Raw genomic sequence first — 57,671 nt, 5'->3', positions numbered from 1 at the left:
ACCGTTGTCGTCGTCGACGGGGACCCCGGCGGGGCCTCTCTGCAGGAGTCCCTGGCGCGGCTGGCCGTGGCCGGCCCGCGGGCCGGGATCCATGTCGTCTGCCTCGCCGAGACCACGGCCGCGACCCCCGCCTCGCCCGTGGCGCAGACCTACGAGGCGGCCTGCGCGGTCACGCCCACCCTCCGGCACTGCGGGGCCGTGGCCCTGCTCAGCGGTGAGATCGCCGGCACGCTGCACGTGATGCGGGTCGCGCCGACCGGCCCCGTCGGCCCGGGCACCCTCGCCACCGTCGACGCCGTCTCCCCCGCCTGGGCGGAGCGGTTCGCGCGGGCTCTTGCGCCGCTCAGGCCGGACGGACCCGTCGGCGAGCGGCACGCGCGCGTGGCCGTACCGCTGCCGCAGTCGGCGCGGCTGCTGGACGAGCTGGGCCTGGCCCGGGCCACCCCGGCCTCGCTGATGGCCCGCTGGGCGGACGCGGCCGACGACACGGAGTCGCTGGGCGGCCGGGCGCGGGCGGTGCTCGGCGCCGGTCCGCGCGGCCCGCTCACCGCCGACCTGGTGGCCGACGGGCCGCATCTGCTGATCGAGGGACCGGCCGGCAGCGGCCGCACCGAGCTGCTGCGGGCCGTGGTCGCCTCGCTGGCCGCCGCCGAGCGCCCGGACCGGCTGGGCATGGTGCTGATCGACGGCCGGGACGGCGTCGGCACCGGCGCGGGCCGCGGTGAGGGGCTGCGCGTCTGCACGGACATACCCCATGTGACGACCCACCTCATCGCCAACGACCCCGTCCGCATGCGGGAGTTCGCGCAGTCGCTGAGCGCCGAGCTGAAGCGGCGCGCGGAGCTGCTGGGCCGGACGGACTTCGCCCAGTGGCACGCGGGGCGCGAGGTGTCGGGCCGGATCGTCGCCCAGCGCGGCCCGAACGGGCGGCCGGCGGCTTCCGGTGCGGGGGACGGCGCGGGGGACATAGAGGCGCCGCCCAGCTCCACACTGCGGCTGCGGCCCGGCGCGGCCCGGCGACGCACCGAGCCCGCACCCCCGCTGCCCCGGCTCGTGGTGGTCGTCGACGACCTGGACGCACTGGTCTCCCCCGCGCTCGGCTCGCCGGGCCGGCCCGCCGCCGGGTCGGTGATGCGGGCCCTGGAGGCGGTGGCCAGGGAGGGCGAGCGGCTCGGCGTCCACCTGGTGACCGCGGCCGGGACGGGCGGTCGTACGGCGGAGACGGAACCGGCCCGGCGGGCCGGCCTGCGGGTCACGCTGGACGCACCGGCGGCAGGACCTGACGAGCCGGCGCCGGGGCGGGGCAGGCTGACGTACGCGGACGGGCGGACCGTCGGCTTCCAGGGCGGCCGGGTGACGGGCCGTATCCCGCGCACCGCGACCCAGCGGCCCACGGTCGTGCCGCTGGAGTGGCAGCGGATGGGCGATCCGCCCACCCGGCGTCCCGTGCGCGAACTGGGCAACGGCCCCACCGACCTGGCCCTGCTGGCGAGCGCGGTGGAGCGGGCGGCCAGGGAGGTCGCGGCGGCGGAAGTCCCCTCACTGCTGTAGCGAAAATCCGTACGCATACCTCCCTGATCACGAGCCGGTCACGATGAACCGCCGGACGGCGCAGGCGCTCTTGCCGCCCTTGTGCGGCCCGGCGTACACCGGACCGCACGGGAGTGAGTTCTGACGTTCAACGAAGAACGACGAACGGGGAAGTGATGCGTGGCAACAGCAGCACCATCCGGACACACAGGGCCGTCACCGCACTCGTCGCCCTGCTCGCGGGAGCGCTCGCGCTGACCGCCTGTTCCAGCAGCGACGACAAGAAGGACAACGGCGGCAAGAGCAGCGGGGGCACCGCCCCGGGCTCGACGCTCACCCTGCCGAAGCTGGACGGCACGACCCTGGAGGTCGCCGCCGTCTGGACCGGCACCGAACAGGCGAACTTCAAGAAGGTCCTGGCCGAGTTCGAGAAGCGTACGGGCGCGAAGGTGACGTTCGTGCCCGCCCAGGACCCGATCATCAACTTCCTCGGTTCGAAGATCGCGGGCGGTCAGCCGCCGGACGTCGCCCTGCTGCCGCAGCCGGGCGCGATCAAGCAGGCCGTGGACAAGAAGTGGGCCAAGCCGCTCGGCGCGGACGCGCTCAAGGAACTGCAGAAGAACTACTCGCAGAGCTGGCAGGACATCGGCAAGGTCGACGGCAAGCAGTACGGGGTCTACTACAAGGCCGCCAACAAGTCGCTGATCTGGTACAACGCCCAGGCCTTCGGGAACGCGGGCGCCAAGGAGCCGAAGACCTGGCAGGAGCTGCTGACCGCCGCGCAGGCGGTGTACGACTCGGGTGTCACCCCGTTCTCGGTGGGCGGTGCCGACGGCTGGACGCTGACGGACTGGTTCGAGAACGTCTATCTGTCGCAGGCCGGGCCCGAGAAGTACGACCAGCTCGCCCAGCACAAGATCAAGTGGACCGATCCCTCGGTGAAGCAGGCCCTGACCACGCTCGGCCAGATCTGGGGCAAGAAGGACTATGTGGCGGGCGGTGCGGACGGCGCTCTGCAGACGGAGTTCCCTGCCTCGGTCACGCAGACGTTCACCGGCGGCGACCAGCCGAAGGCGGCGATGGTCTTCGAGGGCGACTTCGCCCAGGTCAACATCGGTGACACCAAGGCGAAGGTGGGCACGGACGCGAAGGTGTTCCCCTTCCCGGCGGTGGGTTCGTCGGCGCCGGTGGTCTCCGGCGGTGACGCGGCCGTGATCCTGAAGGACTCCAAGGGGGCGCAGGCACTGGCCACCTTCCTGGCCTCCCCGGACGCGGCGACCATCCAGGCCAAGCTCGGCGGCTACCTCTCGCCGAACAAGAACGTGCCGGAGTCGGCCTACCCGAACCCGGTGCAGCAGAAGATCGCCAAGGCGCTGATCGCGTCCGGCGACGACTTCCGCTTCGACATGTCCGACCAGGCCCCGCAGGCCTTCGGCGGCACCCCCGGCAAGGGCGAGTGGAAGGATCTGCAGGACTTCCTGAAGAACCCGAAGGACGTGGCGGGCGCCCAGGCGAAGCTGGAGAAGGACGCGGCGGCGGCCTACGGGAACGGGAGCTGAGCCGGCGATGGCGTCGGCAGCGGCGGCCGGGGCCCCACCGGGCCCCGCCGCACCGAAGAGCCGCAAGAGCGTGACGGGCACCCGCAGGGCGGTGGCAGCCCTCTTCCTGCTGCCCGCCCTGGTGCTGCTCGGCGCGCTCGTGGTCTACCCGATCGGGTACTCGATCGTCCGCAGCTTCTACAACGCCTCGGGCGACGGCTTCGCCGGCATCGACAACTACAAGGCGCTGTTCACGGATGACGGCATCCGTACGGCGCTGAAGAACAACATCATCTGGGTGGTGTTCGCGCCCACGGTCTCCACCGCGCTCGGTCTGGTCTTCGCCGTGCTGACCGAACGGGTGCGCTGGGGCACGGCGTTCAAGCTGGTCGTCTTCATGCCGATGGCGATCTCCATGCTGGCGGCCGGGATCATCTTCCGGCTGGTGTACGACCAGGACCCGGACAAGGGCGTCGCCAACGCGGTGTGGGTGGGCGTGCACGACAGCTTCGCGCAGGCGTCGGCGTTCCCGAAGGCACACCCGGGCCGCGAGTCGCCGCTGAAGCCCGACCAGGGCGGCTTCATCACCACGGCCACGGTGCACACCGGCCGGACGGTCACGCTCCCGCTGGTCGGCGTCGCCCCCGACCAGATGCCCGACGGTGCGAAGCAGGCCGTGGCGGCCAAGCCGGAGCCGGCGAAGATCACCGGCACCACCTGGCAGGACTTCACCCGGGGCAAGGGCGTCGGAAAGCTGGGCGCGCCCGACCCGTCGGAGCTGGGCTACGCCGGGATGCGGATCGAGGCGGTGAAGGACGGCACGGTGGTGGCCACCGCCAAGGCGGCCGGCGACGGCACCTTCACGCTGCCCGCGAAGGCCGACGGGGCTCGGCTGAGGCTTCCCGCGAGCAACTTCAGGGAGCCGTACAACGGTGTCGACTGGCTCGGCCCGTCGCTGGTCACCCCGGCCATCATCGGGTCGTACGTGTGGATGTGGGCGGGCTTCGCGATGGTGCTGATCGCGGCCGGTCTCGCGGGCGTGCCCCGGGAGCTGCTGGAGGCCGCGCGCGTGGACGGTGCGAGCGAGTGGCAGGTGTTCCGCCGGGTCACCGTGCCGCTGCTCGCGCCGGTCCTCGCGGTCGTCACCGTGACGCTGATGATCAACGTGCTCAAGGTGTTCGACCTCGTCTACATCATCGCGCCGGGCTCCTCCCAGGACGACGCGAACGTGCTGGCCCTGGAGCTGTACCGGAAGGGCTTCTCGGAGGGCCGGCCGGGCATCGCGAGCGCCATCGCGGTGTTCCTGCTGCTCCTGGTGATCCCGGTGATGTGGTTCAACATTCGCAGGCTGAGGCGGGAGGTGCGGCGATGACGACCGCCGCCGGAAGCATCGGGAAGACGGCACCCGCCGACATGACGGTGAAGGCCCGGCGGTCGCTCGGTTCGAGGATCACCGAGAAGCTCAGCGGCGGTCTGGTCCGCGTCCTCCTCGTCCTCGTGGGCCTGTTCTGGCTGGTGCCGACGGTAGGCCTGCTCATCTCCTCGCTGCGTGCGCCGGAGGACATGAGTGCGAGCGGCTGGTGGAAGGTGTTCTCCCAGCCGTCCCAGCTGACCTTCGAGAGCTACCAGAAGCTGCTGGAGAACAGCGACATCACCAACTCGCTGGTCAACACCGTGCTGATCACGGTCCCGGCGACGATCCTGGTCGTGGTGATCGGCTCGCTGGCGGGCTACGCGTTCGCGTGGATGGAGTTCCCGGGCCGGGACTGGTGGTTCCTCGGAGTGGTCAGCCTGCTGGTGGTGCCGGTGCAGGTGGCGCTGATCCCGATCGCCGAACTGTTCGGCCGGATCGGCCTGTTCGGGACCATCTTCGGGGTGATCCTGTTCCACGTCGGATTCGGACTGCCGTTCGCGGTGTTCCTGCTGCGGAACTTCTTCGCGGAGATCCCGAGGGAGCTGCTGGAGGCGGCCCGCCTGGACGGCGCCGGTGAACTGCGCCTGTTCGCCCGGGTGGTGATGCCGCTCGGCGGGCCCGCGATCGCGAGCCTCGGCATCTTCCAGTTCCTGTGGGTGTGGAACGACATGCTGGTCGCGCTGGTGTTCACCAAGTCCGGCTCGCAGCCGATCACGGTCGCCCTGCAGACGCAGGTACGGCAGTTCGGCAACAACATCGACGTGCTGGCGCCGGGCGCCTTCATCTCGATGGTGGTCCCGCTGGTCGTGTTCTTCGCGTTCCAGCGGCAGTTCGTGTCCGGAGTGATGGCGGGCGCGGTCAAGTAGCAATAAAAGGGACACTTTTTCGAGGGGCGGGCCTTAAAAAGCCCGCCTCTTCCCGTTCACCCCATGTCCCCCACATGCCGTACGAACCGTAACCAATTCACTCCATCGGCCGTTCCCGGGCAGAACCCCCGCGCCGACCGACCGATGGATGCCCCTTGCCCAGGTTCAGTGTCATTGTCCCCGCGTACAAGGTCCAGGCGTACCTGCCGGAGTGCCTGGACTCGGTGCTTTCACAGTCGTACCCCGATCTCGAACTGATCGCCGTGGACGACTGCTCACCGGACGCCTGCGGTGCCCTCATCGACGAGTACGCCGCCCGCGACACGCGTGTGAAGGCCGTACACCTGGCGGAGAACCAGGGTCTTGGCCGCGCCCGGAACGCGGGCATGGCCGAGGCGACCGGCGACTACCTGGTCTTCCTGGACAGCGACGACACGCTCACCCCGGACGCGCTGCGGGCGATCGCCGACCGGATCAAGGAGACCGGCGAGCCGGACGTCGTGGTCTTCGACTACGCGCGCACGTACTGGACGGGCGAGGCGGAGCGCAACAAGGTCGCGACGCAGCTGGCCGAGCAGGGCCCGGCGCCCTTCCGCCTGGAGGACCGCCCAGGGCTCCTCAGGGTCATCATGGTGGCCTGGAACAAGGCGTACCGGCGGGAGTTCGTCGAGAACAACGCCTTCCGCTTCCCGCCGGGCTACTACGAGGACACCCCCTGGACCTACCCGGTCCTGATGGCGGCCGAGTCGATCACGACCCTCGACCGGGTGTGCGTGCACTACCGGCAGCGCCGGCAGGGCAACATCCTCGGCACCGTCAGCCGCAAGCACTTCGACATCTTCGAGCAGTACGACCGGGTGTTCGCGTTCCTCGACGCGCGGCCCGACCTGGCCCGGTGGCGCCCGGTGCTGTTCCGCCGTATGGTCGATCACTTCTCCACGGTGTTCACCAAGCGGGACCGGCTCCCGCGCGGCACCCGTGGCGAGTTCCTGCGCAAGGCCCGCGCCCACTACCGCCGTCACCACGTCCGGGGCGCCTCCGTCCCGCTGCGGACCCGGCTGCGCCACACCCTGGTCCACTTCGGCCTGCACCGCACCTACCGCGCCCTCCGGCTGGCGATGGCCGCCCGCCGCCGCGCCCTCAAGGCCACCCACAAGCTCGCCCGGGCCCTCAGGGCGGCCGTCCTCCAGCTGCACTACCGCATCCAGCTGCGCCTTCCGCTGCGCGCCGACCGGGCCGTCTTCGCCGCCTACTGGAACCGTGGACACGGCTGCAATCCGGGCGCCCTGGAGGAGGCGTTCCGCACCCACGCCCCGCACATCCGCACCGCGTGGATCGCCCGCCCCGAGCACCAGCACACGATCCCGCCGGGCCCGCGCCGGCTGCGTCCGGGCACCTTCGCCTACTGGACGGCGCTGGCCCGCTCCAAGTACCTGGTCAACAACGTCAACTTCGACCGCCGGCTGAGGAAGCGCCCGGGCCAGGTCTTCGTCCAGACCCAGCACGGCACGCCCCTCAAGCACATGGGCCTCGACCTCCAGGAACGCCCGGCGGCCGCCGGTGACATGGACTTCGAGGAGCTCCTGCGGGGCGTCGACAAGTGGGACTACGTGCTGTCCGCCAACCGCCACACCACCCTGACCTGGGAGCGCGTCTACCCCGGCGGCTACACCACGCTGGAGTACGGCTATCCGCGCAACGACGTGTTCCAGCGGGCGACGTCGGCCGACGTGGCCCGGATCCGCGAGTCGCTGGGCATCCCCGAGGGCACGGTCGCGCTGCTGTACGCCCCCACGCACCGCGACTACCGCCGCACCCAGCGCCCCGCCCTCGATCTGGACCGGATCGTGCGCCGTCTGGGCCCGCGCTTCGTGATCCTGGCCCGCTCCCACTACGGGCACCCCGGCCCGCTCGCCGAGGGCGCCGACCGGGTCATCGACGTCAGCGACCACCCGAACATCGCTTCCCTCTGCCTCGCCTCGGACGCGCTGGTCACCGACTACTCCTCCGTCATGTTCGACTACGCCAACCTCGACCGGCCGATCGTCGTCCACACCGAGGACTGGGACGCGTACGAGGCCGCCCGGGGCACCTACTTCGACCTGCGCGCCGTCCCGCCGGGCGCGGTCGCCCGCAGCGAGGACGAGCTGATCGACATCTTCGCCACCGGCCACTGGCGCGGCTCGCGCTCCGCCCAGCTGCGCGCGGCGTTCCGGGAGCGGTTCTGCCCGTACGACGACGGGCGCGCCGCCGAACGCGTCGTACGGCATGTCGTGCTGGGCGAGACGGCGGGGCTGCCGCCGTTCATTCCGCTCGCCGAGCGCCACCCGGTGCCGTCGGCCGTGTCGGAGTGCAGCCCGCTCGCCACCGCGCCGCAACCTTCCGGCTCGCTCCCCGTCACCGAGAGCCGCTGAACAGCGTTGGTCCTACCGGGAGTTCCCATGCCCCTCAGCACGACGCGGCCCACTCCGGTCCGGCCGTCCACCTGGCGTCCCGCCGGACGGCCCAGCCGCGTCCGCAAGACGACAGAAAGAGCAGAATGCCCCGCTTCAGCATCATCGTCCCTTCCCACGGGGTCGCTGGTCGGCTGTCCCAGGCGCTGGACTCGGTCCTCGGCCAGTCCTTCGGCGACCTGGAGCTGATCCCGGTCTGCGACGCCCCCGACGCCCCTGCCGCGACGGTGGCCGCCGGATACGCCGAGCGGGACTCCCGGGTGACACCGGTCAACTCACCGCCGTCCGCCGGTCTGAGCGGGGCGCGCAACGCCGGGATGCGGGCGGCGACCGGCGCGTACGTGCTGTTCCTCGACGGCGACGACCTGCTGCTGCCGGGCGCGCTGGCGGCGCTGGACACGCGGCTGACCGAGACCGCCGGCGTGGACGTGCTCCATGTCGAGCACGAGCGGACCCCCTGGTGGGAGGGCGAGCCGAGCAACCCGGCGGCCCCGCTGCTGGCCGGGGCGCCGAAGGGCGCCTTCGCTCCGGACGCGTTCCCCGAGCTGACCGGCGTGCAGCTTCCGGCGTGGGGCACCGTCTACCGCCGCGCCTTCCTCGCCGAGCACGACCTCGTCTTTCCCGACGGTCACTTCACGGACCTGGGCTGGGGCGGGCTGACCATGATCGCCGCCGCGCGGACCGCGGTGCTGCGCCGGGTCGTCGTACGGCACCGGCTGCGCCGGCAGGGCAGCCGGCTCAACCTGCCCGGACCGCACCAGCACGGGCTGCTGGACCAGGTGGAGCTGGTCCTGGCCCGAGCGGCCGGGAGGGGGCTGTCGGCCGAGCGGACGCGGGCGCTCTTCGAGCAGTTGTTCGCGCATGTGCTGAAGACGGCGTCCCGGCCGGACCGGATGCCCTCCGGGCACCGGGCGTTCTTCCGCCGGGCCCGCCGTCTGTACCGGCAGTACCGGCCGGCCGGCTACCAGGTGCCGGACGGCAGTCTCGGCGTGCAGCACCGGCTGCTGGCGGCCGGCGCGTACACGGCGTTCCGTGCGCTGCGCGGCGCCAACCAGGCCGCGGCCCGGGTCGGCACGGGCGTGCCGCGCCCGCGCATGCTGCGCACCCGGCTGCGCTATGCCCGCGACCTGCGCCGCCCCCTCGACCCCCACCTGGCCGTGTACTGCGCCTACTGGGGCCGCGGCTACGCCTGCAACCCGGCCGCGATCCACGCCAAGGCCCGCGAACTCGCCCCGCACATCCGCTCGGTGTTCCTGGTCGAGGCCGACCAGGCCCATGCGCTGCCGAAGGACGTCGACCACGCGGTGATCGGCTCCCGCCGCTACTGGGAGGTGCTGGCGCGCGCCACGTACCTGGTCAACAACGCCAACTTCGCCGAGGGCGTCGTCAAGCGGCCGGGCAGCGTGCATCTGCAGACCCAGCACGGCACCCCGCTGAAGACGATGGGCGTGGACCAGTCGACGTACCCGGTGGTGGCCGCGCAGACCGGCAGCTTCTCCAGGCTGCTGGGGCGGGTGGACCGCTGGGACTTCAACCTCTCGGCCAACCGCCACTCCACGCAGATGTGGGAGCGGGCCTTCCCCGGCTCGTACGAGCAGCTGGAGTACGGCTATCCGCGCAACGACGTCTACTACACGGCGACCGCCGACGACGTCGCCCGCATCCGGCGGGAGCTGGGCGTGCCCGAGGGCAGCACGGCCGTGCTGTACGCGCCGACCCACCGCGACCACCACACCGGCTTCGAGCCCGGCCTCGACCTGGAGGCGTTCTGCGCGGCGGCCGGCGAGGACGTCGTCGTACTCCTGCGCGCCCACTATTTCTACGACCGGGGGCGCGCCGGGGGTTCCGCCCGGATGAGCCGCATGATCGATGTATCCGCGCACCGCTCCTCGGAGGACGTGTGCCTGGCGGCGGACGCGCTGGTCACCGACTACTCCTCCATCATGTTCGACTACGCCAACCTGGACCGGCCGATCGTCGTGTACGCCGACGACTGGGAGGTCTACCAGGAGACACGGGGCGTCTACTTCGACCTGATGAGCGAGCCGCCGGGGCCGGTCGCCCGCACCCCCGAGGAACTGGCCCGCGTCTTCCGCGACGGCTCGTACGCGGGCCCGGAGGCCAAGGCGCTGCGGGCCGCCTTCCGCGAGCGGTTCTGCCAGTTCGACGACGGACGGGCCGCCGAGCGCGTCGTACGGCGGGTCCTGCTGGGTGAGCCGCCGGAGGCGATCCCGCCGGTGATCCCGCTCGCCGAGCGCATCCCCGCACCCGCCGCCGCGACCCTCGTCAGGAGCTGATCCGCCGTGCCCCGCTTCAGTGTCATCTTGCCCTGTTTCAAGGTGCAGGGCTTTCTGCGCGAGTGCCTCGACTCGGTGCTGCTCCAGTCCTTCAACGACCTGGAGCTGATCGCCGTCGACGACTGCTCGCCCGACGGCTGCGGCGCGATCCTCGACGAGTACGCGGGCCGCGATCCGCGGGTGAAGGTGCTGCACCTGCCGGAGAACGTCGGCCTCGGCCGGGCCCGCAACGCCGGTGTGCCGCACGCGACCGGCGACTACCTGTTCTTCCTGGACAGCGACGACACCCTCACCCCGGGCGCGCTGCGGGCCGTCGCCGACCGGCTGGCGGAGGCCGCCGACCCGGACGTGCTGGTCTTCGACTACGCGCGTACCTACTGGTGGGGCGGCACCCGGCGCAACGTGCTCGCGCGCGTGCTCGCCGAGGCCGGCGCGGACACCTTCACGGTCGCCGACCGGCCGGAGATCCTGGACCTGCTGATGGTGGTGTGGAACAAGGTCTACCGGCGCGACTTCGTCGAGGAGAACGGCTTCGCGTTCCCGCCCGGGTACTACGAGGACACCCCCTGGACCTTCCCGGTGATGCTCAGCGCCCGCCGGATCGCGGCCCTGGACCGGATCTGCCTGAACTACCGGCAGCGCCGGCAGGGCAACATCCTGTCCACCACCAGCCGCAAGCACTTCGACATCCACGACCAGTACGAGCGGGTGTTCGCCTTCGTGGAGCAGCGCGAGGAGCTGTGGAGCTGGCGGCCGTATCTGCACCGCAAGATGGGCGAGCACTGCCTGGACATCCTCGCCAAGCCGGACCGGCTGCCGCCCGCGGACCGGGCCGAGTTCTTCCGGCGTACGACGGAGATGTTCCGCAGGCACCGGCCCGAGGGCGCTCTCGTGGACGGTGAGGTCGCCCTGCTGGAGGGCGGCTACGCGGCGTACCGGCTGCGCCGGCAGGCGGCGCAGGCCGGGCGCGAGGCCGGGCGACGGGCGCTGCCGGCGCGCCGGGCGGCCGCCGGACGGGCCCGGAGCGGCTGGGCCGGGCTGCACGCGCTCCGGCCGCTGGACCCGCATCTGGTGGTGTACTCGGCGTCCTCGCACCGGGGTGTGCTGGGCGATCCGGCCGCCGTCTGGCGCAGGGCGCGGGAGATCGCCCCGCAGCTGCGCGGGGTGTGGGTGGTCCGCGACGAGGAGACCGCGGCCGGGCTGCCGCCCGGGGTCGAGCACGTGCTCGTGGGCTCCCGGCGCTATCTGGAGGTCACGGCGCGGGCGACGTTCTTCGTCAACGACGTCAACTGGCCGGGCTCGCTGGCCAAGCGGCCCGGCAGCGTGCACATCCACACCCACCAGGGCACCCCGCTGAAGTACATGGGCGCCGACCTGCTGGACAAGCCCGGCGCGCGGCTCGGTTTCGACGTGCCGCAGATGCTGCGCCGGGCCGACCGCTGGGACTACAGCCTGGTCGCCAACCGCCACTCCGAGCTGGTGTGGGAGCGTGCCTACCCCTGCCACTTCCGCTCGGTGCGCACCGGCAGCCCGCGCAACGACGTGCTGGTGAACGGCGGCTCCAGCGACTTCCGGGAGCGGCACGGCATCCCCGAGGACCACCGGGTGGTGCTGTATGCGCCGACCCGCCGGGACTACCGGCGCGGGGGGCACGTGGACCGGATCGACCTGGCGCGGTTCGCGGCCGACCTGGGCACGGGCTGCACGCTCGTGGTCCGGCTGCACCCGACGCTGGCGACCGGTCCCGCGCGCGGGATGGGCCTGACCGAGCTGGCCCGGCGCGGGATCGTGGTCGACGCGACGGACGAGCCGCACGTCGAGGAGGTGCTGCTCGCCGCCGACGTGCTGGTCACCGACTACTCGGCCCTGATGTTCGACTACGCCAATCTGGACCGGCCGATCGTGGTCCACGCCGACGACTGGGCCGCGTACACCGCGAGCCGGGGCGCCTATCTCGACATCACCGCCGAGGCGCCGGGCCATGTGTCCCACTCCTACCGGGAGCTGGCCTGGCTGTTCGCCTCCGGGTCCTGGCGGGACGAGGAGTCGGCGCGGCTGCGGGCGGACTTCCGGGAGCGGTACTGCGAGTTCGACGACGGCCGGGCCGCCGAGCGGGTCGTGCGGACGCTGCTGCTGGGCGAGTCGATGCCCGAGAGCGCTGCCGTGCGGATCCCGGGCCAGAACGTCGGAGGTGACCTGCTGGCCTCGACGTGAGGCCGCGCAGATCACCTCTGTGCCGGGGCCTTACTCGATGACGAGGTCGACCTCGATGTTGCCGCGGGTGGCGTTGGAGTAGGGGCAGACCTGGTGGGCGGTCTCGACCAGCTTGCGGCCGGTCGCCTCGTCCACGGTCTCGGGCAGCTCGACGCGCAGCGTCACCTTCAGGCCGAAGCCCTCGCCCTGCTTGCCGATGCCGACCTCGGCGGTCACGGCGGCGTCGCTGACGTCCACCTTCGCCTGGCGGCCGACGAGACCGAGGGCGCTGCCGAAGCAGGCGGCGTAACCGGCGGCGAAGAGCTGCTCGGGGTTGGTGCCCTCGCCGTTGCCGCCGAGCTCGACCGGCGGGGCCAGCTTGAGGTCGATCTTGCCGTCGGAGGAGACGGCACGACCGTCGCGGCCGTGGGTGGCGGTGGCGACAGCGGTGTAGAGCGCGTCCATGAAGACCATCCCTCTCGAAGTCATGTGCGGTCCGGCGGCTCCTGTCCGGCCGCCTTCACGACCACAAGTAGAGCACACAATTCAGTTGTGCACAATCAAATGGCTCGCAAGAGCTACTCTGGAGCCATGACCGCCACCCAGACTCCCGCCCCCGAGGCGGACTGGCTCCGCCTGGACCGCCAGATCTGCTTCTCGCTGCACGCGGCGTCCCGCGCCTTCAACGGCGTCTACCGCGTGATCCTCAAGGATCTCGGGCTCACCTACCCGCAGTACCTGGTGATGCTGGTGCTGTGGGAGCAGGGCGACCTGCCGGTCAAGAAGCTCGGCGAGCATCTGCGCCTGGACTCGGGCACGCTCTCCCCGCTGGTCAAGCGGCTGGAGGGGGCCGGTCTGGTCCGGCGCGAGCGCAGCGCGCAGGACGAGCGCTCGGTGCAGGTAAAGCTGACCGAGGAGGGCACTGCGCTGCGCGAGCGGGCCCTCGAGGTGCCGCGCCGCATCATGACGGCGACGGGCTTCGAGCTGGAGGAGATCGGCGAACTGCGCGAACGCCTCGACCGACTCACCGCCGCACTGGACGCGGCGGCCCTGGAAGAGGCCGAAGACCGCCGCTGACGGCGGGCCGGCGAACGTAGAGCCGTACGGTCACATCGCCCTGCACGGACTCCTCGCCGGGCACGAAATGCCGGGCGAGGACGGCGAGCTTCGCCCGTTCGACGGGGCTGCCCGGCCTCCAGCGTCCGGCGAGCAGATCCCGGTCGGCGACGACCCATACCCGGTCGAGCCGGGCCAGCCGGCGGCGCAGGACCTCCGCGCCGACCTCCCGCCCGTACAGGCTCCCCGACCCGGCCCCCGGCTCCGCCAGCGCCACATCCCGCACCCCCCTGAACGCCCCCGGATACGTCAGCGCCGCATTCCGCGCCTGCGCCGGCAGAAACAACACCGAATCCCCGGCCCGCACCTCCCGCCCCGCGACCCGGGAGACGGCGGCGAGGTCGTCGGGCCGGTGGGCCGGGTTGCGGTCGTGACGGAGGAGGGGCAGCTGGTGGGTTAAGGCGAGGAGGACGGCGAGGACACCGGTGAGGGAGAGGAGAGGGGAGCTGCGGGGACCACCGACCCGCAGGCGACCCAGCACCCCGACCGCCCGCTCAGCCCCTGCAGCAACCAGCAACGGCGCTCCACCCAGCGCGTACAGCACATACCTGTCGACGTACAACGGCGAAACCTGAGACACCAGCATCAGCACCACCGGCGGCACCACCACCACCGGCAGGGCAACCCCCGCACAGGTCAGCTCCCCCCGCCGCCCCACCAACCCCACAAGCCCCACCAAGGCCAGCCCCAGACACACCCAGTAGACCTCGTCCGTGGGCCCCAGAAACGTCCGCAACAAGCCCTGTGCCGTCTCCAGCGTCGGCTCCCGCAACCAGGCCACCTGTGCCGCCTGGGCCCGCGACACCACGACCAGGGGCACCAGCCCGAGCCCCACCGCACCCGCCGCACACGCCCAGCCCCGCCATACCCGCGCCCCCACCCGGGCCAGCGCCAGCGACACCGCGTGGGCGAGCAGCAGCAGGACCGCGAACTCGTGCAGCCAGCAGGTGAGGCCGAGGACGGCCCCGTACGCCCGCCAGGAAGCCCCGTCGACGGCCCGCACGAACAGCAGCGTCGCCGCGGTGGCCCCGGCAGCGACGAGCGCGTACGAGCGGCCCTCCTGCGCGTAGTGACCGGCTATCGGCGTGACCGCGTACAGCAGCCCGGCCCACAGCCCGACGCGCAGCCGCACCAGCCGCGCACCGAGCGCGGCCACCAGACCCGCGGTCGCCGCCGCCGCGCACACGGACGGCAGCCTGAGGACGACCTCTCCGGGGTGGACGGTGAGGACGACGTGCATGAGGAGGTAGTACAGGCCGTGCACCGCGTCCACGCCGTGCAGCAGCCGCCAGATCTGCGGCACCGTGCGGCGCGCGACCTGGAAGGTGACGGCCTCGTCCCGCCACATCCCACCGCGGTCCAGGCCCCAGAGCCCGAGCGCGAGCATCACCAGCACGGGCACGGACACGGCGAGGGCGTGCCGGCCGCGCGCCGGGACGCGGCGCGGCGCGCCGGACGCTTGGGGTGCATTCGGCGCACCTTGTGCCGGGTGCGTCGTTGTACCAGGTGCACGCGGCGCATCGGCCGGTGCGACGGCTGCTGTGTCAGCCGCCCTGCGCGACTGCGGTTTCACACGAGGCCCGATGGTCACCATGGCCCGATCTTTTGCGATTAGCCAACCTTTGCCGGTCATTGACGGCGTATCGGCATGGATACACCATCCGCGCAGATTAGGCTCCCACGTGATGAACCGTCTCCGTGTCACCCCCGGCCCGGTCCTCGCCCTCACCGCCGTATGGCTCGCCACCCGCGCCCTGATGTCATGGCTGCTCACGCACGACAGCTCGCCCCTGCTGGGCGGGGGTTCGGTGCCGCGCGAGGTGTGGCGGCTGTATTTCCACTGGTACGGCGTCCTGTCGCACGGCGCGTTCCCCGCGCACGACAGCACCTGGCAGTACCCGCCCGGCGCGGGTGCGGTGCTGCTGGCGCCGGGTCTGCTGCCGTGGTTGACGTACTTTCAGGCGTTCGTGGCGCTGACCCTGGTCGCGGACGCGCTGATCGCGGCGGCCCTGGTTCTTGTGGGGACGCGCCCCGGGCGGAGCCTGTTCGGCGCGGTCGTGTGGACCTGCGGTCTGCCGCTGCTGCTGCATGTGCCGCTCGCCCGGTACGACGTCCAGGTGACCGCGGTCGCCGTCATCTCCCTGTTGACGTTGCGGCGCTCCCCGCGCGCGGGCGGCGTTTTCGCAGGGCTGGGCGCGCTGGTGAAGGTGTGGCCGGCGCTGGTGGTGCTGGGGACGCCCCGGGGGTCGGCGACGCGGAGAGCGTGGGGCTGGGCGGCGGCCGCGGGGGCTGCCTGTCTCGCGCTCCTCGCCGTTTCGTTCAACAATCCGCTGGCCTTCCTCCGGGAGCAGAGCGGCCGGGGCGTGCAGATCGAGTCGCTCGGCGGCACGGCGCTCAACCTGGCGCGGCACGCCGGCTGGTCCGGCCGGTCCCGCTATCAGTACGGCGCGATCGAGATGGTCGGCCCGTACGTGCACGCGGTCGCCACCGCCTCCCTCGCGTTCACGGGGGCCGCGTTCGGGCTGCTGCTGCTGTGGCGGCTGCGGGCGCGGCACTGGAGCCCGGCCACGCCGTACGACGCCGCGCTCGCCGCGGTACTGCTGTTCACCGTGACCAGCCGGGTCATCAGCCCCCAGTACATGATCTGGCTGATCGGGCTGGCCGCCGTCTGTCTGACCTCGCGTCACACCAGCCAGCGCCCGGTGGCCGTGCTGATCCTCGCGGCGAGCGCGATGAGTTCCGTGGTCTTCCCGATGTACTACCGCGAGGTGGTCGCGGGCACCTGGACCGGCTGTCTGCTGATGGTGGCCCGCAACGGGCTCCTGGCCGCCGCCGCCGTGCTCTCCTTCGTCCGGCTGTGGCGCTCCGCGCGGCCGCCGGCCGGAAAACCGCTGCCCGCAACACAACCCCGACCCGATTCCGATCGTCTACCGAACCGAGCAATAAGCGTCTCTTAACGGAATATTACCTGCCATTTCTACGCTCCGACCCGTGGACCCCATGCATCCAGACTCGCGAGAACCACACCCGACGCCCCAGGTCGGTGTCGTCGTCATCGGCTACAACGACGCCGTCCATCTGGCCGACGCCGTACGCTCGGCGCTCGGCCAGGGGGCCGCCGTCGGTGAGGTCGTCGCCGTGGACGACTGCTCCACGGACGGCAGCGGCGACCTCCTCGACCGCCTGGCCGCCGAGGAGCCCCGGCTGCGGGTGGTGCGGCGGAGCGTCAACAGCGGCGGCTGCGGCAGCCCGCGCAACACCGGGATCGACGCGGTGACGATGCCGTACGTGATGTTCCTGGACAGCGACGACGTGCTGCCGCCCGGCGCGGTGGACGCGCTGCTGGCGGCCGCCACGGGGGCGGACGCCGAGGTCGCGAGCGGGTTGTGCGTGCGCCGGGAGCTGCCCTCGGGGCGTGAACAGCCGTGGCAGGAGACCCTCTACACGGCGCACACCGTCCTCGCGCGCCCCTCCCAGCGCCCGCGTCTGGTCCACGACACGCTGTGCGTCAACAAGCTGTACCGCACCTCCTTCCTGCGCGAACACGGCATCCGTTTCCCCGAAGGGCGCTTCCTCTACGAGGACTTCGTCTTCACCGCGCGCGTGTACGCCGCCGCGCCGCGCATCGCGCTCGTGCCGGACCGCGTGTACGTGTGGCATGTGCGCCGGTCCGCCGAGCGGTTGTCGCTCTCCCTGGACCGGGAGCGCATAGACAACTGGAAGGCGCGCACAGAGGCGTGCGCGCTGGCGTACGAGATCCTGCTGGGCGCCGGGCAGAAGGAGCTGGCGCGCGCTGCGCGGGCGAAGTTCCTCGACCACGACGTGCGGATGTACGCGCGCGAGCTGGGGTTGCGCGATGCGCACTACCGGCGCGCGTGGTGGACGCACACCCAGGAGTACCTCGCGCGCTACGACGCCGCCGACTGGGAGCCGAACCCCACTGCGCCCGGCCGGCTGCTCGGGCGGGTCGTCCTGGAGTCCCCCGAGCCCTGCGACCTGCCGCGCCTGAAGGAGCTGGCCGCGCGCCCGGCCCGGCTGCTCCCGCCCTACGCCTGCACCCCCGACGGCACGCCCGTCTGGTCCTCCGACCTCCCCCAGGTCGACCTTGCCCCCTTCCTGACCCGTCCCACGCGGGTGCTGCCGCTCGCGGTGGACGCGGAACTGCACCCACGCGCGCGTGCCGCACGTCTGCGCCTTCGGCTGCACGAGCTGTACGGGCGGGTCGCCGAGGCCGGGCCGCAGGAGGTGGACGTGGAGTGGCAGTCCCGGGAGGACGGGCGCACGGCGCAGCGCGCGACGACCCCGTTCACGCCCTCCGGCGCGGACAGCTGGTCGGCCGAGGTGGCCGTCGACCTGGCCGCGCTCGGCGCGGGCACCTGGGACCTGCGCCTGACCGTGCGCTTCGCGGACGGCACATCCCGGCACGTCACGGCACACGCCCTCGCGGGCGCCGGCCGGCTGCGCCGGCACGCCGTCCCGAGCGCCCGGCACGGCGTACTGCTGGTGCAGCCGTACGCCACCCACTCCGGCGCGCTGGCACTTCGGGTGGCGACCGGGATACACGGAGTCATGACGGTGGTCCGCGGCCGGCTCCGCCGTCTGCTTCGCTGAGAGCCCCTGTTTCACTGAGAGCCCTGCTTCACTGAGAGCCGAGGGAACTCAGAGCGGCCGGTCGAGAGTTCCAGAGCCGAGAGCCGCGGAACCGGGATCCACCGGCCGCCGAAAGACCACTGACGAGGGGACGTCCGTACACCATGACCTGGCTGATCACCGGCGGCGCCGGATACATCGGGGCGCACGTCGTCCGCGCGATGACGCAGGCGGGCGAGCGGACCGTGGTCTACGACGACCTGTCCACCGGCGTGGCCGAGCGCGTCCCGGACGACGTCCCGCTGGTGCGGGGCTCGACCCTGGACGGCGAGAAGGTGGCGCGCACCCTCGCCGAGCACGAGGTGACCGGGGTCGTGCACCTGGCGGCCAAGAAGCAGGTGGGCGAGTCCGTGGACCTCCCGCTGCACTACTACCGGGAGAACGTGGAGGGCCTGCGCGTCCTGCTGGAGGCGGTGACACAGGCGGACATCCCGTCCTTCGTCTTCTCCTCCTCGGCCGCCGTATACGGCATGCCGAACGTGGACCTGGTCACGGAGGAGACCCCCTGTCGCCCCCTGTCCCCCTACGGCGAGACCAAGCTGGCGGGCGAGTGGCTGGTCCGCGCGACGGGCCGGGCCACGGGCCTCGCCACCGCGTCGCTCCGCTACTTCAACGTGGCCGGCGCGGCCACCCCCGCCCTGGCCGACACGGGCGTCTTCAACCTCGTCCCCATGGTGTTCGAGAAGCTCACCGAGGGCGCGGCGCCGCGCATCTTCGGCGACGACTACCCGACCCCCGACGGGACCTGTGTCCGCGACTACATCCACGTGGTCGACCTGGCCGAGGCCCATGTGGCGGTCGCCCGCGCGCTGCGCTCCGCACCGGGCCGCGACCTGACCCTCAACATCGGCCGCGGGGAGGGTGTTTCGGTCCGCGAGATGATCGACCAGATCAACGCGGTGACCGGCTACGACCGCCCTCCGACGGTCACCCCGCGCCGCCCCGGCGACCCCGCCCGCGTCGTGGCCTCCGCCGACCGCATCGCCAAGGAACTGGGCTGGCAGGCCAAGTACGACGTCCAGGACATGATCACCTCGGCCTGGGAGGGCTGGGTACGCCTGCACCCGGAGGCACCACGGTCGTAGGCTCCCGACATGCCCGCCCCCTCCCCCACGCAACGCGCCGCCGGCACGGTGCTGGGCTCAGCCGTGGGCGACGCCCTGGGGGCGCCCTTCGGGTTCGGTCCCGAAGGCGCCTTCTCGGCCCGCTTCCCGCGCCCGGGACACGGCGGTGAGATGTGCGGGGGCGGCGGCTGGGAGCCGGGCGAGGCGACCGACGACACGCAGCTGGCCGTGCTGACGGCCGAGTCGCTGCTGGAGCGGGGCGGACTGGACCTCCCGGACGTGTTCCGCCGCTTCCAGCGCTGGGCGGCGGCCGACCCGAAGGACATCGGCCTCCAGACGGAAGCGGTACTGACCAGCGGCGATCCATGGGACACGGCTGCCGCTCGGCACTTTCAGGTCAGCCAACGGGCGGCCGGAAACGGGGCACTGATGCGGGCGGCCCCCTCGGCGATCCACTTCGCCCGCTACGGCCGCCCAGCCACCATGGCTGCCGCCCGCCGGCTCTCCGCCCTCACCCACGGCGACCCTGCAGCCTGGGAGGGCACGGCCGTCCTGCACGAACTCATCCGGGTCGCCCTGACCGGCGCGGACCCGCTCACCGCCGTACCGGCCACCCTGACGGCGCTCCACCCCGACCACCGGGCCCGGTATGCGACGGTCCTCTCCCCCGACTGGCATCCGGACCTGGCCACGGAGTTCAACGGCGCGGTCTGGCCCTGCCTCGGCTCGGCGGTCTGGGCTCTGCGCACCACGACCTGCTACGAGGAGGCGGTCCGCGCGGCGGTCGACCTCGGCGGCGACACGGACACGGTGGCGGCGGTGACCGGGGCATTGGCGGGGGCGGTGTACGGGGCCGCGGCGATACCGGAACGCTGGACCGAGGCTCTGCACGTACCGCTCCCGGGGTTCGAGGGCCGGGTACTGCGGGCAGAGGAACTGGTCGATCTCGCCCGGCGGTTGGCGTAACGGGCAGGCAGGCAGCGGCACCCTCTCAGCGCGGGCAAGCGCCCCCGCCCAGCCACCCTCACAGCGCCTTGAGCGCCCCCGCCGTGGCCCGGGCCAGCTTTTCGAGGTAGCCCTTCGGGAGCTTTGGGGAGCGGATGACCATCGAGCGCCAGTACAGGGGGCCGGAGATCAGGTCGAGGGCCAGGTCGGCGTCGAGGCCGGCCCGCACCTCACCCCGCTGCTCCGCCGCCGCCACGATCTTGCTGGCCACGCCCTCCTGACCGTCCCGCAGAGCCTTCTGCATCGCCTCGGCGATCTCGGGATTGCGGGCCGCCTCCGCCTGGAGGTCGGGGATGATCTGCGAGGCGACCGGATGCCGTAGCGCCCGCGAGGTCACCTCGTACAGCAGTCGCAGATCTCCCTCCAGGGAGCCCGTGTCGGGGACCGGAAGGCCCAGGACCGCCATCGCCGACACCACGTCCAGCACCAGGTGCAGCTTGGAGCGCCAGCGCCGGTACACGGCCGTCTTGCCGACCCCCGCCCGGCGCGCGATGCCCTCGATGGACATCCGGGCGTAGCCGACGGCCGCGAGTTCCTCGAAGACCGCCGCACGGATGGCCTCGGTCACATCTTCCCGCAGCACGGCGGCCCCGGCGGGGGTCCGCCGGCGCGGACGCGGCGCAGGCTCGTCGGCTTTGGTCGTCATGCGAACCAGCATAGGGGCGTTACGACGAAACGGTTGCGTTCCGACGGTCGATGGTTCTACGCTCACGTTGCGACGATACGGTCCCGTCCCGACGTAAGAGAACGTGAAGAGAAGCGTAAGGAAACGCCGGACTACGAACGGGGCCCGCTCTGGCCCGGCGGCAGCCGGACAACCCCCCTCCCCCGAGCGAAAGCAGCGGATGTGAGCCAGGTCCTCCACACACCGCCCCCCACCCAGGTCCACACCGACGACGACCTCGCGACCCTGGCCGCCCGGCACGGCCTGTCGGTCAGCGGCGCCCGCCCCTCCCTGTCGGAGTACGTCCGCCAGCTGTGGGCCCGGCGCCACTTCATCACCGCCTTCGCCACCGCCAAGCTCACCGCCCAGTACAGCCAGGCGAAGCTCGGCCAGGTCTGGCAGGTCATGACCCCGCTGCTCAACGCGGCCGTCTACTACTTCATCTTCGGCGTGCTGCTCGGCACCAAGCACAACGTGCCCGACTACGTGCCGTTCCTGGTCACGGGCGTGTTCATCTGGACGTTCACGCAGAGCTCGATCATGGCGGGCACCCGCGCGATCTCCGGCAACCTCGGCCTGGTCCGCGCCCTGCACTTCCCGCGCGCCGCCCTGCCGATCTCCTTCGCGCTCCAGCAGCTCCAGCAGCTGATGTTCTCGATGGCCGCGCTGATCGTCATCCTGCTCTGCTTCGGCATCCCCGTCGCCGCCTCCTGGGTGCTCGCGGCCCCCGTGCTCGTCCTGCAGTTCACCTTCAACGCCGGCGTGTCGATGATCATGGCGCGCATGGGCGCCAAGACCCCGGACATCGCGCAGCTGATGCCGTTCGTGCTGCGGACGTGGATGTACGTGTCCGGCGTGATGTGGAGCATCGACAAGATCACCAAGGGCGAGAAGCTGCCGCACATCGTCACCCTCCTGCTGCAGATCAACCCGGCCGCGGTCTACATCGACCTGATGCGGTACGCGCTGATCGACAGCTTCCACGCCAAGTCGCTGCCCCCGCACGTGTGGGCCGCGGCGACCGGCTGGGCCCTGCTCGCCGGCGTCGGCGGCTTCATCTACTTCTGGAAGGCTGAGGAGACGTACGGCCGTGGCTGACACCGTGAACGAGAAGATCCCCACCGTCGTCGCCGACAACGTCGACATCGTCTACCGGGTCAACGGCACCGGCGCGGGCCGCGGCACCGCCACCGCCGCCCTCAACCGCATGCTGCGCCGCAAGCAGGCCGAGAAGGCGGCCGGCGTGCGCAAGGTGCACGCGGTGAAGAAGGTGTCGTTCGTCGCCTACAAGGGCGAGGCGATCGGGCTCATCGGGACGAACGGTTCCGGGAAGTCGACCCTGCTGAAGGCGGTCGCCGGCCTGCTCCCGGTGGAGAGCGGCCACATCTACACCGACGGCCAGCCCTCCCTGCTGGGCGTCAACGCGGCCCTGATGAACGACCTCACCGGCGAACGCAACGTCTTCCTCGGCGGCCTCGCCATGGGCATGTCCCGGGAGCAGATCAAGGAGCGCTACCAGGACATCGTCGACTTCTCCGGGATCAACGAGAAGGGCGACTTCATCACGCTGCCCATGCGGACGTACTCCTCCGGCATGGCCGCCCGCCTGCGCTTCTCCATCGCCGCCGCCAAGGACCACGACGTCCTGCTGATCGACGAGGCCCTGGCCACCGGCGACCGCTCCTTCCAGAAGCGCTCCGAGGAGCGGATCCGCGAGCTGCGCGGGCACGCGGGGACGGTCTTCCTGGTCAGCCACAACAACAAGTCGATCCGCGACACCTGCGAGCGGGTGCTGTGGCTGGAACGCGGTGAACTGCGCATGGACGGGCCGACCGAGGACGTCCTGAAGGAGTACGAGGCCTTCACCGGCGACAAGACGGCGAAGAAGCCCTCGCCCAAGAAGGAGACTCCGAAGCAACAGACGGCAAAACCGGAGACGACGAAACCGGAAACGCCGAAAGTGCCTCTTCCTTCCTGAGCATTGCCCTCAGGCGTGGTTATCCCTTTCATCCGTCTAGTGACAGTATGTTATGAAGGGTGCTTCCCTGAGACGACGAGACGAAGGAGTACCTTGCGATGCCCCAACTGAGCGTCATCGTCTACGGGCCCAACGCCCAGGGGCATCTGACCGAACTGCTCGACTCGCTGGAGGCCCGCCCGCTCCCGGACGTCGAGGTGATCGTCGCCGCGGTCGGCGCGTGGGCGCGGGAGACCGCCGAGGGCCACGCCCCCGACACGGTCGTCGTGCCCCTGCCCGACGGCACCGGTGACGCGGCGGCCCGGGCGGCGGGGGCCGCGCGGGCGTCCGGCCGCTGGCTGCACTTCGTGCAGGCCAAGGACGGCCTGCCCGCCGGGGCGTCCCGGCTGATCGCCGAGCGGACCGCCGAACTGGACGCCACCGGCGCCCCGGGCGCCCCGGTCGATGCGCTCCTCCTCGGCCACGTCACCACCACCTGGCAGACCGCCGCCACCCCCTCCCGCGACGGCCGCCTCCTCGCCGCCGCCGGCCGCGCCGACCTCGCCCTCGACGACGCCCCCGAGCTGCTGCGCCTCACCCCGCTGCTCGGCACCCGCGTCCTGCGCGCCGCGTTCTGGCACGCGCACGAGGAGCAACTCACCACCGACGACGAGCCGTACGCCGCCCGCGCGGCCCTGCTGCACGCCGGCCGCGTCGCCTGTCTGAACCAGGCGGCGTACGAGAACCGCGTGCTGCGCCCCGAGAGCCTGCCGCCCCTCGCCCCCGAGGACCGGTTCGCGCTCATCGACCGCTACGAGTCGCTGCTCCCCCTCACCCGGGACCGCCGTGCAGCCCGCTCGGTCCTGTACGACCTGATGGTCCGCGACCTGGTGCGCACCTTCGCCGGCGAGAACCTGCCCGACCCCGTGGCACGCGAGTTCTTCCGCCGCGCCTCCCTGGCCACGGTCCGCTGGCGCCCCGAGGGCCATCAGCGCCCGGCCGGCCTCGAAGGCGTCCGGCACGCCCTGCTCGAAGAGGGCGCCTACACCAAGTACCGCGCCTTCCAGACCGCCAACCGCGCCCGACGCGCCGCCCGGAAGGCCGTACGGACCCGTAAGCGCCAAGCGGGCGCGAAGCTCCGCGACCAGCAGTACCGCAGGGCGCTCAGCAGCCCGGTCGACCCGAACCTGGCCGTGTTCGCGGCCTATTGGGAGCGCGGGGTCGCCTGCAACCCGGCCGCGATCGCCGCGAAGCTCGCCGAACTCGCCCCGCACATCCACCGAGTGTGGGTGGTCAGCAAGGACAACGCGGCCCTCCTGCCGCCCGGCACGGACCATGTGATCCCCGGCACCCGCCGCTACTGGGAGACGCTGGCGACGGCCAAGTACCTGACGAACAACGTCAACTTCCCCAACGCGGTGGTCAAACGCCCCGACGCCATCCACCTCCAGACCCACCACGGCACCCCGCTCAAGCGCATGGGCCTGGACCAGATGGAGCACCCGGCCGCCGCCAAGGGCCTGGACTTCGCCGCGCTGCTGGCCCGTATCGACAAGTGGGACTACAGCGTCAGCGCCAACAGCCACTCCACCCGCATGTGGGAGCGCGCCTACCCGGCCCGCTACACCTCCCTGGACCACGGCTATCCGCGCAACGACGTCTTCTACACCGCCACGGCCGCGGACGTCCGCGCGGCCCGCGAGCGCCTGGGCATCGCACCCGGCAAGACCGCCGTCCTCTACGCCCCCACCCACCGCGACTACGAGGCCGGCTTCACCCCCCGCCTCGACCTCGCCGCGCTGGCCGACCGCCTCGGCGAGGACACCGTCCTGCTGGTCCGCGCCCACTACTTCTACGGCGGCGCGGCCTCCCCGCTGACCGGCCTGCGCCGCTCCGGCCGGCTCATCGACGTCTCCTCCTACGACCCCGTCGAGGAGCTGTGCCTGGCCGCCGACGCACTGGTCACGGACTACTCGTCGATCATGTTCGACTACGCCAACCTGGACCGCCCGATCGTGGTCCACGCCGACGACTGGGAGACGTACCGGACCACCCGGGGCGTCTACTTCGACCTGATGGCCGAGGCGCCCGGCCAGGTCGCCCGCACCCAGGAGGAGCTCACGGAGATCTTCACCTCGGGCGCCTGGCGCGACGAGAGCGCCGCGAAGGCGCGGGCCGCCTTCCGGCGCCGGTTCTGCGAGTACGACGACGGGCGCGCCGCCGAGCGCGTCGTACGACGCGTCTTCCTCGGCGAACCAGAGGAGGCGCTGCCGCCGGTGATCCCGCTCGACGAACGCACCCCCGCCCCGACCCCCGAGGAGGCCACGGCATGACGACCCCCGACGTCACGGTCACCGTCATCGTCTACAACGACGCGGCCCGTCTGCCGAGGGCGGTCGCCTCCCTGCGCGCCCAGACGCACGCCAACATCGAGATCGTCATCAGTGACGACCACTCGACCGACGACACCCCTGCGGTGGCCCGGCAGTTGGCCGCCGAGGACCACCGCATCCGTTACCTCCGGCTGCCGGAGAACAGCGGTGGGTGCAGCGCGCCGCGCAACCGGGCCATCGAGATCGCCCGGGCGCCGTACCTGATGTTCCTCGACAGCGACGACGAACTCCCACCGAACGCCGTCGAGTTGCTGCTGGCCGCGCACCGCGAGCGGGAGGTGGACTTCACGATGGGTGCGGTCCGCCGGGTCCGGGTGGACAACGGGCGCCGCTCGACCTGGATGCCGCACCTGGTCGCCGAGCACCGCACCCTCGACGGCATCGAGGCGGACCCGAGCCTGCTGTTCGAGCACCTGTCCACGAGCAAGATGTACGCGCGGTCCTTCCTGGACCGGCACCAACTCCGCTTTCCCGAGGGCATCCACTACGAGGACCAGCTGTTCTCGGCGCAGGCGTACTGCCTGGCGAAGGCGTTCACGATCATCCCGGACCCGGTGTACGTCTGGTACATCGACCCGTACGCGGCCGCGGCCTCGGCGTCCATCTCCAACCAGCGGCACAAGGTCACGAACGTCCGCGACCGGGTCCACGTCCAGCGCCTGATCGACGACTTCCTGGTGGAGAGCGGCCATGCGGCACTGCAGGAGGACAAGGACTACAAGTTCCTCAAGCACGACTTCCGGATGTACGCGGGCGACCTGCCCTACCGGGACGACGAGTGGCTGGAAGCCTTCGCCGAGATCATGAACCCGTACCTGGAGACGCTCTCCCCGGGCGCGTACGACCGCCTGCCGCGCCCCGAGCGGGTGCTCCTGCAGCTCCTGCGCGACGGCCGCCTGTCCGACCTCCGGATTGCGGCGCGCGGCCTGGGCCACGGGGTGGCGCCACGGCACGTGACGACCGACCCGTCCGGCGCCATGTACTGGGGCGACACCGTCCCCACCACCGACCGGTCCCGTCGCGAACTCGACCTCTCCGACCTGGAGTTGGACACCCGTCCCTTCCCCAGCGCGCACTTCCGCCACGAGATCACCGAGCTGACCCCGGGCCCCGGCGCCTCCCTCACCCTCGCCGTCCGCACCTACGACCCCGGCCTCCGGCTCCCCGTCGGCCCCCAGCGCGCCGCGCTCCTGCTGGCGCCCGGCCGCCGTCGTCTGACGGTCCCGTTCCGCCTGGACCCGGTCCGACCGGGCGTCTTCGAGGGCCGGGTCCGCCTGGACCTGTCCACGGCACCCGTCCCCGTCCAGGGCTTCGACGGCATCCGCCACCCGGTCCTGCGCCTGGAGCAACAGGGCCTGGCCCACTCGGGCCTCCTCCTGGCCCCGCTGGACTTCCCGCCCGTCACGGCCGCCATCGCCTACCGTTCCGGCACAGCCCCCCACCACGTCACCGTCGAACCGGAGGGCAGCAACCCCGGCCGCCTGCAGATCCGTTGGCAGCCGACCGGCGTGACGGCCCGACTGATCCGCCCGGCGGTACGGAAGCTGGCCCGCCCGAAGGTCCGGAGCGCGGTGCGGCTGGTGGCGAGCGTGCTGAGGTAGAGAGCCGGGCCGATGCCGGCCGGGGTGGGGGGAGGCACCCGGCCGGCGCCGGTGAGCGCAATCCGCCCCCGGCCCGCACCCGCACCCGCACCCGCACCCGCACCGGGTATCCCTCAGCGCAGCACCTGGTAGAGGACCTGCCCACCCGGTCCCGTCGCCACCTGCCGAAGCCACGGCTCCGCGGACGACCTGCCGCCCACGACCCACCGCACCCCGTACTCCCGCAGGACGGCCCGCCGCCCCTCGGCCGACGTGTCGGCCGCGAAATACCGCCGCACCGCCGCCTCCCGCCCCGCCTCGTCCGGCAGGAACACATCGGGATAGCCGGGAGCCACGGTGTACGGCCCGTAGGCGGGAATCTGCCGGGACGCGTTCGTCCGCGCCATGACCACGTCCCCGTACTTCACCCAGGGCGTGATCCACTGATATCCCACCCACGGCGTCCGGTACCTGGCCGCGACCGCGCTCGGCAGCGCGTCCCGATCGACCACGTACCCGAGCGTCCCCACCTGCGTCCACGCCCCCACGGCCAGCGCAGCGCCGAGCACACACGCCCATCCCACCCGCACGGCCCGCCGCCCCGCCGACACGACTTCGAGGGCGGCGGCGAGCTGCGCCGGGATCAGCACCGCCGGCAGGGTCCGGCCCCACGAGTAGTGGCCGGTCAGCCCGCCCGCGGCGAACATCAGCGCACCGAGGAGGAAGAAGAGGACCAGAGGGTCCCAGCGGTCCCGCCGCAGGCGCAGGCCCAGGGCGACGACTCCCAGCAGGACCAGTCCGAACCGCTCGGCCAGGTCGTCGTACAACGGCCGGTGGATCGCCTCGAGATCCGCGCCCGCGGAGAAGAGCGCGAAGAAGTCGTAGTACGGCCACAGCCACAGCAGCACCACGCCCAGGGCGAGCGCCGCGCCGAGCCGCAGCAGTACCTCACGGCCCGGCCGCGCGGCGATCACCATGGCCAGCGCGCCGAGGGACGCCACCACGCCCGTGAACTGATGGCACAGCAGAATCAGCCCCCACAGCAGACCCAGGCCCAGCCACACGCCCCAGCCGGTCTCGGCACGCAGCGCCCGGGTGAGCCAGGCCCAGAAGTGGAAGGAGAGCCCGAGGGCGAACACACTCGGGTACGACACCGTCAGCGCGAGCGAGTTGAGGCCGAGGAAGCCGCTCCAGTTGAACAGCAGCGGACCCCACAGGAAGACCAGGCACAGGAGCGCCAGCGCGGGTGCGGCGCGATGGGTGCTGAGCGTGCGGACGTACCGCCACACCCCGGTGACCAGCAGCCCGAGCCCGACCAGCGCACCGATCCGCAGCACGTCGAACACCGACAGGCTGGTGATCCTGGCGATGCCGCCCAGCAGCAGCATCCACGGCGAGTAGTACGGGCTCGGCGTGTCGGCGTCGACCAGCGGGTTCCCGGGGTGCAGCAGACTGTGCCGCAGCCGCTGCACGGTCGCCGCGTGCATGCCGAGATCGCCCGCCCACGGCAGGCGGACGATCACCAGCAACAGAAGGGCCAGCACCAGCGCGGCGGCAGCCTGCGGCAGCGACCGTCGCAGGCTCGCGGCGCTAGGCGGCGGCGAGGCGCTCATCCGGCCGGGCCTGCACCGGCGCAGGTGCCGCCAGCCGGGTCTCGGTGAGGTTCACTGTCACAACCCCGACCCTATCCGAAACGCACCGATAAGCAGGAAACGGTAAATTCACCGCACAGTTTTCCCAAAACATGGGCAAGCCATCGGCAAGTCGCGTGCAAGAAAGAGGGCGCCCCGGGCCGTCACCGGCCCGGGGCGCCCTCATCGCCGTACGGCTACGAGTGCGAGCGCAGCAGCGTCCGCATCGTGCGCATCGCCACCGACAGGTTGGCGAGGTCGAAGGATTCCGAACCGCGGATCTCCTCCAGCGTGGAGCGCGCCCGGCTCAGGATCGCCGAGTTCTTCTGCTCCCAGGCCTGGTAGCGCTGCTCCGGGCTCGCGGAGCCGTTGCCGGCCGCGAGGACGTCCGCCGTGAGGGCCGAGTGGGCCGCGTACAGGTCCTCGCGGATGGAGGCGCGGGCCATCGACTGCCAGCGGTCGGCGCGGGGCAGCTCGAGGATGCGGTCCATCAGCTGCGTGATGCTGAGCCGGTCGGCGAGGTCGTAGTAGACCTCGGCGACGTCCAGCGGCTCCTTGCCCACGCGGTCGGCCACCGAGACGATGTCCAGCGTCGGGAAGGCGGAGGAGAACCCGGCCACGCGGGTGGCCAGTTCGTCCGGGACCCCGGCCGCGGACAGCTCGTCGTACACGTGCTGGTACCACTCGAGGTCCGCGCCGCGCAGCAGCTTGGGCAGCTCCTGCCAGACCCGCTCGACCCGCTCGCCGAAGAACTCGACGGTCTCCGCGAGCTGCAGCGGCTGCGGCCGGTTGTTCAGCAGCCAGCGCGTGCCGCGCTCGACCAGGCGGCGCGAGTGCAGCCGGATCCGGGTCTGGACGGCCGCGTCGACCTTGTTGTCCAGCTCCTCGACCGCGTCCCACACCGGGGCCGAGCGGAAGATCGCGCGGGCCGCGGTCTGAGCGCGGACGATCTCCTCGAGCGAGGCACCCGTCTCCTCGCGCAGCCGGTGCAGATACGTCGTACCGCCCGTGTTGACCGTGTCGTTGACCAGCACCGTCGTGGTGATCTCGCGGCGCAGCGGGTGGCTGTCGACGGCGTCCGCGAACCGCTCGCGCAGCGCCGTCGGGAAGTAGGCGTGCAGCAGGGTGCGCAGGTACGGGTCGTCCGGCAGCGAGGTGTGCAGCAGCTCATCCGCGACCGTGATCTTCGTGTACGCCAGCAGCACGGCCGTCTCGGGGCCGGTCAGGCCCTGGCCCTGGCCGACGCGCTCCCGGATCTGGCGGTCCGCGGGCAGGAACTCCAGCGCCCGGTCCAGGTGGCCCTCGCGGACCATGTGGCGGATGAACCGCTGCTGCGCGTGCAGCATGTCCTTGGACTGGGCGAGGGCGTTGGCGAGTGCCGTGTTCTGCGCGTAGTTGTTGCGCAGCACCAGTGCGCCGACCTCGTCGGTCATCTCGGCGAGCAGCTTGTTGCGCTGCTTGACGGTCATGTCGCCGTCCGCGACGAGGCCGTTGAGCAGGATCTTGATGTTCACCTCGTGGTCGGAGGTGTCCACGCCGGCGCTGTTGTCGATCGCGTCGGTGTTGATCCGGCCGCCGTGCAGCGCGAACTCGATGCGGCCGAGCTGGGTCAGGCCCAGGTTTCCGCCCTCGCCGACGACCTTGACGCGCAGGTCGCGGCCGTCGACGCGGATGGCGTCGTTGGCCTTGTCGCCGACATCGGCGTTGGACTCCGCCGACGACTTCACGTACGTGCCGATGCCGCCGTTCCACAGCAGGTCCACCGGGGCCTGGAGGATCGTCTTCATCAGGTCGGCCGGGGTCATCTTGGAGATCTTGTCCTCGATGCCCAGGGCCTCACGGATGTGGTGGTTGAGCGGGATCGCCTTGGCGCTGCGCGGGAAGATCCCGCCGCCCGCCGACAGCAGCTCGGTGTTGTAGTCCTCCCAGCTGGAGCGGGGCAGCTCGAACAGGCGGCGGCGCTCGGCGTAGGAGGTGGCCGCGTCCGGGGTCGGGTCGATGAAGATGTGCCGGTGGTCGAAGGCGGCGACCAGGCGGATGTGCTCGGAGAGCAGCATGCCGTTGCCGAACACGTCACCGGACATGTCACCGATGCCGACGACCGTGAAGTCCTCGGTCTGCGTGTCCACGCCCAGCTCGCGGAAGTGCCGCTTCACGGACTCCCAGGCGCCGCGCGCGGTGATGCCCATGCCCTTGTGGTCGTAGCCGGCCGAGCCGCCGGAGGCGAAGGCGTCACCGAGCCAGAAGTTGTACTTCTCGGCCACCCCGTTGGCGATGTCGGAGAACGTCGCCGTGCCCTTGTCGGCGGCGACCACCAGGTAGGTGTCGTCGCCGTCGTGCCGCACCACGTCCTGCGGCGGCACGACCTCGCCGCCCACCATGTTGTCGGTGATGTCGAGCAGCGCCGAGATGAACGTCTTGTAGCTGGCGATGCCCTCGGCCAGCCACGCGTCCCGGTCCACGCTCGGGTCCGGCAGCTGCTTGGCGACGAAGCCGCCCTTGGCGCCGACCGGCACGATGACGGTGTTCTTCACCATCTGCGCCTTGACCAGGCCGAGGATCTCGGTACGGAAGTCCTCACGGCGGTCCGACCAGCGCAGGCCGCCGCGGGCGACCTTGCCGAAGCGCAGGTGCACGCCCTCGACGCGCGGCGAGTACACCCAGATCTCGTACGCCGGGCGCGGCGCGGGCAGGTCCGGGATGGCCTGCGGGTCGAACTTCATGGACACGTAGGCGTGCGGCTTGCCGCCGAGCGCCTCCTGGAAGAAGTTCGTGCGCAGGGTCGCCTTGATGACGGTCAGGAAGGAGCGCAGGATGCGGTCCTCGTCCAGGCTCGCCACCTGGTCCAGGGCCGCGTCCAGCTCCTCCAGCAGGGCGTCGGTGATCTCCAGGCCGGCCTTCTGCCGGTCCGGGGACATCCGCGCCTCGAACAGGGAGACGAGGAGCCGGGTGGTGTGGACGTTGTTGCGGAGGGTGTCCTCCATGTAGTCCTGGCTGAAGGTGGAGCCGGCCTGCCGCAGGTACTTGGCGTACGCGCGCAGCACCGTCGCCTGCCGCCAGTTCAGCCCGGCGCTCAGCACGAGGGCGTTGAAGCCGTCGTTCTCCGCCTGGCCGGTCCAGGTCGCGGCGAACGCCTCCTGGAACCGCTCACGGCCGTCGTCGCCGAGGTAGTCGCCGTTGCCGCCGCCCAGCGCCTTGGGCATGCGCAGGCCGAAGTCGTAGATCCACGCGACGGTGCGGTCCGCGCAGCGCAGCTCGTACGGCCGCTCGTCGACGACCTCGACGCCGAGCCGGTTGAGGACCGGCAGCACGGCGGACAGGGAGACCGCGTCGCCCTTGCGGTAGATCTTGAAGCGGCGCTCGCCGGGGGCGGCGCCCACCGGCTCGTACAGGCTGAGCGAGAAGTCGTTGCCCTTCTCCTCGGTGAGCCGCTCCAGGTGGACCAGGTCGGCGACCGCCGCGCGCGGGGTGTGGTCGGCCTTGTAGCCCTCGGGGAAGGAGTTGCCACCGTAGTAGCGGCGCAGCAGCTCGGCCGCGCGCTCCTCGCCGCACTCGGCGTTCAGCGCCTCGGCGAATCCGTCCGCCCAGGAGCGGGCGGCCTCGACCAGGCGGGCCTCGATACGGTCCTTGTCGGCGTCCGACAGCTCGGGCAGCTCGGTGCCCGGCGGGACGCGGACGACGAAGTGCAGCCGGGACAGGATCGACTCGGTGTTCCAGGCGGTGAAGTCGACGCTGATGCCGCCGAGCTCCTCCTTCAGGATGTCGATGATCCGCAGCCGGACGCCGGTGGTGTAGCGGTCACGCGGGAGGTAGACGAGGGCCGAGTAGTAGCGGCCGTACTCGTCCTGGCGCAGGTACAGCCGCAGCCGGCGGCGCTCCTGCAGGTACAGGACACTCGTCGCGATGGCCTGCAACTCGGCGACGGGGGTCTGGAACAGCTCGTCGCGCGGGTAGGTCTCCAGGATCTGGAGCAGGTCGCGGCCGTCGTGGCTCTCGGGCGAGAAGCCGGCGCGGTGCAGGACCTCGTCGACCTTGCGCCGGATGACCGGGACCCGGCGGACGGACTCGGTGTAGGCGGCGGAGGAGAACAGGCCGAGGAAGCGGCGCTCGCCGACGACGTTGCCGTCCGTGTCGAACTTCTTGACGCCGATGTAGTCCAGGTACGACGGCCGGTGCACGGTGGCCCGGCTGTTGGCCTTGGTCAGCACCAGCTGCTTGTGCTCGCGGGCCTTGGCGCGGGCGTCGGCCGGCAGCCGCTCGAAGGAGGGGCTGACCGGGTGCTGGTCGTCCTCGGCGTGGTGCGGGTCGGAGCGCAGTATGCCGAGGCCGGTGCCGGGGACGGCGGCCAGCGTGTCGTCGTCGCGCAGCTCGTACTCGCGGAATCCGAGGAAGGTGAAGTGGTCGGCGGCCAGCCAGCGCAGCAGCTCGCGGGCCTCCTCGACCTCGGGCGCGGGCAGGTCGCCGGGCCTGGGCTCGCTCTCCAGGCCGTCGGCGAGCCGGATCGCCGCGTCCCGCATCTTCTCCCAGTCCTCGACGGCCTCGCGGACGTCGGACAGGACGCGCAGCAGGTCGGCGGTGATCTGCTTCAGATCGGCGCGGTCGGTCTCACGGTCGGTCTCGACGTGGATCCAGGACTCGACGTGCGCGTCGTGCGGGAGGTCGCCGGTGGGCGCGGTGGGCAGGACCTCGATGAGCTTGCCGGTGAGGTCGCGCCGCACGACGATCTGCGGGTGGATGACGACGTGGATGCCACGCCCCTGCCGGGTCAGCTCATTGGTGACCGAGTCGACGAGGAACGGCATGTCGTCGGTGACGACCTCCACGACGGTGTGGCTGCAGGTCCACCCGTTCTCCTCCACGGTCGGGGTGTGCACCCGGACGTTCGCGGTGCCCTGGGGGCGGTTCTCGGCAAGGCGGTAGTGCGAGACCGCGGCACCGAAGACGTCGACCGGATCGCGGTCCGAGAGGTCTTCCGGGGCGGTGTGCAGGTAGTAGCGCTGGAGGAACGCGAGCACGGACTCGGTGTCGGGAGCGCCGGCCGTGCCCTCGCCTGTCGTCCCGGTCGGTAGGTGCCCCCCGACCGGGCTGTTCTCAGCTACCCGGGCGGCCCGTTCGAGCAGCTCGGCCTTGGCTTCGTCCAGCTTGGTCTGCATTGTCCTCTGGCTCCTGTCGCGCGCCGTTGCGTGACGTAGAAGGAAAAACGGTCTCTTCCCCTCCGGCTCGACGCCACGGCCCGGGATGTCCGGTCCGATCCGACGCTATGCCGCGAGGTGAGATGAACGGGGGGTATTCGGCCATTGTTGGCACGCCCGTCAGATGTGACGGTGCTGTCGGCACCGCCGCTTCCCGGGCCGTCATCGGCGTCCTGGGGGCTTCGGCGCCCCCGTCCCGCCCGCGAAGACCAGCGACCGCCGCCCGGTCACGGAGGTGTTCCGTGCAACCCGGGCGCAGGGCAGGAGCAGGATCGCCCCCGCGGGATATCGCGCTGATCACGCCACAAGGCTATCGCTCCTCACCCGGGGCCCGTCATGAGCCGTATGTGTACAAAACCGAGGGGTGAAGTTTGACGTTCTGCACAGCGGCAGGTCGGAGGCGAGTGCCGTATTCGGCCACACACGGATGCGGATCCGGCCACATCGGTCGCGTGTCCTGGGTTTCCCGGGGGTGTCCTGGGGTCTCCTGGGGTGTCCTGGGTGCATCGGGTCGCGCGTGGACGACCCGGGCGGCACCCTGAAAGCGACGGGCCCTCTTGGCAAGCGTGCCTCTGGACGGCACGTTTGCCCACAACAGTGCCCGTCCCCCGTGGAGGGGACCGTGCCGCCCGGGAGGAACCGACATGCCCGCGAAGATCCTCATCATCACCGGCGACGCAGCGGAGTCCCTGGAAGTCCTCTATCCCTACCAGCGCCTGCGCGAGGAAGGCTACGAGGTCGACATCGCGGCCCCCACCCGCAAGACGCTCCGCTTCGTCGTCCACGACTTCGAGCCCGGCTACGACACCTACACCGAGAAACCCGGCTACACCTTCCCCGCCGACCTCGCCTTCTCCGAAGTCGATCCCGGTCAGTACGCGGCCATCGTCATCCCCGGCGGCCGGGCCCCCGAATACCTGCGCAACGACCCCGAGCTGCGCAAGATCCTCAAGGCCTTCTTCGACGCGGACAAGCCCGTCGCCCAGATCTGCCACGGCCCCCTGCTCACCGCCGCGATCGACGGCCTCCGCGGCCGCCGGGTGACGGCGTACCCGGCCCTGGAACTGGACATGCAGGCCGCCGGAGCACACTTCGAGGACACCGAAGCGGTGGTCGACGGCACCCTGATCTCGTCCCGCGCCTGGCCGGACCATCCGGCCTGGATGCGAGAGTTCCTCAAGGTCCTGCGAGCAAAGGCTCCGGCGAGCTGAGGGGTGGCTGGGGGGCTGGGGGGTGGATTGGCGGGTGTGTGGGGCGGGTGTCTGGGCGTAGCTGCGGGGAGTGGTGGGTGGCGCCCTTCCGGTAGTGGCTGGCGGGCGCAGGTGCGGGCCGCGGGGCTGCTCGGGCGGGCGTCCTCCCCGCGGCGGCTTCCGGGCGCAGGTGCGGGCGGTCGCGCTGCTCGGGCGGCGACCACTAGGGCAGTGGCTGTCGGGCGCAGGTGCGGGCAGTGGGGCCTGCTCGGGCGGGCGTCCTCCCCACAGCGGCTGCCGGGCGCAGCTGCGGGCAGTCGCGCCGCTCGGGCGGGTCCCCTGCTGGCAGCGGCCGTCGTGGCTGCGTGGCTACGGGCAGTCGTGCAGGCGGGCCGGCGCTCGCCCAGCAGCGGCTGTCACACCTGCATAGCCGCGGCCGCCACGATTGCGTAGCTGCTGGGCAGTCATGCCGCAGGGCTGGCGCCCACCCCGGCGGCGGCCGTCGAGCCTGCGTAGCCACGGCCGTCGCTCGCGCGGAGCTGCGGGCAGTCATGCCTCCCCCAGTGCCTCAAGGACCTGGGGGACCCCACGGGCGGCACGGTTGGGCGATGGGGGTCCCCCCGCTCGCGCGAAGCCGAGAGTGGAGGAGGTACCCCGCAAGCGCGGGCCAGCGAAACCCCCCGCCCAGCCTCAGCACACGGCGCCTCGCAACCCAGCCCCCGCCGCTACGCCGCTATTCGCTGCGCCTCCGCCACCGCCTCGGCCAGCGTGTCCACCACCGGCACCCCTACCTCCTCCAGGCTGGCCCGGCTGTGCGAACCCCCCGTGTACAGCACAGCCCGCGCCCCCACATGCCGCGCAGCCACCGCATCATCCGCGGCATCACCGATCACCACGGTCCGCCCAGCCTCCACCGCTCCGGACAACGCCTCCAGATGGCGCACCATGTGCTCGGCCTTGCTGCCACCGGACGGCCCCGTACGCCCGTCGACACGCAGGAAGTGCGCCTCGATCCCGAAGCCGCGCACCAGCGGCACCAGCTCCTCGTGCCCGTACATGCTCAGCAGCGACTGGCTGTGCCCCGCCGACCGCCACCCCGCGAGCAGCTCTGCCGCCCCGTCGGTCAGCCCGCACAGCGTCCTCTGCTGCGCGTAGTACCGGTGGAAGACCCCGTCCATCCGGTCCCACTCGGCATCCGTGGGCAGCCGGCCGAGCAGCCGCTCGTAGAACTTCGGCACCGGCACGCAGTACAGCGCCCGGTACTGCTCCAGCGTGATCGGGTCCAGCCCCAGCTCGGCGAAGGCCGCGTTCGTCGCCCCGATGATCGCGTCATTGTCGTGGAACAACGTCCCGTTCCAGTCCCAGACAATGTGTGCGCTTCCGTGCATCCCCATGCCAAAGACCGTACCCGCCCCCACTGACATTCACGACGGCCGATCACCCGAGCCCCGACCAGGCCAGGCGCCGGTGAGATCAGGACCACTCAGGCCTGGTCCACCAGGTTGGGAATCTCCTGCGTCGCGAACCACAGCAGCTCGTGATCGTCGGCCCCGTCCACGACGAACTGCGCGTCGTCGTCCCCACCGTCGGCCGCCTCCAGCGCCCGGGCCGCCGCGGCCACGTCCTCCTCCGCGTCGTCGGCGTCGACGTGCACCGCAGCCGCCTTCGCGAGCGCCACCGTCGGGGCCACCGTCACCTCGCCGAGCGCGGCCGGATCGAGCCCACGGTCCGGGTCCGCCGTGGCGGCGCCGTCGGGCACGTCGACGGCGACCACGACCCGGCGCCGTGCGGCACTCGCATCGGCCGCCAGCAGCCGCAGCGAGGCCAGAGCGGCCCGGCCGAGAGCCGCGTACTCCAGCTCCTCGATGTCGTCGGAGAGGTACCACTCACGCAGAGCGGGCGTGACGGCGTACGCGACGAAGGGGCCGGTCCCCAGCTCGCCCGTCTTGTACGCCTCGGCGAGACCGGGGAGGGTCAGGGGGACGTAGACGCGCATGGCTGGCCGCTCTTTCCTGGTCACCGACGGGCCTTCAGGATACGTGCGGCCGTCCCCTTTCGAGTCCCCACCCGCACCCCCGGCTGCGTCCACTCTCCGCCCGGACTTCACCCGGTCCCACCGCGCAACCACGGGGTTTCGCGGGCCCCCATCACCCGGATAGGGGAACGCATCCGCCCCCTCACCAGCCGCCCCACCTTCCTTGCAGCGGCCGCCCCACCCCCCGTACAAGATCCCCAGCAGCGAGTTACCGCCCGGTACGTTCCGGGCCAACCGAACGGGGACTCCCATGAACAAGGTCATGAGCCGCAAGCCCCACCCTCGCCCGCGCCACCGCCCACCAACCCGCCATGACTCCCGCCGCCCCGGCAGCACGCCGCCCCGGACGCCGGTCAGGGGCAAGGGCGACACGACGGCGAAGACGCAAGGTACGGCACCCGCGCCGGAGGTCACTCTTACGATGCCGGGCAGGGGCGCCGCCCACCCTGTGGCGCGGGGGGCGCGTACGCCTGTCACAACGCCGACGACAGCCGTGCCGCGGCCTCGCCCCACCGACCTCTTCGCGGACCGTCTGCTGGCCGTTCTCAGCGGCCAGCGTCCCGTCCACTCGATGCTCCGGCACACCGCCGGCCGAGCCTACGACGACCTCGCCCGGCTCGCCGAGTACGGCCCCTTGCGCTCCCACGGCACCCGCCCGGTCGTAGACGACATCGGCTACTACGTCCCCCGCTCCGGCGCCCTGGAGGTCTTCGCACGCATCGCCGCCGGCAACCGACTACGTGCCATGGCCTTCCGCCTGGAACTGGGCTCAGACCACCGCTGGCGCTGCACAGCAGTAGAACTGGGCACCCCAAGGCCACCACGCGCAACCGAGGACTGATGCCGGCGTAGCTGCGGGCAATCGCGCCACTGGGCGACACCCACCCATCAGCGTCCGTCACACCCGCGTAGCTGCCGGCAGTCGTGCGGCTGGGGCGGCACGGGTGGGCGATGGGGGTCCCCCCGCTCAAGCGAAGCCGAGAGTGGGAGGCACCTTGCCAGCGCGGGCAAGCGAAACCCACCCCCCGCTCAGCCGCAGCCCAGAGCACCAAAACAACGCCCCCGCACCACAGCCAAAGGGCCGGGCCCCCAAAGGAGACCCGGCCCACAATCACCGGCTGACGCACCGCAGGTCAGATCACTTCCTGCGACGCCGCCCACCCTTCGCCTGCCGACGCCGCTCAGCCCGCGTCAGCCCATCCGACTCGGACCGCACCGGCTCGTCGTCCTCGAGGTCGCGCTCCAGGATGCCGCCCTCACCGTCCACGGTCGGCGCGGAGAAGTGCATGTCCCGCCGCTGCGGAACATCCAGCCCCTTGGCCCGGATCTCCGGACGCGCGCCCGCCTGCGCCGGCACCGTGTCCTGGACGACACCCTCCGCCACCGGCTGGGCCTCCTCGACCGGGACCTCCTCGACCTGCTGCTCGACCTGGACCTCCAGGTTGAACAGGTAGCCGACGGACTCCTCCTTGATGCCTTCCATCATCGCGGTGAACATGTCGAAGCCCTCGCGCTGGTACTCGACCAGCGGGTCCTTCTGCGCCATCGCGCGCAGGCCGATGCCCTCCTGGAGGTAGTCCATCTCGTAGAGGTGCTCGCGCCACTTGCGGTCGAGGACCGACAGCACGACCCGCCGCTCCAGCTCCCGCATGATCTCGGAGCCGAGCTGCGCCTCGCGCGCCTCGTACTGCTCGCGGACGTCGTCCTTGATGGACTCGGAGATGAACTCGGCGGTCAGACCGGCCCGGTCGCCGGCCGCCTCCTCCAGCTCCTCGATGGTGACCTTCACCGGGTAGAGCTGCTTGAAGGCACCCCACAGCCGGTCCAGGTCCCAGTCCTCGGGGAAGCCCTCGGCGGTCTCCGCACCGACGTACGCGTCGATCGTGTCGTCCATGAAGTGCTGCACCTGCTCGTGCAGGTCCTCGCCCTCCAGAACGCGGCGGCGCTCGCCGTAGATGACCTCGCGCTGCCGGTTGAGCACCTCGTCGTACTTCAGAACGTTCTTACGGGTCTCGAAGTTCTGCTGCTCGACCTGCGACTGCGCGGACGCGATCGCGCGCGTGACCATCTTGTTCTCGATCGGCACGTCGTCCGGCACGTTCGCCATCGACATCACGCGCTCGACCATCTGGGCCTTGAAGAGCCGCATGAGGTCGTCACCGAGGGAGAGGTAGAAGCGGGACTCGCCCGGGTCGCCCTGACGGCCGGAACGACCGCGCAGCTGGTTGTCGATGCGCCGCGACTCGTGCCGCTCGGTACCCAGCACGTACAGGCCGCCGAGGCTCTCGACCTCTTCCTTCTCGGCCTTGACCGCCTGCTCGGCCTTCTCCAGGGCGGCGGGCAGGGCGTGCGCCCACTCCTCGATGTGCTCCTCGGGGTCGAGGCCGCGCTGGCGCAGCTCCGCCTCGGCGAGGTCCTCTGGGTTGCCGCCGAGCTTGATGTCCGTACCACGGCCGGCCATGTTGGTGGCCACCGTCACGGCGCCCTTGCGGCCGGCCTGGGCGACGATCGTCGCCTCGCGCTCGTGGTGCTTGGCGTTCAGCACCTCGTGCTGGATGCCGCGCTTGCTGAGCTGCTGGGAGAGGTACTCCGACTTCTCGACGGACGTCGTGCCGACGAGGATCGGCTGGCCCTTCTCGTGCTTCTCGGCGATGTCGTCGACGACCGCCTCGAACTTGGCCACCTCGGTGCGGTAGATCAGGTCCGACTGGTCCTTGCGGATCATCGGCTTGTTGGTCGGGATCGGGACCACGCCGAGCTTGTAGATCTGGTGGAACTCGGCGGCCTCGGTCATGGCCGTACCGGTCATGCCGGAGAGCTTGCCGTAGAGGCGGAAGAAGTTCTGCAGGGTGATCGTGGCGAGCGTCTGGTTCTCGTCCTTGATGTCCACCCCTTCCTTCGCCTCGATCGCCTGGTGCATGCCCTCGTTGTAACGGCGGCCGGCGAGGATACGGCCGGTGTGCTCGTCGACGATCATGACCTCGCCGTCGATGACGACGTAGTCCTTGTCGCGCTTGAAGAGTTCCTTGGCCTTGATGGCGTTGTTCAGGTAGCCCACGAGCGGGGTGTTCACCGACTCGTAGAGGTTGTCGATGCCCAGCCAGTCCTCGACCTTGGAGACGCCGTTCTCGTGGATGGCGACCGTGCGCTTCTTCTCGTCGACGTCGTAGTCGCCGGTCTCCTCGACGCCCTTGAGCGGGTTGCCCGCCTCGCCCTTCTTCAGGCGCGTGACCAGCTTGGCGAAGTCGCCGTACCACTTGGTGGCCTGGTCGGCCGGGCCGGAGATGATCAGCGGCGTACGGGCCTCGTCGACCAGGATGGAGTCGACCTCGTCGACGATGGCGAAGTTGTGGCCGCGCTGCACCAGCTCGTCCTGGGACCACGCCATGTTGTCGCGCAGGTAGTCGAAGCCGAACTCGTTGTTCGTGCCGTACGTGATGTCGCACTGGTACTGCTCGCGGCGCTGGGCCGGCGTCATGTTGGCCAGGATGCAGCCGACGCTGAGACCCAGGAACCGGTGGACGCGGCCCATCATCTCGGAGTCGCGCTCGGCCAGGTAGTCGTTGACCGTGACGATGTGGACGCCGTCTCCGGAGAGGGCGTTCAGGTATGCGGGCAGCGTGCCGACGAGGGTCTTGCCCTCGCCGGTCTTCATCTCGGCCACGTAGCCGAGGTGGAGGGCGGCGCCGCCCATCATCTGCACGTCGTAGTGGCGCTGGCCGAGGACGCGCTTGGCGGCCTCGCGGACAGTGGCGAACGCCTCGGGGAGCAGGTCGTCGAGGCTCTCACCGTCGGTGTACCGCTGCTTGTACTCGTCGGTGAGGGCCCGCAGCTCGGCGTCGGAGAGGTCGACGAAGTCCTCTTCGATGGAGTTGACCTGGTCCGCGATGCGGTGCAGCTTGCGCAGGATCTTGCCTTCGCCTGCACGCATGATCTTCGAGAGGACGGACACGGGGGCTGGTCTCCTTGCCGGTCGGGCCTGGGACGGTCGGTTTTTCTTCGGACGTACTGAGCAACGGCCATCGTATGCGAGGACCCGGCCGCGCCGGGAGGCCTGGCGGCTCGACGGCTGCTTCATACGGTCCAACGGGCGGGGCGCGCGGATAGTGCCGCGTCGCTCCAACTAATTGCGCGAATTGTGATCACATGCTCACACACTGCGAAAAGCCCTGGCGTCGCACCGGTCACCCGCACAGAATCGGCCGATGGAACCCGTCACGCTCGCCACCGACCGTCTCGTGTTGCGCACTGTCGGCCCGGACGACACCGAAGCGGTGTACGAGGCCGCCCAGGACCCCGCCATGCAACGCTGGATCTCGCAGTTCCCGTCGCCCTATCTCCGCGAGCACGCCGAGAGCTTCACCGGACAGATGGTGCCCGACGGCTGGGCGCACGACTCGATGTTCGTTTTCGGCGTGTTCCTCCCCCGGGGAGAGCTGACGGGGATGCTCGGCATCACCATGCGCGCGCTGGGTGTCGGCGAGGTCGGCTTCTGGGCCGTCAAGGACCACCGCGGCCGCGGCTACATCACGGAGGCCGCTCTCGCCGCCGCCCGCTGGGCCTTCACCGCGCTGTCCGTCGACCGCCTGGAGTGGCGGGCGGAGGTCGGCAACGGCCCCTCGCGCGCGGTGGCCGAGCGCGTCGGATTCACGATCGAGGGCACGCTGCGGTCGGCCATCAACAACAAGGGAGTGCGCCGGGACTGCTGGGTGGGTTCCCTGCTCCCGTCGGACCTGGGCCTGCCGTCGACAGCGCCGTACCTGCCCGCCCGGACCTGACCCCAACCCGGACGAAACCGCAGGTCATCCCGCATTGTCAGTGCCACCCTCTAGGGTCCGACGCATGACGACCCTGCCGCGCCCCACCACCACCCTCACCGCGGACGACGCCCGCCGAATCGCCCTGCGCGCCCAGGGCTTCCTCGGGGCGCCCGACCGGCGGTCCGGTGTCCGCGGGGTGCTCCGCCACCTCGGCGCGGTCCAACTCGACACCATCTCGGTCCTTGCCCGCTCCCACGAGCTGATCCCGTACGCCCGTCTCGGCGCGGTCGGCCGCAAGACCGTCGAGGCCGCCTACTGGAAGCCTGCATCCGTTGGCGCGCCTCCGGTGCGACCCCACGCCTTCGAGTACTGGTCGCACGCGGCGTGCATCCTCCCGGTCGAGGAGTGGCCCCACTTCGCGTTCCGCCGCCGCGCCTACCGCGACCGCCCGCACTGGAACCACCAGCTTCCGGACGGCGCCTACGAGCAGGTCATCAAGCAATTGCGCGCGGAAGGCCCGCTGACGGCCACGGAGTTGGGCGGTGCGAAGAAGACCAGCGACTGGTGGGACTGGTCCGGCACCAAGGTCGCCGTCGAGCGTGCGCTGATGTACGGCGAGGTGGTGTGCGTCGAGCGCCGCGGCTGGAAGCGGGTCTACGACCTCGCCGAGCGCGCGATCCCGGACGCGCTGCTGCACGACGACATGGACGACACCGAGTGCGTGCGCCGTCTGGTCCGGCTCGCCGGCGAGGCTCTGGGCGTCGGCACGCGCGCGGACATCGCCGACTACCACCGCCTCAAGGGCGAGCAGGTCGACGCGGTGATCGCCGACTCGGGTCTGGTGCCGGTCGAGGTGGAGGGCTGGGGCAGGCCGGCCTGGGCGGACCCGGCGGCCCTCGCCGCCCCGCCGCGCGGCCGTCACCGCACCACGCTGCTGTCCCCGTTCGACTCCCTGATCTGGGAGCGGGCGCGCACGGAGCGGATCTTCGGCTTCACCCATCGTCTGGAGGCCTACGTCCCCAAGCCGAAGCGGGTCTACGGCTACTTCGCGATGCCGGTCCTGGCCGGCGGCCTGCTGGTCGGCCGAGTCGACCCGGCCCGCGAGGGGCACACGCTGGTGGCCCGGCAGGTCACCCTGGACGGCCCGAAGGCGGTCCCGGCGGTGGCACAGGCCCTGGTCGAGGCGGCGAGCTGGGTGAACTGCATGGACGTCCGCGTGGAGCGCGTCGACGCACCCGAACTCCGCGAGCCCCTGACCAGGGAACTCGCCATCCTGCTCGGCTAGGAGCTAGCGGATCTCGAGGATCTTCTCCCGCATCGCGTAGACCACCGCTTCCATCCTGGAGTGCAGCTGCAGTTTCTCCAGGATGTTGCGGACGTGGTTCTTCACGGTGTTCTCGGAGATGAACAGCTCCTTGGCGATGTCCCGGTTGTTCATCCCGGTGGCGACGAGCTTGAGGACCTCCAGCTCGCGATCGGTCAGCCGCGGCGCGGGCACCAGTCGGCGTTCGTCGGTGCGCTGGATCATCGACTTGAACTCGGTGAGGAGTTTGGACGCCATGGACGGGCTGATCTGCGACTGCCCGTCAGCCACCGCACGAATGGCGGTGGCCACCTCGTCCGTGGAGATCTCCTTGAGGAGGTATCCGGTCGCGCCCGCCTTGATCGCCTCGTAGAGGTCGGCCTCTTCGTCGCTGATCGTCAGCATGATGATCTTCGCGCTGGGGGCGACCTCCTTGATGGAGGTGCAGGCCTCGATCCCGCCCCGCTTGGGCATCCGTACGTCCATCAGCACGATGTCGGGCAGCAGATCCGCGGCCTTGTCGACGGCTTCGGCGCCGTCGCCCGCCTCGCCGACGACCTGGATGTCCTCCTCGGCCGCGAGCACGATCTCCAGGCCACGGCGGAAGAGGGCGTGGTCGTCCACGACCAGGACCCTGATCGGCTCCTTGCGCGAGGAGCCCGCGTCCGGGCCGGTGCCCATGACACCGTCGTCGGCGTCAGCGTCTCGCATCGGTCCGAAGGTGTCCGCCATCGTTCCTCCCCCTGAAGGCTGTGGCCTGTGGTCCTGTGCCATCGCCAACCCAAGGCAGCGGCCCACCGGTTGGGCCGGTCCGGTCATGATTTCATGCCCGGACGACACCGAGGTGACGAGCGGGGCGCGAACTGGTCGCACACCGGTGCCCCTGGGGGCGCACACGCGCTCCCAGGGGCACCGGCTCAGCTTCGGCCGGGTGGGTCAGCCACCCAGCGTGCCCCCTGCCGCCGGGGACTGCGCCTCAGCGACCATCGGGTCCGTGCTGAGGTGGATGACGCCGTAGTCGTAGGCGTGGCGTCGGTAGACGACGCTCGGCTCCTTGGTCTCGGAGTCGACGAACAAGTAGAAGTCGTGGCCGACCAGTTCCATCTCGTAGAGGGCCTGGTCGAGGCTCATCGGGGAGGCGACGTGGGTCTTCTCGCGGACGATCAGGGGTCCTTCGCCCTTGACCTCCAGCGAGCCGATCTTCTTGGTCGGCACTCCGTCCGACTCGTCCTCGTGGACGGGGAGGCCGTTGCCGTTGAGCGTCGCTGCGCCCGGGACATGGTCGGGAACCTCGGCCGCCGAGATCCGGCGGGCGCCGCGGCGCGAGAAACGCTTGTCGTGCTGCTTGCGCAGCCGGGCGTCCAGCTTCTCCGCCGCCAGGTCGAGTGCCGCGTACGGATCGCTGGCCGCTGCCTCCGCCCGGATCACCGGACCGCGGGAGCGGAGCGTGATCTCCACTCGGTCACACCGGTCGGCCTGACGGGGGTTGGGCTCCTTGGACACCTCGACGTCGAGGCTGATCACCTTGCCGTCGAGCTTCTGGATCTTCTCCAGCTTCAGCTTCTCGGCCACGTGCTTGCGGAACCGCTCGGGCACCTCGGTCTTGCGGCCCTTGACGACGATGTCCACGCAGAACTCCGTTCCCGGATCGCTCCGCTCCAGCGGCGGAGCATCTCCCTTTTGCACCAGGTTCCGGTGAGCCCCGGAACCTCGGACTCGGTGACTTCCACCTCCTCCTCCCCCATGGGCAAGATCTCCACCCTGACGCCGCGGGTGATTGCGGATAACCCGCAGCACGGCATTCGGATATGAGAGGTGTGGCCTGCGCCTTTCCTCACAACCGAACATATCTCGCCCGGACGGATGTCGTCACCCTCTACCGCGGCGTACCTCCGTTCAGGTGAATTGACCCTCTCACTACCTGCAACGATGCAGGTACATACTCAGTTCCTGTTTATTTCGAAAGAATCCCGAGGAGCGGCGACCACGGCCGCACGGAGCACCTCTCCGACGGCGTCCGACGCCGCCATTTCCGGTGCACCATGCACCCACCTCTCCCTCACCCGCCATACACTGATCCGTCGTTCCCCCCTTCCTTCCCGAGAACCATCCTCATACACGGTCGTACCCCCATCGCGGCGAAATCCGGCACCCTCCCGCAGGGCCCGCGCCGCCTCCGCGAGGCTCGCGCCCGTGGTCATCAGGTCGTCCACCACCACGACCCGGCCGCCGCCGAGCAGCTGTGCCCCGTCGACCGTCACCTCCAGCGCGCCCGCCAGGTTCTCCAGGCGCTGCCGGGCGTCGAGCCCCGCCTGGTCGGCCACGGCCCGCCGCTGCCGCAGCACGGCGGCCACCCGGGCCGACGTCCCGGTACGCCGCAGCTCCCTGGCCGCCGCGAGCGCCATCCGACGCACCGGATCATGCCCACGTGCCCGCACGGCCCACCGTGCGGAGGGCACGGGGACGAGCACCACGGTGCCCGGCCCGCCCGGCCCCAGACTCGCGCGCACAGCCCCCGCCAGGGCCGTGCCCAGGGCCCCCGCGAGCGCCAGCGCGCCCCGCTCCTTGTGGGCGAGGAGGAGAGCACGCACCTCCCCCGCGTAAGCAGCCGCCGCATGTACCACCGGCAGCCCGGGCGGCTCCGGGACCGGCCGCGCCCGCCACGGTGCGGCTCCGCCCAGGGCGCCGCGGCACCGCGGACACAGCTCCGTACGAGGTGCCCCGCAGCCTGCGCACTCGGCCGGCAGCACCAGGTCGGTGAGGTCCTGCCACCACACCCGCATGCCCACCACTGTGCCGTCGCCCGGGACGACCGGCCACCCCTGTGGAAAACGCCCTGTGGACACTCTCGAAGAATGCCCGAGGCTCATCACCCACACGAGTGATGAGCCTCGGGCATTCTTCAAGCAGGGCTCTCAGCAAACAGGGCTCTCAGCCCGGATAGACCGGCGCCGTCCCGTCCTTGTCCACCTTCTGCCACTGCGCCCCGGACGGCAGTCGTACGATCCCGTCCTCCGAGTAGGCCACCAGCGGCACCCGTTCGTCCTCGGACGCGGCGATCGCCTTGACACCCGACAGGGCCGCGGGCGCCGGACCGTCCAGCGTGGAGCCGTCGACCTGGACGTACCGCATCTGATGCACGCCCCCCTGCTCCAGGCCGACCACGACGAGTCTGCTGTCCCCCGCCCAGGACATGGCGGTGACCTGCTCCAGGTCAGGCGCGGCCGAGCGCAGTCCGACGACCGCGGGGTGTGCCCCCGACTGGTCCTCGCGCTCGATCCGGCCGATGAGCAGCGACTGCTTGTCGTCCTTCTCCACGACCAGCGCGACCCGCACCCCGTCGGCGGCCACCCGCACGTCCTGGATACGTCCGGACAGGTCCGGGATGGTGACCTCCACCGGCTTGCCGACGCCCTGCTCCAGGGCGTACAGCTTCGGACGGCGAGGGTCGCGGTCGGCCACCCACAGGTCGCCGCGGGCGTCCCAGCTGGGCGTGGTCAGCCGGTCGGTCGCGGTCGCCCCGTGGCTGATGACCACCGGCTCCCCGAGCGAACCGCCCGACGCCAGCGAGGCCACGTACAGCCCCCTGCCATCGGCGCCGACCCCGGCCACGGTGTGCTCGTCCCGCGAGACGGCCACCGACTGCAGCGCCCTCTCGCCCTCCCCGAGCGGGCCCGGCACCGGAACGGCGCTGGTCCCGGCGCTCCCGGTCGGCAACCTCACCAGCCGGTGCTTGCCGTCGAGGAAGTACAGGTACTCGGGGCGCTGCGCCGAGGCGTGCCAGGCGGCGGAGTCGGCACGCTCCTCGGTGAGGTCGCACAGCCGGTGTCCGCCGGGCCCTTCCAGCTCGACCGACTCGAGCGTCGGCATCAGGTTCCGCAGCGTGAACAGCAACTGGGTCGCCATCTCCGTGCACTGGGCGGACCCCACCCGGGAGGCCTTGGAGTTCAGTGGCACCGTCAGCCTGTTCTGGTCGTCCGGCGTCAGCCCCGACGCGCCCTTCTGCAAGGCCGTTCCGGTCGGGAAGCTGGACCTGACCACCGGCTCGAGCCAGCCGGTGGGCCCGCTCAGCAGCGACTGCACCACCTGGGTCATCGGGTCCACCTTGCCGCGGACGAACACCGGGTCGGCGACCGCGACCGGCTGCCCCGTGGCCCCGACGGTCGTGGTGGAGGCGAAGTAGTACTTGTTGACGGACGTGTAGTTGCGCTGGAAGTCCGACTTGCCCATGACGACGCCCTGGGGCAGCGAGTCGATGCGCCACTGCCCGCTCTTCGCGTCCTTCGTGAGGTGCACCTTGTTGCGGTACGACCCGTCGGCGGGCGCGTACGCCTGCTGTGCGTCGACGGTGGCCACCCTGTTGCCCGTCAGGACGAAGGTGAGGCTGTCGGTCGGCTCCCGGCCGGCCGGCTGGTGGTCGTCGGCCACGATGCTCGGCCCGTTCGCCAGAACGGTGGCCGACTTCTCCGGCCGCCACACGCGCGCGGCATCGGCGGTCAGATACTTCCGCGCGGTGTCGTACTGCGGATCGTCGCTGGTCAACGCCTCCAGGAAGCCCTGCATGATCTCGCCGGGCTGGGCGTCCTCGGCGGGCGGCATGGCGAACACGCGCACCCCGGTGTCCTGCCGCGGCGTGGACTCGACGTCCCGAAGGTCCCCGCTGTCGGGCATCGAGGCACACCCGGCCAGCAGGACGACCCCGCAGGCCACGTAGGCCACCGCGCGTCCCGGCCTGCGCCGGACGCCCCCCTCGCGGTCAGCGCCCACGAAATGCCTCCCCTGGCTCGGTCGAGTCCTTCGCCCCGGCCGCATCCGTACGGCCGGCGTCTGTGCCGGGTGCCGGACCGGCCGCGGGCCTGTCCTCGGGGCGCCGTGTTCCGCCCGTGGGCCGGGGAACCACGCGCGCGCCATTGCCGTTGCCGGGCAGCGCGGTCGGGTCGGCGGCGGGGGTGACCGCGGCCAGCCGCGGAGCGATCGGGGCGCGCGCCGGCAGCGGCGGGACCTGGCCGCCGCCCGACTGCACCGGAACGGTGGCCCGCTTCTCCTCGCCCTCGCGGGGCAGGCCGGCGTCGTCGAGTCCGCGGTTGCGCCGCGAGTCCTTGGGCTCCAGGGGTATCGGCGAGCCGCGCAGCGGTTCGTCCGCGGTCCGCGGCAGCGTCAGCCGGAACTGGGAGCCGCCCCCCGGCTCACCCCAGGCCTGGAGCCAGCCGCCGTGCAGCCGGGCGTCCTCCAGGGCGATCGACAGCCCGAGGCCCGTACCGCCCGTCGTACGCGCGCGTGCCGGGTCGGCCCGCCAGAAGCGGCTGAAGACCCGGGTCGCCTCGCCGGGCTTGAGCCCGACGCCGTAGTCGCGCACCGCGATGGCGACCGCGCCACCCGCGGAAGCGAGCTTGACCACGACGTCCTTGCCCTCGCCGTGCTCGACGGCGTTGACGACGAGATTGCGCAGGACGCGCTCCACCCGCCGGGCATCGGCCTCGGCGACCACAGGCTGCTGGTCGCCGACGACGCGTATGTGGGTGCCCTTGCGCTCGGCCAGCGGCTCCGCCCCGCCGACCACCCGCCGCACGACCTCCCTGAGGTCTATCGGCTCGGCCTCCAGCGCCGCCGCGCCCGCGTCGAAGCGGCTGATCTCCAGCAGGTCCGCGAGCAGCGACTCGAACCGGTCCAGCTGGTCGGCGAGCAGCTCCGCCGACCGCGCCGTCACCGGATCGAAGTCCTCGCGGGCCTCGTGGATGACATCTGCGGCCATCCGTACGGTCGTCAGCGGTGTGCGCAGCTCGTGCGAGACGTCGGAGACGAACCGCCGCTGCATCCTCGACAGGTCCTCCAGCTGCTGGATCTTCAGCTGAAGGTTCTGCGCCATCTTGTTGAAGGCCTCGCCCAAGCGGGCGATGTCGTCCTCGCCGGTGACCTTCATCCGCTCCTGCAGCCGCCCGGCGGACAGCCGCTCCGCGATCCCGGCCGCCATCCGCACCGGCGTGACGACCTGCCGGACCACCAGCCAGGCGATGGCGCCCAGAAGGACGACGACGAAGAGCCCGGCGGTCGCGAGCGTGCCCTTGACCAGGCTGAGGGATTTCTCCTCCTGCGTGAGCGGGAAGAGGTAGTACAGCTCGTACGGGTGGCCGTTGGGGTCGTTGACCTGCTTGCCGATGACCAGCGCCGGCTGGGAGTCCTTGCCGTTGGAGTAGACGATCCGCGTGTAGCTCTGGGCGGCCGTCGTACTGCTGTTGATCCGGTCGCGCAGGTCGGCGGGCACGCTGGAGGAGGGGTCGACGTTTCCGGAGCCGCGCGGACTGCGCCCGCCGCCGCTGTCGTCGCCCACAGGCAGCGTCACGACGTCGAAGGCGCCGGCGCCGCCGCTGGAGAGCGACTCCACGAGGTCGCTCATCCACTGGATGACGTTCTGCGACTGCCGTCCGTCGGCCGTGGCGGTGCCATCGCCGCCGTCGCTACCCGCGCCGGTGCCACCGGCGGCCTCGTCGGCCTTCTGCTTGGCCACCGCGAACCCGCCGGTGGCCTGGCTCTGCGACGCCTTCACCTTCGCGTCCAGCAGGCCGTTGCGCACCTGCCCGATCACGACGAAGCCCAGCAGCAGGACGACGCCCAGCGACATCACCAGCGTCGTGGCGACGACCCGCAGCTGGATGTTGCGCCGCCACAGCCGCATGACGGGCAGCAGCGGGCGGCGCACCCAGCGCATGAACAGACGGACGACCGGGCTGCCCTGGACCCCGCCTTGCAGCAGCCCGCCCTCGAAGAGGCGTCCCCAGGACGAACCCGCCGCCTTCCGGCCGACGGACCGCCCCGGACGGGCCCCCGACGGTCCGGAGGCCGAAGCGGTCCTGTCCCCGGACATGTCAGCTCGGTCCGGCCTTGTAACCGACACCACGGACGGTCACCACGATCTCCGGCCGCTCGGGGTCCTTCTCGACCTTGGAGCGCAGGCGCTGGACGTGCACGTTGACCAGGCGGGTGTCGGCGGCGTGCCGGTAGCCCCATACCTGCTCCAGCAGCACCTCACGCGTGAACACCTGCCACGGCTTGCGCGCGAGCGCGACCAGCAGGTCGAACTCCAAGGGCGTCAGCGCGATCGACTGGCCGTCCCGCTTCACCGAGTGCCCGGCCACGTCGATGACCAGGTCACCGATGGTGAGCTGCTCCGGCGCCGGCTCCTCCGACCTCCTGAGCCGCGCCCGGATCCGGGCCACCAGCTCCTTCGGCTTGAACGGCTTGACGATGTAGTCGTCGGCGCCCGACTCCAGGCCCACGACGACGTCGACCGTGTCGCTCTTGGCCGTGAGCATCACGATCGGCACCCCGGACTCCGCCCTGATCAGGCGGCACACCTCGATACCGTCCCGGCCGGGCAGCATCAGGTCGAGCAGCACCAGGTCGGGCTTGGTCTCACGGAAAGCGGCCAGCGCCTTGTCGCCGTCGGCTACGAAAGACGGCTCAAAACCTTCACCACGCAGCACGATGCCGAGCATCTCGGCCAGTGCGGTGTCGTCGTCGACGACAAGGACTCGTCCCTTCATAAACGACATCATCCCATTCTCGTAACAGTGACAGAGGCGCTGGTGAGCGAGGTCACTGGCCGGTGACGATAGTCGTACGGGGCCGTCACTGTCTGCCCCGAGATGCGAGAGCGCTGTACCGCCCTTGCATCGGCCGCCCCGTGATTCCGTGAGTCCGAGGCGCCGCCCCTAGCCGATCGTCACCTGCCGCGACCGCGCACACAGCTCCGCGAGCGCCTCGGCCGTCACCGGTGACACGACCCCCTCCTCGGTGACGATCGCCGTCACCAGCTCGGGAGGCGTCACGTCGAACGCCGGGTTGTAGGCCTGGGTCCCCAGGGGAGCCACCGGAATCCCGCTCCCTGCCCCCGTCGCCGCCCCCTGGGGCGGTATGACCTCGGTCACCTCGAACCCGGGGCGCTGCTCGACCTCGATGGCCGCGCCGTCCGGCGTCTGCGGATCCACCGTCGTCACCGGCGCCACCGCGATGAACGGCACATGGTGGTAGCGCGCGAGCACCGCGAGCGGATAGCTCCCCACCTTGTTCGCCACCGAACCGTCGGCCGCGATCCGGTCCGCCCCGATCAGCACCGCATCCACCTCACCCGCCGCGAACAGCGAACCGGCCGCGTTGTCGGTGAGCAGGGTGTACGCCATGCCGTGGCGGGCCGCCTCGTACGCCGTCAGACGGGAACCCTGCAGCAGCGGGCGCGTCTCGTCCACCCACAGCCGCCGCAGCCGCCCCTCCCGGTGCGCGGCGAGAGCCACCGCGAACGCCGTCCCTTCCCCGCCCGACACCAGCGATCCGCTGTTGCAGTGGGTCAGGATCCGATGCCCGCCACCCGGCAGCAGCTCGTCCAGCAGCGCCCGGCCGTGCGCGGCCATCCGGGCGCTGGCCTCGGCATCCTCCCGGTGCAGCGTCCGCGCCGCCTCCAGCGCCGCGGTCGCCGCCGCGCCGGGGTCGCCGGTCCTCGCCAGCTCCGCAAGGTGGGCGGACTCGGCCCTGCGCACCCCGACGGAGAGGTTCACCGCGGTGGGCCGGGCACCCTCGAGCGCCCGCGCGGCCTCCTCGACCTCGAAGCCCCGCGCGGCGGCGAGCGCGACGCCGTACGCCCCTGCGATCCCGAGCAGCGGCGCACCGCGCACGGCGAGCGAACGGATCGCCTCCACCAGCGCCGATGCGTCCGTGCACACCAGCTCGACCTCTTCGGCGGGCAGTCTCGTCTGATCGAGAAGGACCACTACGGGGCCTTCAGGTGGTTCCTCCCATCGGATCACGGGGATCTCGGTCGGCCGCTTGTCCTCGCCGGATTGCGCCTGCTGATCAGCCATGCGGTCAGTCTGCCCCGGATCCGCCGGACAAATGAAGGAGTGCAGCGCCTACCGCGGCCGGTCACGAGATGACCACCCCATGGCACGATGTTGGCCAACCTGCCGCCGCGACCGCGGACGGGCACCGTGAAGGAGCTTCGATGACTGACACTCCGGGCTGGGCCTCGCCCGGATCCGACCCGTCGTCCGACGGGCGGGAACCCGGCGCGTCCGGCCCCGCCGAGCCCGCCGACCGTCCTGACCCCACCGGCGCCGCCGAGCCGGCCGCACAGCCTGGCATAGGCCCGCAGGGCCCAGGCACGAAGTGGTCCGACGAGCAGCCCCCACCCGCCCAGTGGTCCGCGCCCACGGGCCCGCCGAGCCCAGGCCAGGCCCCGCCACCCCCACCGCCCGGCCCGGGCTGGGGCGGCGCGCAGTCCGGCGGGCAGGGAGGCGGCCCGTACGGCGGTCCTCCCGGCGGCTACGGCGGTTACGGCAACCCCGGCGGCCATGGGGCCTGGGGCGGCGGCTGGGGCGGTCCCCCGCCCGCGGCCAAGCCCGGCGTCATCCCCCTGCGTCCGCTCGGCGTCGGCGAGATCCTCGACGGCGCCGTCTCCACCATGCGCACCTACTGGCGCACGGTCCTCGGCATCTCGCTCACGGTCGCGGTCCTCACGCAGCTGGGCGTGATCCTGCTGCAGGGCTTCCTGCTGAACGACAGCGAAACCACCGACGCCCTCAACGACCCCAGCTCCTCGGCGAGCGAAGTGCTGCGGGCCGTCGGCGCGCTCATGGCCGGCACCGGTGTCGTCGCGGTGATCACCGTCGTCGGCACCATCATCGCGACCGCCCTGCTCACGACGGTCACCAGCCGAGCCGTGCTCGGCAAGCCGGTCAGCGCCGGCGAGGCCTGGCGGGACGCCCGCCCGCAGGTACCGAAGCTGTTCGGTCTGCTCATCCTGCTGGGCCTCATCTCCGTCGGCGTGGTGCTCGTCGGCGCGCTCCCCGGCATCATCGTCGGCGTCTCCGGCGGAAACGAGGGAGCGACCCTCGCGCTGCTCATCCTCGGCATCCTCGCCGCCGTCGTCGTCGCGGTATGGCTGACGGTCCGCTTCTCCCTGGCCTCGCCCGCTCTGATGCTCGAGCGACAGAGCATCGTGAAGTCGATGAGCCGCTCCGTGAAGCTGGTGCGCGGCTCCTGGTGGCGCGTCCTCGGCATCCAGCTGCTCGCCGGGATCATCGCCAACATCGTCTCGTCCCTCGTCGTGATCCCCTTCGCCCTCATCGCGGCCGCCGTCAGCGGCGACGGCACGGCAAGCCTCTTCGCCACCAACACCCAGAGCCCCGGCTGGGCATTCCTGATCATCAGCGGCATCGGCTCGGTGATCGGCTCCATGCTCACGCTCCCGATCAACGCGGGCGTCACCGTGCTCCTGTACATCGACCAGCGCATCCGCCGCGAGGCCCTCGACCTCGAACTGGCCCGCGCCGCGGGTGTCCAGGGCTACGGCGCCGGCGCTCCCGGCCCTGTCCCGGGGAGCTGATGCGGTGAGCCTGACGGGGGGAGTTCTCACGGCCGCACCGGCCCTGCCGGGCGCGGCCGGATCGGCCGTACGAGTCCTGCTGGGCGCCGCGCACAGCACCGGTCTGGCGGCCGGCGTCTCGGGCGACGAGCCGCCCGTGACCACTCCGCGCGATCCCGCGCGGGAGGCGGCGCGCCGTGAGCTGTCCAAGCACATGTACCACGAGAACGACCCCAGCCTCATCCAGCGCGCCCTGAACGCCTTTTGGGACTGGCTGGACAGGCTGCTCAGCGCGGCCGCGTCGGCGACACCCGGCGGCATGCTCGGCCTGGTCGTCGTGGTCCTGTTCATCATCGCCGTCCTGGCCGCCCTGTGGTGGCGCCTGGGCACCCCGCGCCGCCAACTGGTCTCCGCGGCAGCCCTGTTCGACGACAGCCCGCGCAGCGCCGCCGACCACCGCGCAGCTGGCGAGGCACACGCCGCCCAAGGCCACTGGAACCAGGCCGTCCAGGAACGGATGCGGGCCATCGTCCGCTCCCTGGAGGAGCGGACCCTGCTCGACGTGCGGCCCGGCCGCACCGCCGACGAAGCGGCAGCCGAGGCCGGCCGCACCCTCCCCGCCCACACGGACCGACTGCGCGCCGCCGCCCGGGAGTTCGACGACGTCACATATGGCGGGCGCAGAGCGAGCGAGCAGTCGTACCAGCGCATCGCCGAACTCGACCGCGACCTGGAGCGCAGCCGACCGACGCTCGCGACGAGCGCCAGCAGCACGGCCCACCACACCAGCCAGGGGGCCGCCCAATGACCGCCGAGGCCACGCTGCCCACCACCTCGACGTCGCCCACCGCCCGCCAGGTGTGGACTCGCGCGCGAGGCATCGTCCTCGCTGTCGCACTGATCCTGGTCGCGGCCGTCGCGATCGCCGCCGTCCGCTCCCAGACCCGGCACGGCGAACTCGACCCGCGCTCCGTCGACCCCTACGGCAGCCGCGCCGTCGCCGAACTCCTCGCCGACCGGGGCGTGTCCACACGCGTGGTCACCTCCCTCGACGCGGCACGCGCCGCCGCCGGACCGGACACCACACTTCTCATCGCCGTCCCCGATCTTCTGACCCCCCGTCAACAGACCAGGCTGCACTCGGCGACGGCGGAAGCCGGCGGCCGCACCATCCTCGTCGCCGCCGGCAGCTCGTCCGTCGAACGACTCGCCCCCGGGGTCACCGCGGACCCCGCCACCAGCTTCGACTCGACGCTCACCCCCGACTGCACCCTGCCCGAGGCCCGGCGCGCGGGCAGCGCCGACACCGGTGGCATCCGCTACACCACCACCCACCTCGACGCCGACTCCTGCTACCCCAGCCAGCGCCTCGCCACCCTGCTGCGCCTCCCGGCGGCCTCCGGAGGCGGCGACACCATCGTGCTCGGCGCGCCCGACATCCTCTTCAACAAACGCCTCGACAAGCAGGGCAACGCCTCGCTCGCCCTCCAACTCCTCGGCTCCCGCCACCATTTGGTCTGGTACCTCCCCTCGCTCTCCGACACCTCCGCCGCCGAATCCGGCGAACGGAAGAGCTTCCTCGACCTGATCCCCTCGGGCTGGCTCTGGGGCACCCTGCAGCTGTTCATCGCCGCAGCCCTCGCCGCCTTCTGGCGGGCACGCCGGTTCGGCCCCCTCGTGCCCGAAAAACTCCCCGTCGCGATCCGCGCCTCCGAAACCGTCGAAGGCCGTGCCCGCCTCTACCGCAAGGCCAACGCCCGCGATCGCGCGGCCGCCGCTCTCCGCTCCACCACCCGCACGCGCCTCGCCCCCCTCGTCGGCATCCCCGTCGCCCAGGCGCACGCGCCCGAAGCCCTGCTCCCCGCCCTGTCCGCCCACCTCCACGGCGACGGACAGACCCTGCACGCCCTTCTCTTCGGACCGCCGCCCGGCGACGACGCGGCCCTCATCGCACTCACCGACCAACTCGACGCCCTCGAAAGAGAGGTACGCCGTCCATGATGGACCCGACCACTGACAACGCCGGGAACACCGGGAACCCGGCCGCCGCCCGGGCCTCCCTGGAAACCCTGCGCACCGAGATCGCCAAAGCCGTGGTCGGCCAGGACTCCGCCGTGACCGGCCTCGTCGTCGCCCTCCTGTGCCGCGGACACGTTCTCCTCGAAGGAGTCCCCGGAGTCGCCAAAACGTTGCTCGTCCGCACGCTCGCATCCGCGCTCGAACTCGACACCAAGCGCGTCCAGTTCACCCCCGACCTGATGCCGAGCGACGTCACCGGCTCCCTCGTCTACGACACCCGCACCGCCGAGTTCTCCTTCCAGCCCGGCCCGGTCTTCACCAACCTCCTCCTCGCGGACGAGATCAACCGCACCCCGCCCAAGACCCAGTCCTCCCTGCTGGAAGCCATGGAGGAACGCCAGGTCACCGTCGACGGCACCCCGCGGCTGCTCCCGGAACCGTTCCTGGTCGCCGCGACCCAGAACCCGGTCGAGTACGAGGGCACCTACCCCCTCCCCGAGGCCCAACTGGACCGTTTCCTCCTTAAACTGACGATCCCTCTGCCCTCCCGCCAGGACGAGATCGACGTCCTCACCCGCCACGCCTCGGGCTTCAACCCACGCGACCTGCACGCTGCCGGCGTACGCCCGGTCGCCGGTCCGGCCGACCTCGACGCGGCCCGCGCCGCCGTCGCCAAGACGACCGTCTCCCCTGAGATCACGGCCTACGTGGTGGACATCTGCCGCGCCACCCGAGAGTCGCCGTCCCTCACCCTCGGCGTCTCCCCGCGCGGCGCCACCGCCCTGCTCTCCACCTCGCGAGCCTGGGCCTGGCTGACGGGCCGCGACTACGTCACCCCCGACGACGTGAAGGCCCTCGCCCTGCCCACCCTGCGCCACCGGGTCCAGCTGCGCCCCGAGGCCGAGATGGAGGGCGTGACCGCGGACTCCGTCATCAACGCCATCCTCGCTCACGTCCCGGTCCCCCGCTGATGGCGCTCACCGGACGCGCCGCCCTGCTAGCGGCCCTCGGCTCGATCCCCGTCGGCATCCTGGAGCCCGGCTGGACGGGCATCCTCGCGGTCAACGGTCCCCTGGCCCTGGCCTGTGCCTGCGACTTCGCGCTGGCGGCACCCGTACGACGGCTCGTCCTGTCCCGCTCCGGCGACACCTCCGCACGTCTCGGCGAGACCGCCGACGTCACACTCACGATCACGAACCCGTCCCGCCGCCTTCTACGGGCCCGCTTGCGCGACGCGTGGCCGCCCAGCAGCTGGCGGCCCGGCACCGAGATCGAAAGCTCCCGCCACAGCCTCACCGTCCCGCCCGGAGAACGCCGACGCGTGACGACCCGGCTACGCCCCACCCGTCGCGGCGACCGCCAGGCCGAGCGCGTAACGATCCGCTCGTACGGCCCCCTCGGCCTCTTCTCCCGCCAGGGCACCCACAACGTGCCCTGGACGGTACGAGTTCTGCCCCCGTTCACCAGCCGCAAGCACCTGCCGTCGAAACTGGCCCGACTGCGTGAACTCGACGGCCGCACCAGCGTGCTGACCCGCGGCGAAGGCACCGAGTTCGACAGCCTGCGGGAGTACGTCCCCGGCGACGACACCCGTTCGATCGACTGGCGCGCCACCGCCCGCCAGTCCACGGTGGCCGTCCGCACCTGGCGCCCCGAACGAGACCGCCACATCCTCGTGGTCCTCGACACCGGCCGCACCTCGGCCGGCCGTGTGGGCGACATCCCACGTCTGGACGCCTCCCTGGACGCGGCCCTGCTCCTCGCGGCCCTGGCATCCCGCGCCGGCGACCGAGTGGACCTGCTGGCCTACGACCGCCGGGTCCGTGCCCTGGTCCAGGGCCGCTCCGCCGGCGATGTCCTGCCGTCCCTGGTGAACGCGATGGCGACCCTGGAGCCGGAACTCGTGGAAACCGACGCCCGTGGCCTCACGGCGACTGCTCTACGGATGGCCCCTCGACGTTCCCTGATCGTGCTCCTCACGACGCTCGACGCAGCACCCGTGGAGCAGAGCCTGCTGCCCGTGCTCCCGCAGCTCACCCAGCGCCACACCGTCCTCGTCGCCTCGGTCGCAGATCCGCATGTCGCAGAGATGGCGCAGGCAAGGGGAAACGCCGATGCGGTGTACGAGGCCGCAGCGGCCGCTCAAGCGCAGAGCGAGCGCCACCGCACGGCGGAACAACTTCGTCGTCATGGAGTGACGGTCGTGGACGCGACGCCGGACGATCTGGCCCCAGCACTGGCGGATGCATACCTCGCGCTGAAGGCGGCCGGCCGACTCTAACCCGAATCGAATCCACCTCTGCCGCCCCCTTCGGGGCGGATCTGACCCCACAACGCAGAAAACCCCCGCATCTTCCGATGCGGGGGTTTTCTCAAATTTTGTTCGGCGGCGTCCTACTCTCCCACAGGGTCCCCCCTGCAGTACCATCGGCGCTGTGAGGCTTAGCTTCCGGGTTCGGAATGTAAC

At 71.5% G+C, this 57,671-nt stretch carries 40 protein-coding genes and 1 rRNA gene (1 of these 41 running past the window's edge); 25 read left to right on the top strand and 16 right to left on the bottom strand.

Annotated elements, in window-relative coordinates; genetic code table 11:
• The 7 genes from ACZ5DS_RS28595 to ACZ5DS_RS28565 all read left to right on the top strand — a co-directional run.
• Positions 1-1,551 carry the end of an FHA domain-containing protein gene (locus tag ACZ5DS_RS28595; RefSeq protein WP_468244607.1) on the top strand. It extends 2,394 nt beyond the left edge of the window, so only the last 1,551 of its 3,945 coding nucleotides appear in the window; its start codon lies beyond the left edge, outside the window; the stop codon is at positions 1,549-1,551.
• Positions 1,552-1,706: 155 nt separating this feature from the next.
• Positions 1,707-3,089 carry an ABC transporter substrate-binding protein gene (locus ACZ5DS_RS28590; protein WP_468243931.1) on the top strand — a complete coding sequence of 461 codons (1,383 nt, stop codon included), beginning with the start codon at positions 1,707-1,709 and terminating at the stop codon, positions 3,087-3,089.
• A 7-nt stretch (positions 3,090-3,096) separates the two neighbouring features.
• Entirely contained in the window at positions 3,097-4,440 is a 1,344-nt protein-coding gene (locus tag ACZ5DS_RS28585) for a carbohydrate ABC transporter permease (protein ID WP_468243928.1), read from the top strand.
• Positions 4,437-5,348, top strand: coding sequence for a carbohydrate ABC transporter permease (locus ACZ5DS_RS28580; protein ID WP_468243925.1), 912 nt, complete (start codon positions 4,437-4,439; stop codon positions 5,346-5,348). The genes ACZ5DS_RS28585 and ACZ5DS_RS28580 overlap by 4 nt, the downstream gene beginning before the upstream one ends.
• A gap of 155 nt (positions 5,349-5,503) precedes the next feature.
• Complete coding sequence (locus tag ACZ5DS_RS28575; RefSeq protein WP_468243922.1) at positions 5,504-7,762, top strand: bifunctional glycosyltransferase/CDP-glycerol:glycerophosphate glycerophosphotransferase; 2,259 nt, start codon at positions 5,504-5,506, stop codon at positions 7,760-7,762.
• A 125-nt stretch (positions 7,763-7,887) separates the two neighbouring features.
• The gene (locus ACZ5DS_RS28570) at positions 7,888-10,098 is read left to right on the top strand and encodes a bifunctional glycosyltransferase/CDP-glycerol:glycerophosphate glycerophosphotransferase (protein WP_468243919.1); all 2,211 of its coding nucleotides are present in this window, start codon (positions 7,888-7,890) and stop codon (positions 10,096-10,098) included.
• Positions 10,099-10,104: 6 nt separating this feature from the next.
• The gene (locus ACZ5DS_RS28565; protein ID WP_468243916.1) at positions 10,105-12,312 is read left to right on the top strand and encodes a bifunctional glycosyltransferase/CDP-glycerol:glycerophosphate glycerophosphotransferase; all 2,208 of its coding nucleotides are present in this window, start codon (positions 10,105-10,107) and stop codon (positions 12,310-12,312) included.
• 30 nt (positions 12,313-12,342) lie between these two features.
• On the opposite strand, the gene ACZ5DS_RS28560 is transcribed toward ACZ5DS_RS28565, so the two are convergent.
• On the bottom strand, positions 12,343-12,756 hold the full coding sequence (locus tag ACZ5DS_RS28560; RefSeq protein ID WP_094217855.1) for an organic hydroperoxide resistance protein: 414 nt from the start codon (positions 12,754-12,756) through the stop codon (positions 12,343-12,345).
• 126 nt (positions 12,757-12,882) lie between these two features.
• Here ACZ5DS_RS28560 and ACZ5DS_RS28555 point away from each other — a divergent pair, with 126 nt between their 5' ends.
• Complete coding sequence (locus ACZ5DS_RS28555; RefSeq protein ID WP_468243913.1) at positions 12,883-13,368, top strand: MarR family winged helix-turn-helix transcriptional regulator; 486 nt, start codon at positions 12,883-12,885, stop codon at positions 13,366-13,368.
• Here the strand turns inward: ACZ5DS_RS28555 and ACZ5DS_RS28550 are convergent.
• Entirely contained in the window at positions 13,316-14,815 is a 1,500-nt protein-coding gene (locus ACZ5DS_RS28550; protein ID WP_468243910.1) for a glycosyltransferase family 39 protein, read from the bottom strand. The genes ACZ5DS_RS28555 and ACZ5DS_RS28550 overlap by 53 nt on opposite strands.
• A 277-nt stretch (positions 14,816-15,092) precedes the next feature.
• Between ACZ5DS_RS28550 and ACZ5DS_RS28545 the strand changes: the two genes are divergently transcribed.
• The 4 genes from ACZ5DS_RS28545 to ACZ5DS_RS28530 all read left to right on the top strand — a co-directional run bounded on the left by ACZ5DS_RS28545 (position 15,093) and on the right by ACZ5DS_RS28530 (position 20,087).
• Positions 15,093-16,364, top strand: coding sequence for a glycosyltransferase 87 family protein (locus ACZ5DS_RS28545; protein WP_468243907.1), 1,272 nt, complete (start codon positions 15,093-15,095; stop codon positions 16,362-16,364).
• 43 nt (positions 16,365-16,407) lie between these two features.
• Positions 16,408-18,018, top strand: coding sequence for a glycosyltransferase family 2 protein (locus ACZ5DS_RS28540; protein WP_468243904.1), 1,611 nt, complete (start codon positions 16,408-16,410; stop codon positions 18,016-18,018).
• A 143-nt stretch (positions 18,019-18,161) separates the two neighbouring features.
• A complete protein-coding gene (gene galE / locus ACZ5DS_RS28535) occupies positions 18,162-19,142 on the top strand; it encodes a UDP-glucose 4-epimerase GalE (protein ID WP_468243901.1) in 981 nt (326 codons plus the stop codon).
• Positions 19,143-19,151: 9 nt separating this feature from the next.
• The gene (locus tag ACZ5DS_RS28530; RefSeq protein ID WP_468243899.1) at positions 19,152-20,087 is read left to right on the top strand and encodes an ADP-ribosylglycohydrolase family protein; all 936 of its coding nucleotides are present in this window, start codon (positions 19,152-19,154) and stop codon (positions 20,085-20,087) included.
• A gap of 58 nt (positions 20,088-20,145) precedes the next feature.
• Here ACZ5DS_RS28530 and ACZ5DS_RS28525 read toward each other — a convergent pair whose 3' ends face one another.
• Positions 20,146-20,772, bottom strand: a complete 627-nt coding sequence (locus ACZ5DS_RS28525; protein WP_468243896.1) for a TetR/AcrR family transcriptional regulator — start codon at positions 20,770-20,772, stop codon at positions 20,146-20,148.
• Between the two features lie 201 nt (positions 20,773-20,973).
• On the opposite strand from ACZ5DS_RS28525, the gene ACZ5DS_RS28520 reads away from it, so the two are divergent.
• The 4 genes from ACZ5DS_RS28520 to ACZ5DS_RS28505 all read left to right on the top strand — a co-directional run bounded on the left by ACZ5DS_RS28520 (position 20,974) and on the right by ACZ5DS_RS28505 (position 26,741).
• Complete coding sequence (locus ACZ5DS_RS28520) at positions 20,974-21,888, top strand: ABC transporter permease (protein ID WP_468243893.1); 915 nt, start codon at positions 20,974-20,976, stop codon at positions 21,886-21,888.
• Positions 21,881-22,768 (top strand): ABC transporter ATP-binding protein, encoded by an 888-nt coding sequence (locus tag ACZ5DS_RS28515; protein ID WP_468243891.1) that lies wholly within the window; start codon positions 21,881-21,883, stop codon positions 22,766-22,768. Before ACZ5DS_RS28520 ends, ACZ5DS_RS28515 begins: the two co-directional genes overlap by 8 nt.
• Positions 22,769-22,866: 98 nt before the next feature.
• Positions 22,867-25,080, top strand: a complete 2,214-nt coding sequence (locus tag ACZ5DS_RS28510; RefSeq protein WP_468243888.1) for a CDP-glycerol glycerophosphotransferase family protein — start codon at positions 22,867-22,869, stop codon at positions 25,078-25,080.
• A complete protein-coding gene (locus ACZ5DS_RS28505; protein WP_468243886.1) occupies positions 25,077-26,741 on the top strand; it encodes a glycosyltransferase family 2 protein in 1,665 nt (554 codons plus the stop codon). The genes ACZ5DS_RS28510 and ACZ5DS_RS28505 overlap by 4 nt, the downstream gene beginning before the upstream one ends.
• A gap of 113 nt (positions 26,742-26,854) precedes the next feature.
• Here ACZ5DS_RS28505 and ACZ5DS_RS28500 read toward each other — a convergent pair whose 3' ends face one another.
• Both ACZ5DS_RS28500 and ACZ5DS_RS28495 read right to left on the bottom strand, forming a co-directional pair.
• Entirely contained in the window at positions 26,855-28,333 is a 1,479-nt protein-coding gene (locus tag ACZ5DS_RS28500) for a hypothetical protein (RefSeq protein WP_468243883.1), read from the bottom strand.
• Between the two features lie 215 nt (positions 28,334-28,548).
• The gene (locus ACZ5DS_RS28495) at positions 28,549-33,504 is read right to left on the bottom strand and encodes an NAD-glutamate dehydrogenase (protein ID WP_468243881.1); all 4,956 of its coding nucleotides are present in this window, start codon (positions 33,502-33,504) and stop codon (positions 28,549-28,551) included.
• A 683-nt stretch (positions 33,505-34,187) separates the two neighbouring features.
• Between ACZ5DS_RS28495 and ACZ5DS_RS28490 the strand changes: the two genes are divergently transcribed.
• The gene (locus ACZ5DS_RS28490) at positions 34,188-34,754 is read left to right on the top strand and encodes a DJ-1/PfpI family protein (RefSeq protein ID WP_468243879.1); all 567 of its coding nucleotides are present in this window, start codon (positions 34,188-34,190) and stop codon (positions 34,752-34,754) included.
• 704 nt (positions 34,755-35,458) lie between these two features.
• On the opposite strand, the gene ACZ5DS_RS28485 is transcribed toward ACZ5DS_RS28490, so the two are convergent.
• Positions 35,459-36,127, bottom strand: a complete 669-nt coding sequence (locus ACZ5DS_RS28485) for an HAD family hydrolase (protein WP_468243876.1) — start codon at positions 36,125-36,127, stop codon at positions 35,459-35,461.
• An 89-nt stretch (positions 36,128-36,216) separates the two neighbouring features.
• The gene (locus ACZ5DS_RS28480) at positions 36,217-36,729 is read right to left on the bottom strand and encodes a DUF6912 family protein (RefSeq protein ID WP_468243873.1); all 513 of its coding nucleotides are present in this window, start codon (positions 36,727-36,729) and stop codon (positions 36,217-36,219) included.
• A 289-nt stretch (positions 36,730-37,018) separates the two neighbouring features.
• On the opposite strand from ACZ5DS_RS28480, the gene ACZ5DS_RS28475 reads away from it, so the two are divergent.
• Positions 37,019-37,609 (top strand): Rv3235 family protein, encoded by a 591-nt coding sequence (locus ACZ5DS_RS28475; protein ID WP_468243870.1) that lies wholly within the window; start codon positions 37,019-37,021, stop codon positions 37,607-37,609.
• A 297-nt stretch (positions 37,610-37,906) separates the two neighbouring features.
• On the opposite strand, the gene secA is transcribed toward ACZ5DS_RS28475, so the two are convergent.
• A complete protein-coding gene (gene secA, locus ACZ5DS_RS28470) occupies positions 37,907-40,720 on the bottom strand; it encodes a preprotein translocase subunit SecA (RefSeq protein ID WP_468243867.1) in 2,814 nt (937 codons plus the stop codon).
• Positions 40,721-40,973: 253 nt separating this feature from the next.
• Between secA and ACZ5DS_RS28465 the strand changes: the two genes are divergently transcribed.
• Both ACZ5DS_RS28465 and ACZ5DS_RS28460 read left to right on the top strand, forming a co-directional pair.
• A complete protein-coding gene (locus tag ACZ5DS_RS28465) occupies positions 40,974-41,546 on the top strand; it encodes a GNAT family N-acetyltransferase (RefSeq protein WP_468243864.1) in 573 nt (190 codons plus the stop codon).
• Between the two features lie 64 nt (positions 41,547-41,610).
• The gene (locus tag ACZ5DS_RS28460; protein ID WP_468243861.1) at positions 41,611-42,813 is read left to right on the top strand and encodes a winged helix-turn-helix domain-containing protein; all 1,203 of its coding nucleotides are present in this window, start codon (positions 41,611-41,613) and stop codon (positions 42,811-42,813) included.
• Positions 42,814-42,816: 3 nt separating this feature from the next.
• Here ACZ5DS_RS28460 and ACZ5DS_RS28455 read toward each other — a convergent pair whose 3' ends face one another.
• The 7 genes from ACZ5DS_RS28455 to mtnA form a co-directional block, all read right to left on the bottom strand.
• Positions 42,817-43,563 (bottom strand): response regulator, encoded by a 747-nt coding sequence (locus ACZ5DS_RS28455; RefSeq protein WP_468243858.1) that lies wholly within the window; start codon positions 43,561-43,563, stop codon positions 42,817-42,819.
• Between the two features lie 204 nt (positions 43,564-43,767).
• The gene (hpf, locus tag ACZ5DS_RS28450; RefSeq protein WP_468243855.1) at positions 43,768-44,460 is read right to left on the bottom strand and encodes a ribosome hibernation-promoting factor, HPF/YfiA family; all 693 of its coding nucleotides are present in this window, start codon (positions 44,458-44,460) and stop codon (positions 43,768-43,770) included.
• A 314-nt stretch (positions 44,461-44,774) separates the two neighbouring features.
• The gene (locus ACZ5DS_RS28445; RefSeq protein WP_468243853.1) at positions 44,775-45,614 is read right to left on the bottom strand and encodes a ComF family protein; all 840 of its coding nucleotides are present in this window, start codon (positions 45,612-45,614) and stop codon (positions 44,775-44,777) included.
• Between the two features lie 148 nt (positions 45,615-45,762).
• The gene (locus ACZ5DS_RS28440) at positions 45,763-47,598 is read right to left on the bottom strand and encodes an LpqB family beta-propeller domain-containing protein (protein ID WP_468243850.1); all 1,836 of its coding nucleotides are present in this window, start codon (positions 47,596-47,598) and stop codon (positions 45,763-45,765) included.
• The gene (gene mtrB, locus ACZ5DS_RS28435) at positions 47,588-49,693 is read right to left on the bottom strand and encodes an MtrAB system histidine kinase MtrB (RefSeq protein ID WP_468243848.1); all 2,106 of its coding nucleotides are present in this window, start codon (positions 49,691-49,693) and stop codon (positions 47,588-47,590) included. The genes ACZ5DS_RS28440 and mtrB overlap by 11 nt, the downstream gene beginning before the upstream one ends.
• A gap of 1 nt (position 49,694) precedes the next feature.
• Positions 49,695-50,384, bottom strand: coding sequence for a two-component system response regulator MtrA (gene mtrA / locus ACZ5DS_RS28430; RefSeq protein WP_191870552.1), 690 nt, complete (start codon positions 50,382-50,384; stop codon positions 49,695-49,697).
• A 156-nt stretch (positions 50,385-50,540) separates the two neighbouring features.
• Positions 50,541-51,683, bottom strand: a complete 1,143-nt coding sequence (mtnA, locus tag ACZ5DS_RS28425; protein ID WP_468243844.1) for an S-methyl-5-thioribose-1-phosphate isomerase — start codon at positions 51,681-51,683, stop codon at positions 50,541-50,543.
• A gap of 140 nt (positions 51,684-51,823) precedes the next feature.
• Between mtnA and ACZ5DS_RS28420 the strand changes: the two genes are divergently transcribed.
• From ACZ5DS_RS28420 to ACZ5DS_RS28400, 5 genes are read left to right on the top strand one after another with little or no spacing between them, the layout of a single operon-like run.
• Positions 51,824-53,206: a DUF7847 domain-containing protein gene (locus tag ACZ5DS_RS28420; RefSeq protein ID WP_468243841.1), complete on the top strand. Its 1,383-nt coding sequence runs from the start codon at positions 51,824-51,826 to the stop codon at positions 53,204-53,206.
• 4 nt (positions 53,207-53,210) lie between these two features.
• Positions 53,211-53,993: a DUF4129 domain-containing protein gene (locus ACZ5DS_RS28415; protein WP_468243838.1), complete on the top strand. Its 783-nt coding sequence runs from the start codon at positions 53,211-53,213 to the stop codon at positions 53,991-53,993.
• Positions 53,990-55,186 (top strand): DUF4350 domain-containing protein, encoded by a 1,197-nt coding sequence (locus tag ACZ5DS_RS28410; RefSeq protein WP_468243835.1) that lies wholly within the window; start codon positions 53,990-53,992, stop codon positions 55,184-55,186. Before ACZ5DS_RS28415 ends, ACZ5DS_RS28410 begins: the two co-directional genes overlap by 4 nt.
• Complete coding sequence (locus tag ACZ5DS_RS28405) at positions 55,186-56,175, top strand: AAA family ATPase (protein WP_468243832.1); 990 nt, start codon at positions 55,186-55,188, stop codon at positions 56,173-56,175. Before ACZ5DS_RS28410 ends, ACZ5DS_RS28405 begins: the two co-directional genes overlap by 1 nt.
• The gene (locus tag ACZ5DS_RS28400) at positions 56,175-57,485 is read left to right on the top strand and encodes a DUF58 domain-containing protein (RefSeq protein WP_468243829.1); all 1,311 of its coding nucleotides are present in this window, start codon (positions 56,175-56,177) and stop codon (positions 57,483-57,485) included. The genes ACZ5DS_RS28405 and ACZ5DS_RS28400 overlap by 1 nt, the downstream gene beginning before the upstream one ends.
• Before the next feature lie 100 nt (positions 57,486-57,585).
• Here the strand turns inward: ACZ5DS_RS28400 and rrf are convergent.
• Positions 57,586-57,671, bottom strand: a 5S ribosomal RNA gene (gene rrf, locus ACZ5DS_RS28395); the annotation flags it as partial.

Source organism: Streptomyces sp. NPDC031100 (genome assembly GCF_055570785.1).
This window is presented reverse-complemented; position numbering and strand designations above follow the sequence as displayed.

What these genes read in the sequence shown, in the direction of transcription:
- galE (WP_468243901.1), top strand. Translation starts at nt 18,162, where the DNA reads ATGACCTGGCTGATCACCGGCGGCGCCGGATACATCGGGGCGCACGTC.
- ACZ5DS_RS28465 (WP_468243864.1), top strand. Translation starts at nt 40,974, where the DNA reads ATGGAACCCGTCACGCTCGCCACCGACCGTCTCGTGTTGCGCACTGTC.
- ACZ5DS_RS28480 (WP_468243873.1), bottom strand. Translation starts at nt 36,729, where the DNA reads ATGCGCGTCTACGTCCCCCTGACCCTCCCCGGTCTCGCCGAGGCGTAC.
- ACZ5DS_RS28530 (WP_468243899.1), top strand. Translation starts at nt 19,152, where the DNA reads ATGCCCGCCCCCTCCCCCACGCAACGCGCCGCCGGCACGGTGCTGGGC.
- ACZ5DS_RS28405 (WP_468243832.1), top strand. Translation starts at nt 55,186, where the DNA reads ATGGACCCGACCACTGACAACGCCGGGAACACCGGGAACCCGGCCGCC.
- ACZ5DS_RS28540 (WP_468243904.1), top strand. Translation starts at nt 16,408, where the DNA reads ATGCATCCAGACTCGCGAGAACCACACCCGACGCCCCAGGTCGGTGTC.
- ACZ5DS_RS28410 (WP_468243835.1), top strand. Translation starts at nt 53,990, where the DNA reads ATGACCGCCGAGGCCACGCTGCCCACCACCTCGACGTCGCCCACCGCC.
- ACZ5DS_RS28490 (WP_468243879.1), top strand. Translation starts at nt 34,188, where the DNA reads ATGCCCGCGAAGATCCTCATCATCACCGGCGACGCAGCGGAGTCCCTG.
- ACZ5DS_RS28545 (WP_468243907.1), top strand. Translation starts at nt 15,093, where the DNA reads ATGAACCGTCTCCGTGTCACCCCCGGCCCGGTCCTCGCCCTCACCGCC.
- ACZ5DS_RS28500 (WP_468243883.1), bottom strand. Translation starts at nt 28,333, where the DNA reads ATGAGCGCCTCGCCGCCGCCTAGCGCCGCGAGCCTGCGACGGTCGCTG.
- ACZ5DS_RS28475 (WP_468243870.1), top strand. Translation starts at nt 37,019, where the DNA reads ATGAACAAGGTCATGAGCCGCAAGCCCCACCCTCGCCCGCGCCACCGC.
- ACZ5DS_RS28580 (WP_468243925.1), top strand. Translation starts at nt 4,437, where the DNA reads ATGACGACCGCCGCCGGAAGCATCGGGAAGACGGCACCCGCCGACATG.
- ACZ5DS_RS28585 (WP_468243928.1), top strand. Translation starts at nt 3,097, where the DNA reads ATGGCGTCGGCAGCGGCGGCCGGGGCCCCACCGGGCCCCGCCGCACCG.
- ACZ5DS_RS28445 (WP_468243853.1), bottom strand. Translation starts at nt 45,614, where the DNA reads ATGCGGGTGTGGTGGCAGGACCTCACCGACCTGGTGCTGCCGGCCGAG.
- ACZ5DS_RS28400 (WP_468243829.1), top strand. Translation starts at nt 56,175, where the DNA reads ATGGCGCTCACCGGACGCGCCGCCCTGCTAGCGGCCCTCGGCTCGATC.
- ACZ5DS_RS28525 (WP_468243896.1), bottom strand. Translation starts at nt 20,772, where the DNA reads ATGACGACCAAAGCCGACGAGCCTGCGCCGCGTCCGCGCCGGCGGACC.
- mtrB (WP_468243848.1), bottom strand. Translation starts at nt 49,693, where the DNA reads ATGTCCGGGGACAGGACCGCTTCGGCCTCCGGACCGTCGGGGGCCCGT.
- ACZ5DS_RS28485 (WP_468243876.1), bottom strand. Translation starts at nt 36,127, where the DNA reads ATGGGGATGCACGGAAGCGCACACATTGTCTGGGACTGGAACGGGACG.
- ACZ5DS_RS28460 (WP_468243861.1), top strand. Translation starts at nt 41,611, where the DNA reads ATGACGACCCTGCCGCGCCCCACCACCACCCTCACCGCGGACGACGCC.
- mtnA (WP_468243844.1), bottom strand. Translation starts at nt 51,683, where the DNA reads ATGGCTGATCAGCAGGCGCAATCCGGCGAGGACAAGCGGCCGACCGAG.
- ACZ5DS_RS28420 (WP_468243841.1), top strand. Translation starts at nt 51,824, where the DNA reads ATGACTGACACTCCGGGCTGGGCCTCGCCCGGATCCGACCCGTCGTCC.
- mtrA (WP_191870552.1), bottom strand. Translation starts at nt 50,384, where the DNA reads ATGATGTCGTTTATGAAGGGACGAGTCCTTGTCGTCGACGACGACACC.
- ACZ5DS_RS28570 (WP_468243919.1), top strand. Translation starts at nt 7,888, where the DNA reads ATGCCCCGCTTCAGCATCATCGTCCCTTCCCACGGGGTCGCTGGTCGG.
- ACZ5DS_RS28510 (WP_468243888.1), top strand. Translation starts at nt 22,867, where the DNA reads ATGCCCCAACTGAGCGTCATCGTCTACGGGCCCAACGCCCAGGGGCAT.
- ACZ5DS_RS28495 (WP_468243881.1), bottom strand. Translation starts at nt 33,504, where the DNA reads ATGCAGACCAAGCTGGACGAAGCCAAGGCCGAGCTGCTCGAACGGGCC.
- ACZ5DS_RS28455 (WP_468243858.1), bottom strand. Translation starts at nt 43,563, where the DNA reads ATGGCGGACACCTTCGGACCGATGCGAGACGCTGACGCCGACGACGGT.
- ACZ5DS_RS28505 (WP_468243886.1), top strand. Translation starts at nt 25,077, where the DNA reads ATGACGACCCCCGACGTCACGGTCACCGTCATCGTCTACAACGACGCG.
- ACZ5DS_RS28555 (WP_468243913.1), top strand. Translation starts at nt 12,883, where the DNA reads ATGACCGCCACCCAGACTCCCGCCCCCGAGGCGGACTGGCTCCGCCTG.
- ACZ5DS_RS28590 (WP_468243931.1), top strand. Translation starts at nt 1,707, where the DNA reads ATGCGTGGCAACAGCAGCACCATCCGGACACACAGGGCCGTCACCGCA.
- ACZ5DS_RS28560 (WP_094217855.1), bottom strand. Translation starts at nt 12,756, where the DNA reads ATGGACGCGCTCTACACCGCTGTCGCCACCGCCACCCACGGCCGCGAC.